General features: G+C 63.0%; 51 protein-coding genes and 1 tRNA gene (2 of these 52 running past the window's edge). 28 read left to right on the top strand and 24 right to left on the bottom strand.

Annotated features, from left to right (window positions below):
• The 3 genes from rpsA to gloB form a co-directional block, all read left to right on the top strand.
• Positions 1-694, top strand: the end of a protein-coding gene (gene rpsA / locus ABDZ98_RS08735; RefSeq protein WP_160589658.1) for a 30S ribosomal protein S1. 1,013 nt of this gene lie to the left of the window's left edge; only the last 694 of its 1,707 coding nucleotides appear in the window; the start codon falls outside the window, past its left edge; the stop codon is at positions 692-694.
• Between the two features lie 94 nt (positions 695-788).
• The gene (locus tag ABDZ98_RS08730; RefSeq protein ID WP_160589659.1) at positions 789-1,193 is read left to right on the top strand and encodes a GFA family protein; all 405 of its coding nucleotides are present in this window, start codon (positions 789-791) and stop codon (positions 1,191-1,193) included.
• A 1-nt stretch (position 1,194) separates the two neighbouring features.
• Positions 1,195-1,959, top strand: a complete 765-nt coding sequence (gloB, locus tag ABDZ98_RS08725; protein WP_160589660.1) for a hydroxyacylglutathione hydrolase — start codon at positions 1,195-1,197, stop codon at positions 1,957-1,959.
• 12 nt (positions 1,960-1,971) lie between these two features.
• On the opposite strand, the gene ABDZ98_RS08720 is transcribed toward gloB, so the two are convergent.
• The 9 genes from ABDZ98_RS08720 to ABDZ98_RS08680 form a co-directional block, all read right to left on the bottom strand.
• The gene (locus tag ABDZ98_RS08720; protein ID WP_237437357.1) at positions 1,972-2,850 is read right to left on the bottom strand and encodes an alpha/beta hydrolase; all 879 of its coding nucleotides are present in this window, start codon (positions 2,848-2,850) and stop codon (positions 1,972-1,974) included.
• Between the two features lie 64 nt (positions 2,851-2,914).
• Positions 2,915-3,496, bottom strand: coding sequence for a F0F1 ATP synthase subunit B family protein (locus tag ABDZ98_RS08715; RefSeq protein WP_160589662.1), 582 nt, complete (start codon positions 3,494-3,496; stop codon positions 2,915-2,917).
• Positions 3,489-3,986 carry a F0F1 ATP synthase subunit B family protein gene (locus ABDZ98_RS08710; protein WP_160589663.1) on the bottom strand — a complete coding sequence of 166 codons (498 nt, stop codon included), beginning with the start codon at positions 3,984-3,986 and terminating at the stop codon, positions 3,489-3,491. The genes ABDZ98_RS08715 and ABDZ98_RS08710 overlap by 8 nt, the downstream gene beginning before the upstream one ends.
• A gap of 82 nt (positions 3,987-4,068) precedes the next feature.
• Entirely contained in the window at positions 4,069-4,296 is a 228-nt protein-coding gene (locus ABDZ98_RS08705; protein WP_011414432.1) for a F0F1 ATP synthase subunit C, read from the bottom strand.
• A 44-nt stretch (positions 4,297-4,340) separates the two neighbouring features.
• Complete coding sequence (locus ABDZ98_RS08700; protein WP_160589664.1) at positions 4,341-5,132, bottom strand: F0F1 ATP synthase subunit A; 792 nt, start codon at positions 5,130-5,132, stop codon at positions 4,341-4,343.
• A gap of 53 nt (positions 5,133-5,185) precedes the next feature.
• Positions 5,186-5,503 (bottom strand): AtpZ/AtpI family protein, encoded by a 318-nt coding sequence (locus ABDZ98_RS08695; RefSeq protein WP_160589665.1) that lies wholly within the window; start codon positions 5,501-5,503, stop codon positions 5,186-5,188.
• Between the two features lie 116 nt (positions 5,504-5,619).
• Positions 5,620-6,015 (bottom strand): YdbL family probable chaperone protein, encoded by a 396-nt coding sequence (locus ABDZ98_RS08690; RefSeq protein WP_160589666.1) that lies wholly within the window; start codon positions 6,013-6,015, stop codon positions 5,620-5,622.
• 12 nt (positions 6,016-6,027) lie between these two features.
• Positions 6,028-6,288: a YnbE family lipoprotein gene (locus ABDZ98_RS08685; protein ID WP_237437358.1), complete on the bottom strand. Its 261-nt coding sequence runs from the start codon at positions 6,286-6,288 to the stop codon at positions 6,028-6,030.
• Positions 6,285-9,515: an intermembrane phospholipid transport protein YdbH family protein gene (locus ABDZ98_RS08680; RefSeq protein WP_160589667.1), complete on the bottom strand. Its 3,231-nt coding sequence runs from the start codon at positions 9,513-9,515 to the stop codon at positions 6,285-6,287. The genes ABDZ98_RS08685 and ABDZ98_RS08680 overlap by 4 nt, the downstream gene beginning before the upstream one ends.
• A gap of 68 nt (positions 9,516-9,583) precedes the next feature.
• On the opposite strand from ABDZ98_RS08680, the gene radC reads away from it, so the two are divergent.
• Positions 9,584-10,291: a RadC family protein gene (gene radC, locus ABDZ98_RS08675; protein ID WP_160589668.1), complete on the top strand. Its 708-nt coding sequence runs from the start codon at positions 9,584-9,586 to the stop codon at positions 10,289-10,291.
• A 38-nt stretch (positions 10,292-10,329) separates the two neighbouring features.
• Here radC and ABDZ98_RS08670 read toward each other — a convergent pair whose 3' ends face one another.
• On the bottom strand, positions 10,330-13,125 hold the full coding sequence (locus tag ABDZ98_RS08670; RefSeq protein WP_160589669.1) for a DUF3857 domain-containing protein: 2,796 nt from the start codon (positions 13,123-13,125) through the stop codon (positions 10,330-10,332).
• 170 nt (positions 13,126-13,295) lie between these two features.
• Here ABDZ98_RS08670 and purB point away from each other — a divergent pair, with 170 nt between their 5' ends.
• The 9 genes from purB (at position 13,296) to ABDZ98_RS08625 (ending at position 21,229) form a co-directional block, all read left to right on the top strand.
• Positions 13,296-14,606 (top strand): adenylosuccinate lyase, encoded by a 1,311-nt coding sequence (gene purB / locus ABDZ98_RS08665; RefSeq protein WP_160589670.1) that lies wholly within the window; start codon positions 13,296-13,298, stop codon positions 14,604-14,606.
• Positions 14,607-14,685: 79 nt separating this feature from the next.
• Positions 14,686-15,030: a LapA family protein gene (locus ABDZ98_RS08660; RefSeq protein WP_160589671.1), complete on the top strand. Its 345-nt coding sequence runs from the start codon at positions 14,686-14,688 to the stop codon at positions 15,028-15,030.
• Positions 15,027-15,701 (top strand): orotidine-5'-phosphate decarboxylase, encoded by a 675-nt coding sequence (gene pyrF, locus ABDZ98_RS08655; protein ID WP_160589672.1) that lies wholly within the window; start codon positions 15,027-15,029, stop codon positions 15,699-15,701. Before ABDZ98_RS08660 ends, pyrF begins: the two co-directional genes overlap by 4 nt.
• An 8-nt stretch (positions 15,702-15,709) precedes the next feature.
• The gene (locus ABDZ98_RS08650) at positions 15,710-16,093 is read left to right on the top strand and encodes a bleomycin resistance protein (protein WP_160589673.1); all 384 of its coding nucleotides are present in this window, start codon (positions 15,710-15,712) and stop codon (positions 16,091-16,093) included.
• Positions 16,094-16,236: 143 nt separating this feature from the next.
• The gene (locus tag ABDZ98_RS08645) at positions 16,237-16,872 is read left to right on the top strand and encodes a phosphoribosylanthranilate isomerase (protein WP_160589674.1); all 636 of its coding nucleotides are present in this window, start codon (positions 16,237-16,239) and stop codon (positions 16,870-16,872) included.
• A 21-nt stretch (positions 16,873-16,893) separates the two neighbouring features.
• Complete coding sequence (gene trpB / locus ABDZ98_RS08640; protein ID WP_160589675.1) at positions 16,894-18,129, top strand: tryptophan synthase subunit beta; 1,236 nt, start codon at positions 16,894-16,896, stop codon at positions 18,127-18,129.
• Positions 18,130-18,226: 97 nt separating this feature from the next.
• Positions 18,227-19,018: a tryptophan synthase subunit alpha gene (gene trpA, locus ABDZ98_RS08635; protein ID WP_160589676.1), complete on the top strand. Its 792-nt coding sequence runs from the start codon at positions 18,227-18,229 to the stop codon at positions 19,016-19,018.
• Positions 19,015-19,863, top strand: coding sequence for an acetyl-CoA carboxylase, carboxyltransferase subunit beta (gene accD, locus ABDZ98_RS08630; RefSeq protein WP_160589677.1), 849 nt, complete (start codon positions 19,015-19,017; stop codon positions 19,861-19,863). Before trpA ends, accD begins: the two co-directional genes overlap by 4 nt.
• Positions 19,864-19,882: 19 nt before the next feature.
• Positions 19,883-21,229 carry a bifunctional folylpolyglutamate synthase/dihydrofolate synthase gene (locus tag ABDZ98_RS08625; RefSeq protein WP_160589678.1) on the top strand — a complete coding sequence of 449 codons (1,347 nt, stop codon included), beginning with the start codon at positions 19,883-19,885 and terminating at the stop codon, positions 21,227-21,229.
• Positions 21,230-21,248: 19 nt separating this feature from the next.
• Here the strand turns inward: ABDZ98_RS08625 and ABDZ98_RS08620 are convergent, their stop codons facing one another.
• The gene (locus ABDZ98_RS08620) at positions 21,249-22,586 is read right to left on the bottom strand and encodes an AmpG family muropeptide MFS transporter (protein WP_160589679.1); all 1,338 of its coding nucleotides are present in this window, start codon (positions 22,584-22,586) and stop codon (positions 21,249-21,251) included.
• A 419-nt stretch (positions 22,587-23,005) separates the two neighbouring features.
• Between ABDZ98_RS08620 and ABDZ98_RS08615 the strand changes: the two genes are divergently transcribed.
• From ABDZ98_RS08615 to ABDZ98_RS08600, 4 genes are all read left to right on the top strand, one after another.
• Positions 23,006-23,794: a pseudouridine synthase gene (locus ABDZ98_RS08615; RefSeq protein ID WP_160589680.1), complete on the top strand. Its 789-nt coding sequence runs from the start codon at positions 23,006-23,008 to the stop codon at positions 23,792-23,794.
• Positions 23,791-24,345, top strand: coding sequence for a 16S rRNA (guanine(966)-N(2))-methyltransferase RsmD (gene rsmD / locus ABDZ98_RS08610; RefSeq protein ID WP_160589681.1), 555 nt, complete (start codon positions 23,791-23,793; stop codon positions 24,343-24,345). The genes ABDZ98_RS08615 and rsmD overlap by 4 nt, the downstream gene beginning before the upstream one ends.
• Positions 24,346-24,392: 47 nt before the next feature.
• Positions 24,393-26,702, top strand: a complete 2,310-nt coding sequence (locus ABDZ98_RS08605; protein ID WP_337190141.1) for an ATP-dependent helicase — start codon at positions 24,393-24,395, stop codon at positions 26,700-26,702.
• 62 nt (positions 26,703-26,764) lie between these two features.
• Positions 26,765-27,661 (top strand): DUF5694 domain-containing protein, encoded by an 897-nt coding sequence (locus ABDZ98_RS08600; RefSeq protein WP_343806564.1) that lies wholly within the window; start codon positions 26,765-26,767, stop codon positions 27,659-27,661.
• 132 nt (positions 27,662-27,793) lie between these two features.
• On the opposite strand, the gene ABDZ98_RS08595 is transcribed toward ABDZ98_RS08600, so the two are convergent.
• Together ABDZ98_RS08595 and ABDZ98_RS08590 are read right to left on the bottom strand one after the other, a co-directional pair.
• Complete coding sequence (locus ABDZ98_RS08595) at positions 27,794-29,344, bottom strand: DEAD/DEAH box helicase (protein ID WP_160589684.1); 1,551 nt, start codon at positions 29,342-29,344, stop codon at positions 27,794-27,796.
• A 149-nt stretch (positions 29,345-29,493) separates the two neighbouring features.
• Entirely contained in the window at positions 29,494-30,141 is a 648-nt protein-coding gene (locus ABDZ98_RS08590) for a hypothetical protein (RefSeq protein ID WP_343806561.1), read from the bottom strand.
• Positions 30,142-30,207: 66 nt separating this feature from the next.
• Between ABDZ98_RS08590 and ABDZ98_RS08585 the strand changes: the two genes are divergently transcribed.
• Positions 30,208-31,656, top strand: a complete 1,449-nt coding sequence (locus tag ABDZ98_RS08585; protein WP_237437359.1) for an FAD-binding oxidoreductase — start codon at positions 30,208-30,210, stop codon at positions 31,654-31,656.
• A gap of 90 nt (positions 31,657-31,746) precedes the next feature.
• Complete coding sequence (locus ABDZ98_RS08580) at positions 31,747-32,541, top strand: SapC family protein (protein WP_160589687.1); 795 nt, start codon at positions 31,747-31,749, stop codon at positions 32,539-32,541.
• 218 nt (positions 32,542-32,759) lie between these two features.
• Here ABDZ98_RS08580 and ABDZ98_RS08575 read toward each other — a convergent pair whose 3' ends face one another.
• Positions 32,760-33,704: an N-formylglutamate amidohydrolase gene (locus ABDZ98_RS08575; protein ID WP_160589688.1), complete on the bottom strand. Its 945-nt coding sequence runs from the start codon at positions 33,702-33,704 to the stop codon at positions 32,760-32,762.
• A 132-nt stretch (positions 33,705-33,836) separates the two neighbouring features.
• Between ABDZ98_RS08575 and cpdR the strand changes: the two genes are divergently transcribed.
• The 7 genes from cpdR to ABDZ98_RS08540 all read left to right on the top strand — a co-directional run bounded on the left by cpdR (position 33,837) and on the right by ABDZ98_RS08540 (position 40,377).
• On the top strand, positions 33,837-34,211 hold the full coding sequence (gene cpdR, locus ABDZ98_RS08570; RefSeq protein ID WP_160589689.1) for a cell cycle two-component system response regulator CpdR: 375 nt from the start codon (positions 33,837-33,839) through the stop codon (positions 34,209-34,211).
• Positions 34,212-34,282: 71 nt separating this feature from the next.
• Positions 34,283-34,357, top strand: a tRNA-Val gene (locus ABDZ98_RS08565).
• Positions 34,358-34,518: 161 nt separating this feature from the next.
• On the top strand, positions 34,519-35,589 hold the full coding sequence (locus tag ABDZ98_RS08560) for a type III polyketide synthase (RefSeq protein ID WP_202385917.1): 1,071 nt from the start codon (positions 34,519-34,521) through the stop codon (positions 35,587-35,589).
• Positions 35,579-36,265, top strand: coding sequence for a methyltransferase domain-containing protein (locus ABDZ98_RS08555; RefSeq protein WP_160589690.1), 687 nt, complete (start codon positions 35,579-35,581; stop codon positions 36,263-36,265). Before ABDZ98_RS08560 ends, ABDZ98_RS08555 begins: the two co-directional genes overlap by 11 nt.
• Positions 36,244-37,344, top strand: coding sequence for an NAD(P)/FAD-dependent oxidoreductase (locus ABDZ98_RS08550; protein ID WP_160589691.1), 1,101 nt, complete (start codon positions 36,244-36,246; stop codon positions 37,342-37,344). The genes ABDZ98_RS08555 and ABDZ98_RS08550 overlap by 22 nt, the downstream gene beginning before the upstream one ends.
• Before the next feature lie 65 nt (positions 37,345-37,409).
• A complete protein-coding gene (locus ABDZ98_RS08545; protein ID WP_160589692.1) occupies positions 37,410-38,639 on the top strand; it encodes an NADP-dependent isocitrate dehydrogenase in 1,230 nt (409 codons plus the stop codon).
• A gap of 139 nt (positions 38,640-38,778) precedes the next feature.
• A complete protein-coding gene (locus ABDZ98_RS08540; protein ID WP_160589693.1) occupies positions 38,779-40,377 on the top strand; it encodes a bifunctional GNAT family N-acetyltransferase/carbon-nitrogen hydrolase family protein in 1,599 nt (532 codons plus the stop codon).
• Here ABDZ98_RS08540 and ABDZ98_RS08535 read toward each other — a convergent pair.
• Complete coding sequence (locus ABDZ98_RS08535) at positions 40,374-41,651, bottom strand: FAD-dependent oxidoreductase (protein WP_160589694.1); 1,278 nt, start codon at positions 41,649-41,651, stop codon at positions 40,374-40,376. The genes ABDZ98_RS08540 and ABDZ98_RS08535 overlap by 4 nt on opposite strands.
• A gap of 26 nt (positions 41,652-41,677) precedes the next feature.
• Here ABDZ98_RS08535 and ABDZ98_RS08530 point away from each other — a divergent pair, with 26 nt between their 5' ends.
• A complete protein-coding gene (locus ABDZ98_RS08530; RefSeq protein ID WP_160589695.1) occupies positions 41,678-43,441 on the top strand; it encodes a cation:proton antiporter domain-containing protein in 1,764 nt (587 codons plus the stop codon).
• Positions 43,442-43,480: 39 nt separating this feature from the next.
• Here ABDZ98_RS08530 and alaS read toward each other — a convergent pair whose 3' ends face one another.
• From alaS to smpB, 8 genes are all read right to left on the bottom strand, one after another.
• On the bottom strand, positions 43,481-46,135 hold the full coding sequence (gene alaS / locus ABDZ98_RS08525; RefSeq protein WP_160589696.1) for an alanine--tRNA ligase: 2,655 nt from the start codon (positions 46,133-46,135) through the stop codon (positions 43,481-43,483).
• 84 nt (positions 46,136-46,219) lie between these two features.
• Positions 46,220-47,041, bottom strand: coding sequence for a class I SAM-dependent methyltransferase (locus ABDZ98_RS08520; protein WP_202385918.1), 822 nt, complete (start codon positions 47,039-47,041; stop codon positions 46,220-46,222).
• Positions 47,042-47,285: 244 nt separating this feature from the next.
• Positions 47,286-48,350, bottom strand: a complete 1,065-nt coding sequence (gene recA, locus ABDZ98_RS08515; RefSeq protein ID WP_160589697.1) for a recombinase RecA — start codon at positions 48,348-48,350, stop codon at positions 47,286-47,288.
• Between the two features lie 133 nt (positions 48,351-48,483).
• On the bottom strand, positions 48,484-50,106 hold the full coding sequence (locus ABDZ98_RS08510) for a DUF4139 domain-containing protein (protein WP_160589698.1): 1,623 nt from the start codon (positions 50,104-50,106) through the stop codon (positions 48,484-48,486).
• Between the two features lie 10 nt (positions 50,107-50,116).
• Positions 50,117-51,604, bottom strand: a complete 1,488-nt coding sequence (locus ABDZ98_RS08505; protein WP_160589699.1) for a DUF4139 domain-containing protein — start codon at positions 51,602-51,604, stop codon at positions 50,117-50,119.
• Between the two features lie 77 nt (positions 51,605-51,681).
• Entirely contained in the window at positions 51,682-54,141 is a 2,460-nt protein-coding gene (locus tag ABDZ98_RS08500; RefSeq protein WP_337190142.1) for a response regulator, read from the bottom strand.
• A 28-nt stretch (positions 54,142-54,169) separates the two neighbouring features.
• Positions 54,170-54,733, bottom strand: a complete 564-nt coding sequence (locus ABDZ98_RS08495) for a DUF2062 domain-containing protein (RefSeq protein WP_237437360.1) — start codon at positions 54,731-54,733, stop codon at positions 54,170-54,172.
• Positions 54,734-54,827: 94 nt separating this feature from the next.
• Positions 54,828-55,310: an SsrA-binding protein SmpB gene (gene smpB, locus ABDZ98_RS08490; protein ID WP_160589700.1), complete on the bottom strand. Its 483-nt coding sequence runs from the start codon at positions 55,308-55,310 to the stop codon at positions 54,828-54,830.
• Positions 55,311-55,451: 141 nt separating this feature from the next.
• On the opposite strand from smpB, the gene ABDZ98_RS08485 reads away from it, so the two are divergent.
• The gene (locus ABDZ98_RS08485) at positions 55,452-56,642 is read left to right on the top strand and encodes an acyl-CoA dehydrogenase family protein (RefSeq protein ID WP_160589701.1); all 1,191 of its coding nucleotides are present in this window, start codon (positions 55,452-55,454) and stop codon (positions 56,640-56,642) included.
• 53 nt (positions 56,643-56,695) lie between these two features.
• Here the strand turns inward: ABDZ98_RS08485 and dapA are convergent, their stop codons facing one another.
• Positions 56,696-57,450, bottom strand: the 3' portion of a protein-coding gene (gene dapA, locus ABDZ98_RS08480; RefSeq protein ID WP_160589702.1) for a 4-hydroxy-tetrahydrodipicolinate synthase. 127 nt of this gene lie beyond the right edge of the window; 755 of the gene's 882 nt are visible here — the last part of the coding sequence; its start codon lies beyond the right edge, outside the window; it ends in the stop codon at positions 56,696-56,698.

The following is a 57,450-nucleotide window of genomic DNA, read 5'->3' as shown; positions in this document are numbered from 1 at the left end:
CGTGGTTCTGGAAGTGGATTCGGAAAAGCGCCGCATCTCGCTCGGCCTCAAGCAGGCCCAGCGCAATCCGTGGGAAGAATTCGCCGAAACGCATCCGGTCGGCTCGACCGTGTCGGGCGAAGTCAAGAACGCCACCGAATTCGGCCTGTTCATCGGCCTGCCCGGCGATGTGGACGGCATGGTTCACATGTCCGACATCGCGTGGGGCATTTCGGGCGAAGACGCACTGGCACTTCACCGCAAGGGTGAAGAGGTCAATGCCGTGGTGCTCGATGTCGATGTCGAGAAGGAGCGTATCTCGCTCGGCATGAAGCAGCTTGAAAAGGGTGCTCCTGCCGAAGGCGGTTCCACTTCCGGTGCGCACAAGCGCGGCGATGTGGTTACCGTTACCGTGCTCGAAGTTCGCGATGGCGGCCTCGAAGTGCAGGTGGGCGACGATGGCGCAACCGGCTTCATCAAGCGTTCTGACCTTGGCCGTGATCGTGACGAACAGCGTCCCGATCGCTTCCAGACCGGTCAGAAGGTCGATGCGATGGTTACCGGCTTCGATCGTTCGAAGAAGCCCAACTTCTCCATCAAGGCCCGCCAGATCTCGGAAGAGAAGGAAGCAGTGGCACAGTTCGGTTCGTCCGATTCGGGTGCTTCGCTGGGTGACATCCTCGGCGCCGCTCTCAAGAAGGGCGAAGGCGAGTAAGCCTTTCGCTTCACAGCGACCAGAAAAAGGCCCGTCCGCGACATTCGCGGGCGGGCCTTTTCTTTTGCCGGCAGGAAAGCATAGACTGCGCGCCATGAGAGCAAGCTGCCAATGCGGAAAGCTGAGCGCCAGCGTGGCGGACAGGACGGACGCGGCCACCGTGCTGTGCCATTGCAGCGACTGCCGCAAACGCAGCGGGTCGCCCTTTGGCGCGATGGCCTATTTCCCCAGAGATGCGGTCAGTGTGGAGGGTGAGGCGCGCGAATTCACCCGGCCAAGCGACAACGGTTTCACGTTTACCACCGGTTTTTGCCCCGATTGCGGCAGCACCGTGTATGGCCTTGCAAGCCGCATGCCCCAGATCATGGGGCTGACGCTGGGAACGCTGGAGGAAGGGGCACAGCTTGCGCCCACCCGGTCCGTGTATGAACAGGGCCGCTTCGACTGGGTTCAGGTGCCCGGCGGCATCCCCCGCCACCAACAGGGACGAGGAAGCTGATATGAGCCAGATTGAAATCCACCAATTCCCCTGCCTGTCGGACAATTACGGCTATCTGGTGCACGATCCGGCCAGCGGCGAGACGACCTGCATCGATACGCCCGATGCCGATGAGTACCTGCGCCAGGCGGCGCTGAAGGGGTGGACGATCACGCAGATCTGGAACACCCACTGGCATCCCGATCACGCCGGCGGCAATGAAGCGATCAAGGCCGCGACCGGATGCACCATCACCGCCCCGCTGGGCGATGCCGAGAAGATCGCCGGGATTGACCGCACCGTGCGCGATGGCGACCTGGTGAAGCTGGGAGATCACACAGCGCAGGTGATCGACGTGAGCGGCCACACCATGGGCCACATCGCCTATCACCTGCCCGGCAGCGACATGGCTTTCGTGGGCGACAGCGTGTTTGCGCTGGGCTGCGGGCGGATGTTCGAAGGCACCGCCCCGCAATTCTGGGATTCGCTGGTGCGGGTGCGTTCGCTGCCGCCGCAGACCGTGCTTTATTGCGCGCACGAATATACCGCATCCAACGCCCGTTTCGCGCTCCACGCCGATCCTGAGAATGAGGCGCTGCGGGCCTATGCGGATGAGATCGCCGACAAGCGCAGCCGCGATGAGCCGACGGTTCCCTTTGTGCTGGAGCGTGAATTGCACACCAACCCGTTCCTGCGCGCAGACGATCCATCGTTGCAAGCCCGCTGGGGCGGCGATCTGCCGTACCAGACTTTCGCCGCACTCAGGGCCGCGAAGGACAGTTTCTGATCCGCGCCTGATTTACGGCTGACGGGGCGCCATCAGCCCGCGATCGACCATCCAGTCCTCGATCCGTCCGGGCCAGCGCTGGAGCGAGACCAGATCGCTCGCCTCGCCCATGTTATAGGCGTGGCCGCCCTCCTGGTAGATGTGCAGTTCGGCAGAACCGCCAGCGGCGCGGTAGGCGAGGAAGATGTCGATGACGGGCTGCGAACAGCATTCATCGTCGGCAGCGGCGGATAGCAGCAAGGGCGGCGCGCCGGGCCCGGTATCCTCCACATCGCCGTGCATCGGGCCGGGAAATACCAGTATGCCGAAATCGGGCCGCGCATCGCCCCGGTCCAGCGCATCGCCTGCCCCTTCGGGCGGCACGGGCGGACTGAGCAGCGTCATGCGCGCCAGTTCCCCGCCTGCCGAAAAGCCCATCACGCCGATCTTGTGCGGATCGAGCGCAAATTGATCGGCCCGCGCGCGGATCAGTCGCACGGCGCGTTCTGCATCCTGGCGCGCATCTTCAATATCCCACGGCGACACCTCCTCATTGGCAAGGCGGTAATAGAGCACGAAGGCGCTCACTCCGCGGGCGGCGAACCAGCGCGCCACATCAGTGCCTTCGGTCGTGGTGACGAGGAATTCATGCGCCCCGCCCGGCATGATCACGACAGAAGCGCCGGTGCCCGTTCCGGCGGCAGCGGGGAAATGGACGATGGCCGGATCGTTGACCTGCCGCGTCCAGTATTCTCGCGAGACCTGGGCGATCTCTCGCCGCTCCTCATGGCCGGGAACGCCATTGTCCCACAGCGCGATGCGCGTGCCGGGGTCCTCTGCATCCTGAGCCACAGCGCTTGCGGCCGGCAGCAACAACAGCGCCGGCAACAGGCCGCGCACACATCTCATCATCCACCCTCTCCCACAGTGAGCGGATGGTGCTGTGCGCGGGTGCTGCCGTCAAGCAGCGCACGGTTTATAGTTCGGAGATGACCTTGTCGGCCAGCGCTGCATCGGCAGCAGCATCATGCTTTTCGGCAATCAGCGCGGCAGCCGCAGCGGTGGAGGCATCGGCCGCGCGGGCGCGCAGGTGATCGATAGCCAGACGTTCGGCAGCGGCGATCTTCTCGCCCGCCATCTTCTCACGCCGGGCGATCATGGCCGCGGTGTCGCTTTCGGCCTTGGCGATGATCGAATCCGCCTCAACCTGGGCGTTCTCGATCATCGATGCTGCGTCCTTTTCCGCATTGGCGATCTTGGCCGCATATTCGGCGCGCAGCGCTTCGGCTTCTTCGCGCAGCTTGCGGGCTTCATCCAGCTGTTCGCGGATGGTGGCGATCTTGGCGTCAAGACCGCCGGCAATGGTCTTGTGCACCTTGGCGCCGAAAATGGCGATCAGGATCAGCACCAGCATGGCCAGCGAAACCCACTGGAACGGCACCAGGCCGAGCAGCTCGGGTTCGGCATGCTCCACTGTTCCGCCGTGGCCTTCTTCGACGAAGGTCTGGGCGGCTTCGGTTTCAAAAACCTGCGGCAGAGGAGTTTCCGGATTAGCCATTGGCCATCATCGCCTTCTTAACAGCGGCACCAGCCACAGACTTGGTCACTTTGACACCAGCAAGGCGGGCCACGATATCCTGCGCCGCTTCGCTGGCGACAGCTTCGATCTCGGCCGCAGCAGCATGGCTGGCAGCGGCAATGCGCGCTTCGGCCTCAGCTGCCTGTGTGTCGATCGCAGCCTGTACGGTTGCGAGTTTCGCTTCTGCAGAAGTTGCGGCCTTGGCCTTGGCTTCATGCACCAGAGCCTGCGCGGCGGCACGATTTTCATTCTCGCGCTTGCGCCAGGCATCTTCCTGTTCGTCCGCAGCATCACGGGCGGCCTGCGCTGCGGCAAGGTCGTCGGCAATCTGCTTGTCGCGCATGCCGATGTTATCCATCACACGCGGCACCATGCCCCGTCCGATGACGAAGAACACCGCGCCAAACACGACCAGCAACCAGAAAACCTGGCTGGACCATGTCTCGAGGATTTGGGCAATCTGGGGCATGGACGGATTCCGTCTGTCAACAGGAGAACAGGTTCAAACCCCGGCCAGACGATGATCGCCCGGCCGGGAAGGATTTGGTCGATCAGGCGACGAAGATCAGGATCATCGCGACGACGAAGGCCAGCAGGCCGAGCAGCTCGGCAGCGGCGAAGCCGATGAACAGGCGGCCCTGCTGGCCGTCTGCCGCACCCGGATTGCGCAGTGCGCTTTCAAGGAACGAGCCGAATACGTTACCCACACCGATGGCGGCCATGCCGGCACCGATAGCAGCGAGACCCGCACCAACGAGCTTTGCAGCTTCTGCGTCCATTATTATAACTCCTTTGTGTAAATTCTATTGGTCGAAACAGGCGATTAGTGAAGGTTCTCGGCGTCGTTTATATACAGCGACGAGAGCAGTGCGAAGACATAGGCCTGGATGCCCGCAACGAGGATTTCCAGGGCGCAGATGCCAATCATCAGGATGAAGCTGAGCACGCCGACCACAGGGCCGATGCCACTGGAAAAGGCGTTCATGCCATCGATCACGAAGCTGGACAGCACTTCAAGCAGCACGTGTCCGGCCATCATGGCCACGAACAGTCGCAGGCCGAGGCTGAAGGGACGCACGAGGAAGGAAATCAGTTCGATCGGGAAGATGATCGGGATCATCGGCAGCGGCGTGCCCTGCGGCACGAACAGGCTGAAGAAATGCAGGCCATGCTTCCAGAAACCGACGATCAGCACGATCGAAAAGCTCATGATCGCGAGCACGCCGGTGACGGTGAAGTGGCTGGTGAAGGTGAACGGGTGCACGCCGACAACGCCCAGCGGCATCAGCCCCAGCAGGTTGGCGAACAGGATGAACATGAACAGGCTGAAGATATAAGGCACATATTTGCGCCCCGCCTTGCCCACATTGGCTTCCAGCATGTCATCGACAAAACCGGTGAAGCTTTCCACAGCCATCTGCCAGCGGCCGGGCACCAGCTCGCGCTTCATGCCGCCAAACATGAAAACCCACAGCGCGATGGCAGAGATCGCCATCCACAGCGCACTGTTGGTAAAGGCAATGTTGTAGCCTGCCAGTTCCCAACCACCGGAGCCGAAAAGCGGCTCGATGGTGAACTGGTGCATAGGATCGACCTTGGCCGTTTCGCCTGCCACTGTGTTTCGCTTCCCTAAACCTGCCAGAACCTTGAAAACCGCTCGCCCGAAAATCAGTCCGGGCGGCGGTTCGAAATTCGTATTATGTTCCTGAAGGCGACAATTATCCCGAAGAACAACATCACCAACAGACCCCAGGGGCTGGTACCGGCAAGCCTGTCTATGGCCCAGCCGATAACGGCCCCTCCAAGAGGCCCACCGATTAGCTGCGCAAGCACCTGGTTACCGAGCCGGTAATTGGCATCGGCACCCTGGACCTGCGGCCGGTTGCGCTGTTCTTCCCGCTCGCGTGCAGCCTTGAGCCGCTCTTCGAGCGCGTCGATCCGCGCATCCTCACCGATGGGTTCCCGTGCGGGACTTTCTTCGCTCATGCCTACTCCTCTTGCAAGGCGACGGCACGGGCAACGAAAGGTGCCCGCCAAGGGCGCCGCCCCCTTAGGCGGGGGTCATATTCGAGTCAACCGGTGGGGTAGCAATCTTCCCGCTTTTAGGGGCAACGCGCATCGCGCAACGGGGGCGCAGAGGTGCGCCTTTGCCAGCTGCCATCGGGCGCCTGATACATCTCGCCCACTTCCGTGCGGGAAATGGCGAGACAGCCGGCGGTCAGCGCGTAGCTTTCCAGCGTGGCATTTTCTGCCTGCGCACGCTCGGTATAAACGGCGCGGCGGCGATTGTTGAGATCATTGACCATGGCCTGCAATTCGGGCGTGGCATTGCCGACGATGCCCAGATAGCCATCCATCTTCTCGCCTATCTGGCCATTGGCGCGCGCCGCCGCATAGGCGGGATCGCGCTGTGCCGAAGCTGGCACGGCCAATGTGCCCACCATCATGGCGGCCATCGCGGCATGCAGGGCAAATCGGCGGATCGGGTTATTGTTCATGTTTCGGCTCCGTCAGAAAATGTCGGCGTTTTCATCAATCGCATTCCCGGCGTCCTCTGCCAGGCGGTAAATCACTTCCTGCGTGATGTTGATGTTGAGTTCGATCACGATCGGTTCTGACGGCGCGTTCACCGTTATACAGCCCGATAGCGCCAGCAAACCCGCCAGCAAGCCTGGCAACAACACCGCGCTCCGCGTTGGAAATGCCTTAAGGTCCCTCATCGGGTCCTTATGCGCTCCGCAGCGTTGGTTGGTCAATTTGACGGTGTTCATGGCATTGCCTCGCTTTCGGGGGGCTGAATATCGGATTCATCTGGAAGTGTGGCTGGACGTTGCCTGTTGCCGGGCACGAACCGTGTGCCGTCATCGCTCATCAGGCCCAGAGTGCGCGGATCGCGCACGGCGGAAGGATCATACAAGGAACGCAGGTCTGTCATCATCTGGTAGAACGGCGCGCGCACGTTGACGATGAAGCGGATCGGCAGGTTGGCGATGCGCCGGGTGATGAAATTGCTCTGAGTCCCCTGGCCCTGGCTGACCCCGTCAAAGCGCACGCGGGTGACCAGTTCGCCGGTCAGCGGGCCATTCATGGCAATGCTCATTTCCCGGTAATCGAGGCTGCGTAGCGCGGCGAAGGCGAAATTCACCATCGGCGTCATGTCCTCATAGGTCAGCTCCCCGACATAGGAGACATTGCCACCGGGCGGCCGCGCCACAAGTTGCCCGCCTTCCAGCTGGCCATTGCCCATTGCGTCAAACACAATCGGTATGGTGCCGTCAAACATGCCCGACGCGCTGAGATTGTTGAGGTCCATGTGATCGATGAAGCGGGATGCTTCCAGACCCCTGAGATCGAAAACATAGCGCCGCACTTCCTCCACCCCGATGGACATGGTGAGCGGCCGCATGGTCAGTTCCCCGCCCATGAACGGCCAGCGCGCTTCCTCCAGCTCCAGCAGCGTGCCGCCGCGCAGGGAGAAGGCGACCTCGCCATCATAGACCTCGATCCCCGGGTTGATGGCGTCGATGTAGATGCGCTGGCCGGGCGCGGTGGTCAGGCCCAGCAGATCGGTGAAAACCACCGTCCCGCGCGCGCCCTTTACCGGGCCGAAGGCTGCGGCAAGATCGAGCCTGTCGCTGGAGAATGTGCCGGTGCTGGTGATCGCCTGTGCATCCCAGTCTATCCGCCCGCGCCCGGTGACCGTGCCATCCACCAGGCTGACCACGCCATAGGAAAGTTCGGAAAGGTCGCGGGGCTGAAAATCCGGGCGGAAGGTCAGCGCATTGACCAGCAGGTCCGCATGGCCCGCCGCCGTGCCAAGGTCATGCGCCATCGTCACGTTCACCACTCTGGCATCGCTGGCCGGATGATGCAGTTCGAAGGCGCTGGTGATGCGGTTGTCTGCCAGTGAGAGCGTGGCACCTTGGGCGGTGAGCGGGTTGAAGCGGTCTACCGCCTGGCGATCTTCCAGCGTGAAGCGCGCGTCCGATATGTCCAGCCTGCCAGCGGTAAAGCGCCAGTTGCCACTGGCCCGCAGGACATCCAGCGGTACGGCATCGAGCAGCACGTCCACGCCGGTGAATATCCCCGAAATCTCCTCTCCCAACTGGGCCGAAACATCTTCCAGCACGAACTTCATCGGCGACGCTACTGGCCCCATCTCGATATCGAGGTTGCGCGCCGACAGGGCGCCTGGATAGGCGATTCCCACCGGCCCGCTGGCAATGCGGATCGGCGTTTCCCCCAGCATACCCGCCAGTTGCAGCGAGGGCGTGCCCGCCGCCAGTGCCAGTCCGCCCGGTCCATAGCTCAGGATGGGGGAGCCGGACGGCGGACATAGCGTCACCTGCTGGCGGCCCAGTTCAAGGCTGGAGACAACCAGCCGGTCAAAGCGAACAGCGGTGCAGCCATCCCACATCGACAGCGCGCCGGAGGAGGATATTCTGCCCGTCAGCGGCACGGCCAGATCGCTGGCAAAGCCACCGGGCAAGGCTCCGCTCGCCACCAGATTGCCGGTGAAGGTCAGGGCACCATTGCGGCTTTGCGTCAAATGCAGGTCCGGCAGCGCCAGATGCGCATCGCCGGCGGCATAATCGGGCATCTGCATGCGCAGTTCCAGCGCGCCACTTGCGCCTTGCTCCATCCGCCCGGAAATGCGCGGCAGTCCGGTGCCGCCGGTGATGAAATTGCCCGAGAACAGCGGCAGGCCGGAATCGCCGCCAGAATCCGGGCCAGAATCCGGTCCAGTTTCAGGAAACGCCAGCTGCGCGCGGGAGAGCGCCAGCAGGCTGGCTCCGCTGCGTCCGCGCAGATTCGCTTGCGGCACGGTCAGGCTCAGCCGGTCATCCTTGCGCCGGGCGATGAGACTGGCCGAGAACGTGCTGCCGCGCGTTTCTGCCGCCAGTTGCCGCCCCAATTTGCCCAGCAGCGGGGCAATCAGCGTGCCCTCTGCCGCCTGCGCGCTGTCTGCCAGCGTCTGCATCAGCGCGGCGCCGGGGATGATATTGGTGCCGCTGGCCTGCGCCTCCACATCCACCATGGCGAATTGATCGCGCCCGCGCACGGTGCCTTCGATCGCCAGCGCGGCGATGCGCGCGGCAGGCGTGGTAATGTCGCGCCCCTGCACGTCGTAGCTGGCGATCAGATTGCCGTCGCGCCAGGCGAAATCGCCCTCGCCCTGCATCGCGGCGATGCGATTGCCGACCAGGTCGCTCTGACCCAGCCGCATGCCCACCTCGCCCTCCAGATCGGCCAGATTGCGATCAGCGCGCAGAGTCAGGGCGATGGCCCCATCCTGCATCGCCAGACCGCCATCGGCGCAGGATAGCGCATCGAAGCGCACCGGCCCTTCAAACTGCGGGCGCTCGGCATCTATCTCCAACGCGCCGAATATGGTCGCCTGCCGCGCTTCACAGCCGGGCAGGTGCAGCATGGGGGCCACGCCCGCCAGTTCGCCGGCAAAGCCGCCGCGCAAGTGCCCCGCCCCTTCCAGCCGCAGCGCCAGCGGGCCATAATCGCCTTCCACCAGTGCGCGGCCATCATGCACGGTCAGGCGCATGTCGGGAAATTCGAACGGTCCCTCTTCGCCGGTGAACACCAGCGGGTCGAGCGCGCCGAAGCTCAGCTCGCCATCGATGATGGTGCCGAACAGGCGCGGCTGGTCGAGGATCAGATGGCTGACGCTGGGAAGGCCAAGGCGCGGCTCCAGGCGGATCTCGGCGCGCTCAATGGTCAGGTCAGGCGCGGCGGGATCACCGATCACGATATTGGTCAGAACCTGCGCGCCCGGCTCTATACTCTCGATATCGTAGGTCGCCTCCACCCCGTAGCCATCCAGCATATCGGTGATCAGCTGCTGGGCGATCTGCTCCCGCCTGATCCACGCAAGCGCCAGCGCGACCACCAGTGCCAGCAGCAGAAGCAGGGCAATAGCGCGGCCAATGCGCCGCTTTCGGCGCGGTGCGACCTCTGGGGCTGCGTGGGAACTTTCATGCGCCATGAAGCGCAACACTTGCGCGAGGCGGGCGGCAAAGGCAATGCACATCAATCGATAAAGGGAGCGCCCGATTGCCGGAGAAACAGCCAGAAGCCGCTGAAAATCAGCAGCATGGCGGGATTGGCCACCGCGCGCGCCTGCGCGATCGGCTGCTGAGCGGCGGGGCAGAGGCGCTGGCCGATTACGAAGTGCTGGAATATCTGCTGTTCGGTGCACGCGCACGCGGTGACACCAAGCCGCAGGCCAAGGCGCTGCTGGCGCGCTTTGGCACGCTGGCGGGCGTGCTGAATGCCGAACCGGAAGCGTTGAAACAGGTCAAGGGCCTGTCCGATGCCAGCGTGGGCGCGCTGAAGATTGCCGCACTGGCGGCACGGCGTATGGCCCGTAGCGAAGTCTCGCAGAATGCCATTCTGGGCAGCTGGCAGGCGCTGCTGGACTATCTCGCCATCGACATGGCGCATCTGAACCATGAGCGGGTGCGCGTGCTCTATCTCAATACGCGGAACCGGCTGCTGCTGGACCACCTTGTGCATGACGGCACGATTGACGAGGCATCGATACACCCGCGCGAAGTGATCAAGCGCGGGCTGGATATCGGCGCCAGCGCGCTGATCCTGGTGCACAACCACCCCAGCGGCAATCCCGAACCCAGCCGCGAGGATATCCGCATGACGCACCGCATTGCCGAGGCCGGACAGCTGCTGGGCATCACCGTGCACGACCATGTGATCGTGGGCAGCGAAGGGCAGGTCTCGCTGCGCGCCAAGGGCCTGCTCTAGCGCGCCACTATCAACGCGCCCCTATCAACGCGCCAAAATCAACGCGGCGGTATTACCCCGTGGCGGGCGTAGAATTCCGCCAGTTGCGGCAACATGCGCAGGGCAGTGGTGATATCGTTCGATCCATCCTCGTCCCCCGCAGTCAGACGCACGACCCCCCGCAGATACATTGACGGCGCCAGACCCGGCGCCACTTCCAGCGCTGCGTCCAGATCATCTATCGCCTGTTGCAGATCGCCCAGTCGAAAGCGCACCAGCGCCCGGCTATCCAGCGCAGGCGCGGAATTGCTCGAGCGCTCGACAGCGCGGGTGCACTGGTCCACCGCATCGTCCAGAGCGACGTTGAACAGGCCGCGATACCAGCAATCGGCATTGAGCGCGGTACCATTGGTGGGCTTGTCCGCCACCTCATCCGCGATCAGCGACAGGCCGCTTTCAACATCGCCATCAAGCCCGGATACGGTTGCCATCACGTCTGTCAGGCTCAGCCGGTCCTCTTCGCCCACGGGCAGGAATTCGAGCAGTTCGTTGGCCTCTGCGGTGTGGCCATCATAGGCCATCATCCGCGCGAGCGAGAAGGCCGTGCCATTTTGCGGATCGAGGTCATAGGCGGCCTGAAGGTCGGCAATCGCCTCCTCGCGCCGCCCCAGCGCTTCCAGCACGGAACTGCGGTTGTGCAAGGCCCACGCAGAGGGTGTTTCCTCCACCAGCAGGTCAAAATCGGCCAGCGCCTGTTCGAATTCATAGATATTCATCAGGAACATCGCGCGCGCTTGCAGCGGGCCGTAATCATCCTTGTCGGCAAAATCGATGGCAGCTTCATATGCAGCCAGGATCGGCGCGGCGCGGCGGCGGCGCTCCTCTTCAGAAAGGTCCCAGCGCCAGGTCACCTGAGTGGGCGTGGCGAGCGAGACGATATCGCTTTCCAGCCGCCTGGCCGCGCGCTTGGCCGCGCCCAGTTCGGAGGCGGGGATTTCTCCCAGGGCGAGGAAATTCTCCGCCTGCACATGCAGCACACCGTCTTCGATCCGGGCATCGCGGGTGATCCGCAGATTGCCAAAACCGCTATCCATCTGCGCATCGCCGGTCAGCGAATAGCCTGCGCCGCCATCGGGCAGCGTGAGGTTGGTTTCAAACCGCTGGCGGCCCGGACCCGGCGTGGCAACGGGAATTTCACGCCAGCTTGGCCGGGCACGGTCGGGGTTGAAGCCGGAAGGATCAATGCCCGAAGTAACGTCCATTTCCATGCGTCCGTCGCGCCATTCGAACAAGGTCGAGGCGACGCCTTCCAGATGCACGGTGCCGATGGCCTTCTCGGCATCATAGGTCACATCGATGGCGGATATGCGCACGCCCTCCAGCCCGTTGCCGGGTCCAAAGCGCGCTGCCAGCTGGCGAAGAACTTCAGGACTGTCGGCATCGACAATTGCCCGCAAGGGCACGCCGCCGGGACCGAAAATGCGCATGTCGCCGGTGAACAGCACGGGGAAATCGGCACCGGCGGAATGATCCACATTCATGGTCATGATCATTTGCGGACTGGCCAGATCGCGCTGCTCCATCGGCATCAGGCCAGAGCCGCCTTCGCGCAGCGGCAGGGCGTAGAAGAACGGCGGCACGTCGGCGATATTGGCCAGACGCGTGGCGGCGCTGGTCCCGTCGAGCCAGTAATCCGTGCCATTCAGCTCCGCATGCACAATCATGTGGTTGAAGGCCGCGGGCAGCGGCAGCAGTTCAGGAATGGCATCGCCGCCCTGCGTGGTGACCAGCACCACTTCCGACGTAATGCCCATTTCGCGCAGCAGCGACAGCAGCAGCACGGATTTGGCCTTGCAGTCGCCGTAGCGCTTTTCCCAGGTATCCTCGGCCGCCTGCGGCAGGTAATTGCCGCCGTCCAGCCCATCAAGAAGATAGCTCACTTCGTCCTGCACCAGCCGCACGGCCAGCGCCATGCGCTCCAAAGGATCGCTTGTGCGGGCCATGATATCGGCGGCCTGCCGTGCCACGGCGGAGCCGGGTTCAAGGCGGGCTGCCTCCTCGAAATGCGGGGTCATCACCGCGGACAGGTCCTGCCAGCTGGCAAAACTGCCCACGCGCAACACTTCGGGCCGGCGATAGCGGGTGGGCGCATCGCGCGGCACGGGATCGCGCTGAGACAGCGGAAGGTCTATATCAAGAACGAGGTAGTCGCCGCGCTCGAAAGGCTCACCCAGATTGATGCGGTCCTCTGCGCGGAAATAGATATCTTCGTCCTTGGGCCAGCTGACGATGGCGCGGGCCATGCCCACCTGCCACGGCGCGGAGGGCAGGAACTGGGTGACCTGCACGTCCTCTCCCAACGCCTGATCGTCAGTGGTGATGGTGTAGGCAATGCGCAGCACATCGCCTTCGCGCAGGCCCGGCACCGCCAGCGTGGCAGTCAGCGCGCCATCGAGCAGACGCTGTTCCAGCCCCTGTTCGCGCCGCAGCACATCGAAGGTCACACCCTGCCCCACCAGATCGAGCACCGTGCCATCGCGGTGAATCTCCAGCCGGTGAATGGTGATATCGCCCTTGTCGGGCATCCACTGGAAAGTCAGCGTGCCCTGCTGCATCAGCGCCTGCGGATTCTCTATGCGCACCGCATGATCGGTATAGGCATGGACCACCCCGCCCTCGATCCGGTGCTGCCAGTCATACAGCAGTTCCGGAGGGCCGTTTTCTTCCAGCGCCATGTCGAAATCAGCCTGATCCACCCAGTCGGGGACATCGCCGTAAAGCACTTCGTCGCCAGCATAAGCAGGCGCGGCCATGATCACGGCCGAACAGAACAGGGCGGCGCGCAGACTTTTCATCAACAAATCCTCAATCGCCGCAGCAACGGCTGGTTTTGCAAGAGACTATAGCACAAGCACAATTATGCAATCGGAGCTGCAGCGCGGGAAATCACCGGTGCGCCCCCTTGCCATCGGGCCGCGCGCGTCCTAGCCGCGCGGCTTACCCCATTTGCGCAAGAGAGATATCCATGGTCCCCCGTTATGCCCGCCCTGCCATGACCGCGATCTGGGATCCGGAGGCGAAGTATCGCATCTGGTTCGAGATCGAGGCCCACGCCACTCAGAAACTGGGTGAGCTGGGCGTGGTCCCCGAAAGCGGGCCAAAGGCGCTGTGGGACTGGTGGAACACCAATCCCAAGGTCGACGTGGAAGCGATCGATGCCAAGGAAGCCATCCTCAAGCATGACGTTATCGCCTTTCTTGACTGGGTGGCAGAACAGGTCGGCCCCGAAGCGCGCTTCATGCATCAGGGCATGACCAGTTCGGACGTGCTCGACACCACTCTGGCGGTGCAGCTGGTGCGCGCCACCGATCTGCTGCTGGAAGACATGGACGCGCTGCTGGCCGCCATCAAGCGCCGCGCGCTGGAGCATAAATACACCCCCACCATCGGCCGCAGCCACGGCATTCATGCGGAGCCGACCACTTTCGGCCTCAAGCTGGCGCAGGCCTATGTCGAGTTCGAACGCGGCAGGAAGCGTCTGGTCGCAGCGCGTGAGGAGATCGCCACCTGCGCCATTTCCGGCGCGGTCGGCACCTTCGCCAATATCGATCCCAGCGTTGAGGAATATGTCGCCGAGAAGCTGGGGCTGGCGGTGGAGCCGGTCTCCACCCAGGTAATCCCGCGGGACAGGCATGCGGCATATTTCGCCACGCTGGCGGTAGTCGCCAGCTCGATTGAGCGGGTAGCGGTGGAAATCCGCCACCTGCAGCGCACCGAAGTGCTGGAGGCGGAGGAATATTTTGCGCCCGGCCAGAAGGGCAGCTCGGCCATGCCGCACAAGCGCAATCCGATCCTGACCGAAAACCTTACCGGACAGGCGCGCATGATCCGCGCCTACGCCCTGCCCGCGATGGAAAACGTGGCGCTTTGGCATGAGCGGGATATCTCCCACTCCTCGGTCGAGCGGTTCATCGGCCCCGACGCCACCATCACGCTGGACTTCGCTCTCGCCCGCCTGACAGGCGTGATCGACAAGCTGCTGATCTATCCCGAACGGATGCAGAAGAACCTCGATAAGATGGGCGGGCTGGTCCATTCGCAGCGCGTGCTGCTGGCGCTGACGCAGGCGGGTATCACCCGCGACAACGCCTATCGCCTGGTTCAGCGCAATGCGATGAAGGTGTGGGAATCGGATGGCGCTCTGTCGCTGCTGGAACTGCTCAAGGCCGATCCTGAAGTGGCCGCCGCGATGAGCGAGCAGGAGCTGGAGGAGAAGTTCAACCTCGATTACCACTTCAAGCATGTGGATACGGTGTTTACCCGCGTGTTTGGCTAAGCGGCTTCACAAGGCCGGACTTCACAAGGGGAAACATTGCCCCTAGCATCGCCGAAGAGGTATTGAGGAGGAGAGAGCCATGCAAATCGTACGCACAGTCATATGGGTGCTGCTGCTGGTTGCATTGATGGTGTTTTCCTATGCCAACTGGCAGCCGATATCGGTGCGGATCTGGGATAACCTGCTGATCGATACGGTGCTGCCGGCCATCGTGGTGGTCTCCTTCGTGATCGGCTTCCTGCCGATGTGGCTGTATCACCGCGCCGGGAAATGGCAGCTCAAGCGCCGCATCGCCGCGCTGGAAAGCGCCGCGCGCACCGCCGCTGCCACGCCCATCGTGCAGCCGGTGGTGGACGAGGAGCCGACACCGCTTTCGGCAGACAGCGATACGCGCGACACCACGCCGGGCATGCCGCCGATATGAGCAACCCGGTCTATCTGGCGCTCGACCTGCCGCAGCTCGATGCGGCAAAGGCCCTGGCCGAGAAGGTCAAGGGCCACGTCGGCGGCCTGAAACTGGGGCTGGAGTTCTTCTGCGCCCACGGTGCGCATGGCGTGCATGAAATTGCCCACGTCGGCCTGCCGATCTTCCTCGACCTGAAACTGCATGACATCCCCAACACCGTGGCCGGCGCGATGCAGGCGCTGCACGTGCTGGAACCCGCCATCGTCACCGTTCATGCCGGCGGCGGGCGGGCGATGATGGAAGATGCCAAGGCCGCTGCGGGCGAAAACTGCAAGGTTGTGGGCGTGACCATGCTCACCAGCATGGATGAGCGCGATCTGCTGCGCACCGGCGTATCGGGCACTCCGCATGACCATGTGATGCGGCTGGCAGAGCTGGCACAGGATTCGGGCCTCGATGGGATCGTGTGTTCCGGGCAGGAAGTGAAAGCGGTGCACAAGCAGTGGAAGAACGGCTTTTTCGTCGTCCCCGGCCTGCGCCCCGCAGGATCCGCGGTGGGCGACCAGAAGCGCGTCGTCACCCCGCGCGCCGCACGCGATGATGGTGCATCGGTGCTGGTCATCGGCCGCCCGATCAGCCGCGCGGAAGATCCCGCACAGGCCGCAAGGGATATTGAGGCGACGCTGTAAGCGCGCCCATGGCCGACCACGCCACGCCCAACCTGCCCGCGCGCGATTTCCTCAAGGCAGAGCGATTTTATGCCAAACTGGGCTTTCGCGCATCCTTCCGCTCCGGCCACTGGCTGATCCTGAAGAATGGCGGCGTGAGCATGGAATTCTTCCCCTGGCCCGATCTCGACCCGGCAGAAAATTCACATGGTTGCTGCATCCGGCTGGATGATCTGCACGCGATGGTAGCGCAGGCCAGCGCCGCCGGGGTTCCCGAAGCGCGTACCGGCATACCGCGCCTCGTCCCGCCGCAGCGCGATATCAGCGGGCTGACCATCGCCTATCTGGTCGATCCGGACGGAAACCTGCTGCGGCTGGTGCAGAACCCGCCGGAGAAGGGGCCGGAGAAGTGATTGCCGTCCCCTCGTCACCCTGAACTTGTTTCAGGGTCCATTTGACGGCAAGGAAGCGCATCCCATGTAAGGCGCAGCTTTTCATGCCCGGTGGATGCTGAAACGAGTTCGGCATGACGCGATCGGGATCAACCGGATTTTGTATGCAAGACACTTTGATCAAGATTTGCGGCCTATCCAGCCGGGAGAGCATCGATGCCGCCGCTGCTGCGGGCGCAACGCATGTGGGCTTTGTCCATTATGAACCCAGCCCGCGCCATCTCTCGCTTGCCGATGCCCGCGCGCTGAGTGAAACCGTGCCCGATCCGCTGCTGACGGTGCTGCTGCTGGTGAGCATGGGTCCCGACGAAACCGCCCGCGCGATTGATGCCGTGCAACCCGATGTTGTGCAGCTCCACGGCGCGGAAACGCCCGAATGGTGCGCCGCGCTGAAACAGGCGCTGCCGATCGAGATATGGAAGGCCGTGGGGGTCAGGGACCAGGCCGGTATGGAGCACGCCCAGCGCTATGTCGGCGCGGTCGACCGCATTTTGTACGATGCCCCCGCTGGCGCGCTGCCGGGCGGCAATGGGCTGGCGCTGGACTGGTCGCTGCTGTCAGGCTTCACGCACAATGCGCCGTGGGGCCTTGCGGGCGGTCTGACTCCTGCCAATGTGGCCGATGCAATCAGGCAGACCAAAGCCCCCCTTGTGGATACCTCCAGCGGCGTGGAAAGCGCGCCCGGCATCAAGGATATCGACAAGATACGGGCCTTCTGCCAAGCGGCCCGAAACGGCTGAACCGAAAGCCAGAGTGGAAACATGACCGAACAACAGCCCAACTCCTTCCGCAACCAGCCTGACGAGCGCGGCCATTTCGGCCAGTTCGGCGGTCGCTATGTGGCCGAAACGCTGATGCCGCTCGTGCTCGATCTGGAGCGTGAGTATAAGGCCGCCAAGGCAGACCCAGCCTTCAAGGCGCAGTTTGACGATCTGCTGGAGCATTACGTGGGTCGCCCAAGCCCGATGTATTATGCCGAGCGGCTGACCGAGGAACTGCGCAAGGACGCTCCGGCAGGAAAAGGCGCGCAAATCTGGTTCAAGCGCGATGAGCTGAACCACACCGGCGCGCACAAGATCAACAATTGCATCGGGCAGATCCTGCTCGCCATGCGCATGGGCAAGACGCGCATCATTGCCGAGACCGGCGCGGGCCAGCACGGCGTGGCCACCGCCACCGTGTGCGCGCGCTTTGGCCTGCCCTGCGTGATCTACATGGGCGCGACCGACGTTGCCCGCCAGCAGCCCAATGTGTTCCGCATGAAGCTGCTGGGCGCAGAAGTCGTCCCCGTCACCAGCGGCGCGGCCACGCTGAAGGATGCGATGAACGAAGGCCTGCGCGACTGGGTCGCCAATGTGCATGACACGTTCTACATCATCGGCACCGCCGCCGGCCCGCATCCCTATCCTGAACTGGTGCGCGATTTTCAGAGCGTGATCGGCACCGAAGCGCGCGCGCAACTGCTCGCCCGCACTGGCCGCCTGCCCGATCTGCTGGTGGCAGCCATCGGCGGCGGCAGCAACGCCATCGGCCTGTTCCATCCCTTCCTGGATGATCCGGATGTGAAAATGCTTGGCGTGGAAGCGGCAGGACATGGGCTGGACAAGGAACACGCAGCCAGCCTCGCAGGCGGCTTCCCCGGCATCCTGCACGGCAACAAGACCTATCTGCTGCAGGACGAGGACGGCCAGATTACCGAAGCGCATTCAATCAGCGCCGGTCTCGATTACCCCGGCATCGGCCCCGAACATGCATGGCTGAAGGAAACGGGCCGCGTGGATTATACGGCGGTCACCGACACCGAGGCTCTGGACGCCTTCCAGCTGCTGTGCCGCACCGAAGGCATCATCCCCGCGCTGGAACCCAGCCACGCGATTGCTGCTGTGGCGAAGGTTGCGCCGACCATGGACCGCGACGCGATCATCTGCGCCAACCTTTGCGGACGCGGCGACAAGGACATCTTCACCGTGGCGGAAGCTCTGGGGACGCAAATATGAACCTCATTCGTCATTCCGGCGAAGGCCGGAATCCATCCTTCTATCCTGCGCTGCTGGCCCAATGGGTCCCGGCCTTCGCCGGGATGACGAGAGTAAAATGACCCGCTTCCAGACCGCCTTCTCACCCACCCGCTCCGCGCTCGTCTGCTTTATCACGGCTGGCGACGGCGACACTGCGGCCAATCTTGACGCGCTGGTCGAAGGCGGCGCCGATGTGATCGAGCTGGGCATGCCGTTTACCGATCCGATGGCCGATGGTCCGGCAATCCAGGCGGCGAATCTTCGCTCGCTGGCGGCTGGCACCAAGACCAAAGACATTTTCGCCATCGCCACCGCATTTCGCGCGCGGCATCCGAATGTACCGCTCGTGCTGATGGGTTATGCCAATCCGATGGTACGGCGCGGGCCGGAATGGTTCGCGGTTGAGGCCGAGAAGGCGGGCGTGGACGGGGTGATCTGCGTCGACCTCGCGCCGGAGGAAGACCCCGATCTGGGGCCGAACCTGCGCGCGCATGGCATTTCGCCTATCCGCCTTGCCACCCCGACGACTGATGCCAGGCGGCTGCCCACCGTGCTCGATGGCTCGTCAGGGTTCCTCTATTACGTCTCCGTCGCCGGGATCACCGGCAAACAGCAGGCCGCGCTCGCTTCGATTGAGGAAAACGTGGCCCGCATCAAGCAATCGAGCGACCTGCCCATCGTGGTCGGCTTTGGCGTGCGCACACCCGAACAGGCCGAGCAGATCGCCCGCGTGGCAGACGGCGTCGTGGTCGGCTCTGCCTTCGTGGAAATCGTCGGCAAATACGGCAATGACGCACCCGAATACCTGCGCGAATATACGGCGAGCCTTGCCAAGGCAGTGCATAATGCGCGAGAGACAGCCGCATGAGCTGGATTTCCCGTGTACGCAATGCGCTGCCCTTTGGGTCCAAGCGCGAAACGCCTGACAATCTGTGGGTCAAATGCCCGCGTTGCCAGGAGATGTTGTTCGCCAAGGAATATGAGGCGAACCTGTCCGTCTGTCCGCGTTGCGAGCATCACGGGCGGATCGGCGCCGATGCACGTCTGGAGCAATTGCTGGACGCCGGGTTCGAACTTCTGCCCGCCCCGGTTGTGGCCGAAGACCCGCTGAAATTCCGCGATACCAAGCGCTATACGGACAGGCTGAAAGCCGCCCGCGCCGCCAATCCGCATCCCGATGCCTTCACCGCTGCCGTGGGCACGATTGAAGGCAACAAGGCCGTGGTGGGCGTGCAGGATTTCATGTTCATGGGCGGATCGATGGGTATGGCGGTGGGCAATGCCTTCTGCGCCGCAGCCCAGCGCGCTCTGGACGAAAAATGCGGCTATATCGCCGTTACCGCCGCTGGCGGGGCGCGCATGCAGGAGGGCATCTTGTCCCTGATGCAGATGCCGCGCGCCACGGTGATGACGCGCCGCCTGAAGGAAGCCGGCCTGCCCTATATCGTGGTACTGGCCGATCCCACCACCGGCGGCGTTACCGCATCCTATGCCATGCTGGGCGATGTCCAAATTGCCGAACCCGGCGCATTGATCGGCTTTGCCGGACAGCGGGTGATTCAGGAAACCATTCGCGAGAAACTTCCCGAAGGCTTCCAGCGCGCCGAATATCTGCACAAGCACGGCATGGTGGACATGGTGGTGAAGCGTGCCGACCTGCGCCCCACGCTGGCCCGCCTGCTCGATTATCTGAGCGGCGCCAAGGCCGCCTGATTCCAGGACACGCAGCAGCATGAAGGACTTCGCCTCTTCCGGGGACCCCGAGGTTCAGGCGCAGCTTGATCGCCTGTCCGCCCTGTCTTTGCCGCAGGGCCGCATCGGGCTGGAGGTGATCCACGAAATTCTGAACCGGCTGGGCAATCCGGAGCGTGACCTGCCGCCGGTGTTCCACGTTGCCGGGACCAATGGCAAAGGCTCCACCTGCGCCTTTTTGCGCGCCATGCTGGAGGCGCAAGGGCTGACAGTCCATGTCGCCACCAAGCCGCATCTGGTGCGCTATAACGAGCGGATTCGCGTTGCCGGTTCGCTGATCTCCGATGATCTTCTGGCACAGTTGCTCAAGGAAGTTCTCGATATTTCCGAGGACCTTGGCCCCAGCTTCTTTGAAGTGACCACAGCGGCCACACTGCTCGCCTTCGCGCGCATTCCGGCCGATGCCTGCGTGATCGAGGTTGGCCTTGGCGGCCGGTTCGATGCCACCAATGTGATGGTCAGGCCCGCCGCATGCGGCATCTCGTCTCTCGGCGTCGATCATCACCAGTTCCTGCTGAACGAAGACCCGAGCGCCCCTTCTCCCGGCAATCCCGAAGTGCGCATCGCCTTCGAGAAAGTGGGCATTGTCCGCGCCGGATCACCGATGGTGACGCAGAATTACCGCGCCGACATGGAAGCCATGATCGCCCAGCGCTGCACGCAAGAAGGTGCGCCGCTGTTCATGCGCGGCAAGGCGTGGTTTGCCGATGTGAGCGCGGACGGCATTGCCTATCGTGACGCGCAAGGCGAACTGTCCCTGCCCCTGCCGCAAATGCCCGGCAGCCATCAGGGCGATAATGCCGCGCTGGCCGTGGCCATGCTACGCCATCAGGACGCGGTGACGGTTTCAACCGAGGCGATGGCGAGCGGAATCCGTTCCACCGTGTGGCCCGCGCGATTGCAGCTTCTGGCCGATGGCCCGCTGACGCAGCTTCTGCCCGGTGCGACTTTCCTGCTGGACGGCGGTCACAATCCCAATGCCGCGCTGGCAATGGCGAAATATCTCGAAACGCAGGCGCAAAAGCCGGTGCATGCGATCATCGGCATGCTCAGCGCCAAGGATGCGCGCACCACGCTGACGACCATCGCGCCGCATCTGGCCAGCCTGACCGCCATTCCCATCGACGGCAGCGAATATCATCCGCTGGAGGATCTGGCAGCAATCGCCCGCGATGCCGGCGTGGCCGAAACCACCACCGCACCCAGCCTGGAAGACGCAGTCCGCGCCCTCGCCCCGCATGCGCAGGACGGCGGCACGATACTGATCGCGGGATCGCTCTATCTGGCGGGGCAGGTGCTCAAGGCCAACGGCGAAGTGCCAAACTGATCAGCTCCGGACTGATCAGCTAGGGATCGGCCCGCGCGTCGCCCTCACCCACTTCACCCGCCGTGCCCATTGCGGCATCGACCAGCCCCGTCCGCATCATCCACCAGAACAGCACGATGCCCGGCAGCGCTGCGACGGTGGTGAGGACGTAGAAATTGAAATAGCCGATCCCCTCTATCAGCGCGCCCGCCGTGGTGCCGGTGAGAAAACGCCCGACCACGCTCGCGCCCGCTGAAATCAGCGCATATTGCGCGGCGGTGAAGCGCAGGTCGCACAGTGCAGAGAAGTATGCGACGACCACTACGCCGCCATAACCGCTGGCGAAATTCTCGAACCCGATGGCGCCCGCCATGCCCAGATTGCTCTTCCCCGAAGCGGCGAGGAAGGCGAAGCTGAGGTTGGAAACTGCCATCAGCACCAGCGAGATCAGCACCGATTTCTTCAGGCCAAGGCGGGCATAGATGATGCCGCCCACAAACACGCCGATGATCAGCGCCCAGAAGCCCACGCCCACATCGTACAGTGCGATTTCGTCATTGGTGTAGCCCATGTCATCGAACAGCAGGCGGAAGGTGAGGTTGGCCAGCGTGTCCCCGATCTTGTGAACAAGGATGAACAGCAACACCATCATGGCTCCGCTGCGCTGGAAGAATTCGGCGAATGGCCCGGAAACGGACTTCCACATCTCGGCCAGACCCTTGCGGGCTATTTCCACCTTGCGGCGCGGCGGTTCGCCCAGGATCAGCGCCGTCAGCATCGCTGGCAGCGCAAACACCGCGCAGGCAATATAGGCAATGGACCAGCCATATCGCGCCGCCATCACCAGCGCCAGGGCAGCCGCAGCGCCTGCACCGATACGCCAGCCATACTGGCTCATCCCCGAACCCGTGCCCAGCTGGTAGGGCTTGAGCGTCTCGATCCGGTAGGCATCGATAACAATATCGAAAGTCGCGCCCGCAATGCCGACCATCACCGCGCTGGTGGCGGTCCACACAATGTCTGCGCCGGGATCCGCCAGCGCCAGATTGACGACGGCGGCGATGACGAAACAGCCAGCGACCAGCATCCACGAAACGCGCTGCCCCAGCCTGCCAAGCACCGGAATGCGCACGCCATCGACGACCCAGGCCCACAGGAATTTCAGATTATAGACCAGAAATGCCAGGCTGAAGGCGGTGACCGTGCTCTTTTCGATGCCGTCCTGCGCCAGCCTTGTGGTCAGCGTGGCGGCGATCATGGCGAAGGGAAAGCCGGATGAGACACCCAGGAAAAAGGCCGCCAGCGACTCCTTTTCGAAATAGGGAGCCACCGATTGCCAGATACTGCGCCGGCCCCCTGCGGTGTGTGCTTCAGCCATCCAATGTCCCTCGTCCCAAATAATGGTCAACCGGAAGTCTATGAACCAATACCTATTGGGGTCCAATGCCGGTCAGTGGTAGAAGGGAGTTGTTAGAGGATAGCTGAAGGCGAGCCAACGGAGTCTCGCAATGTTGAACAAAATGATCTGTGCATTGGTCAGTCATTCGATCAACCGCAACCGGGTGTGGCATGATGGCCTTGATTTCCGGACCAAATGTGCGCGATGCGGCAGGCCGCTTGTGCGTACGGAACATGGCTGGCGACAATTCAGTGATCAGGAAGATGAGGATTCGCGGCGTCAGCCGCATCCGGAACACTGATTCGCCGAGCAGCCCAATGGCAACGCCAGTCTGTGCCTGCCTCTCGCAGGTGCTGATGATTGTTGCGCCCGAGGCTCCCAGCCCCTAGCTGCGGGGCATGTCACCACCCGACCATAAGAACAGCGACGATCTCCCCCCGCGCAGCGGCGACCGGATCGCCAAATTGCTCGCCCGCGCAGGCATTGCCAGCCGCCGAGAGGTGGAGCGGATGATTGAGGCGGGCCGCATCAAGATCAATGGCGAGGTGCTGACCACGCCCGCCACCGTGCTGACCAGCCTTGCCGGTGTGACCGTGGATGACCAGCCGGTGGGCAAGGCAGAGCGCACGCGCCTGTTCCGCTTTCACAAGCCGCCCGGCCTGCTGACTGCGGAGCGCGATTTTTCCGGTCGCCCGACGATCTATTCCGCGCTGCGCAATTGCCTGCCCGCCGATGCCCCGCGGCTGATGCCGGTGGGACGGCTCGATCTCAATACCGAAGGCCTGTTGATGCTGACCAATGACGGGGAGCTGAAGCGGGCGATGGAATTGCCGTCCAGCCAGATAGAACGGACTTACCGCGCGCGCACCTTTGGCGATATCAGCCAGGCGCAGCTGGAGGAACTGATCCACGGCATCACCATCGAAGGCGTGCGCTATGGCAAGATCGACGCCAATCTGGAGCGGCGGACAGGCCGCAACCAGTGGGTCGAGATGACGCTGACCGAAGGCAAGAACCGCGAAGTGCGCCGTGTGCTGGAGCATCTGGGCCTCAAGGTCTCACGCCTGATCCGCACCGCCTATGGACCCTTCCAGCTGGGCGATCTGCCGCGCGGGCGTGCCGATGAAGTCATGAAGCATGAGCTGCAACCGTTCGAAAGCTCGCTGAAAAAGGGCGGCCATCTGTGAGGATCATCGCTGGCGAATGGAAGAGGCGGCCCGTGCGCACGCCTGCCGGTGACGTCACCCGCCCTACCGCAGACCGCGTGCGCGAAACGCTGTTTTCCATGCTCGCCAGCCGTCTTGGCTCTTTCGAGGAGCTGAAAGTAGCCGACCTGTTCGCCGGGTCGGGCGCGCTGGGGCTGGAGGCGCTTTCCCGGGGCGCAGCGCATTGCCTGTTCGTGGAACAGGATGCCGCCGCCATCCGCTCTCTGAGAGAAAATATCGCCGCCTTTCGCGCGCAGCCGCGCTGTGACGTGCGCGCCGCATCGGTGATGACACTGGGCAAAGCTCCGGCTCCGCTCGACCTGATCATGCTCGATCCGCCCTATGGCACGGGCGCGGGACAGGTCGCGCTAGACAAACTGGGCCGCCTTGGCTGGATTGGCCCTGCCACGTGGATATCGCTGGAAACAGAGCGCGATGAGGAGCTGAAACTGCGCGGCCTCTCGCTCGAGGCCGAGCGAAAGGTGGGCAAGGCCAAATTGTCGCTGCTGCGGCTGGATGAAAGCGAAGACTGACTGCGGCAGCCTTGCGCGCCGCGTTCATGTTCCCTAACTGTTCACAAGTGAACACCGCCCCTCTTCCGACCTCCGGCCTCACCGCCGGACAGGTTCCAGAATGGCTGGCGCGGCTTAACGATCCGCAGCGCGAAGCCGTGCTGACGACGGAGGGGCCGGTGCTGATGCTGGCAGGTGCAGGCACGGGCAAGACCGCCGCGCTGACGCACCGCATGGCGCATCTGATCCGCGAGCGGATGGCATGGCCCAGTGAAATCCTGTGCGTCACCTTCACCAACAAGGCCGCGCGCGAAATGCGCCACCGCGTGGGCCAGCTGATCGGCGATGCGGTGGAAGGCATGCCGTTCCTTGGCACCTTCCATTCAATCTGCGCCAAGATGCTGCGCCGCCATGCCGAACTGGCGGGGCTGCAAAGCAATTACACCATCATCGATACGGACGATCAGCTGCGCCTGATCAAGCAGCTGATCCGCGATCAGGATCTGGATGAAAAGCGCTGGCCGCCCAAGCAGCTGGCGGGCCTGATCGACGGGTGGAAGAACCGCGGGCTCAACCCCGGTGAGCTGGAGCCTATCGACAATGAGGCCTATGCCAATGGCAAGGGCCAGCAGATGTATGCGCTGTACCAGGCACGGCTCAAAGCGCTCAACGCCTGCGATTTTGGCGATCTGCTGCTGCACATGCTCAACATATTTCGCCAGCATCGCGATATTCTGGAGCAGTACCAGACGCGCTTCAAATATGTGCTGGTGGACGAATATCAGGATACCAACGCGGTCCAGTACCTGTGGCTGCGGCTGATCGCCCAGAATCGCAAGAACATCTGCGTGGTGGGTGACGATGACCAGTCGATCTATTCCTGGCGCGGCGCGGAAGTGGCCAACATCCTGCGGTTTGAAAAGGATTTTCCCGGCGCGAAAGTGATCCGGCTGGAGCAGAATTATCGCTCCACTCCGCAGATCCTGGCAGCTGCATCGGGGCTGATTGCGGCCAATTCGCAGCGCCTCGGCAAGACGCTGTGGACACAGATCAATGCTGGCGAAAAAGTCCGCGTGATCGGCGTGTGGGACGCACCAGAAGAAGCGCGCCGCGTGGGCGAGGAGATCGAACGGCTGGAAAGCGAAGGTGCCGACCTTGAACAGGTGGCAATCCTGGTGCGAGCGCAATATCAGACGCGCGAGTTTGAGGACCGCTTCATCCAGATCGGCCTCAATTACCGCATCATCGGCGGCTTCCGCTTCTATGAACGCGCCGAAATCCGCGATGCCCTCGCCTATCTGCGGGTGATCGCGCAACCGGCGGACGATCTGGCTTTCGAGCGGATCTATAACCAGCCCAAGCGCGGCCTGGGGGCAAAGGCGCTGGAGAAGATGTACCAGCACGCCCGCCGCCGCCAGATGCCGCTGGCCGCCGCCGCGCTGGAACTGGCCGACAGCGATGAACTGGCCGCCCGCGCGCGGCGGACGATTGCCGATCTGATGGGGGATTTCCTGCGCTGGCGCGAACTGTCCGAACAGGTCACCCCGTCGGAATTGCTGCGCACGGTGCTGGAGGAGAGCGGCTATGACGATATGCTCAAGGCCGATCGCTCGGCAGAGAGCGCAGGTCGCTCCGAAAACCTGACCGAACTGGCGCGCGCGATGGAGGAGTATGAAACGCTCGGCGATTTCCTCGAACATGTGTCGCTGGTGATGGACAATGAAGCCGCCAGCGATGGCGAGAAGATCACCATCATGACCATGCACGGCGCCAAGGGGCTGGAATTCAACCACGTGTTCCTGCCCGGCTGGGAAGAAGGCGTGTTCCCCAGCCAGCGCTCGCTCGACGAAGGCGGGCTGGCATCGCTGGAGGAAGAGCGCCGCCTGGCCTATGTCGCCATCACCCGCGCACGGCGGCGCTGCACCATATTGCATGCCGCCAACCGGCGCATTTACGGCCAGTGGACCAGCTCCATCCCCAGCCGCTTCGTGGAAGAACTGCCCGAGGATACGGTGGAGGTGGAAACCACGCTGACCGGCGGCGCCAGCATGTGGCGCGCCAACTGGAGCGAGAGCGAAGACCCCTTCGCCCACGTCTCCACCAGCCGCCCCGAGCGCTCGCAGCAGCGCGGCCCGGGCTGGCAAAGGGCGCTCGCTACAGGATATGACAACAAGCCAAAGCGCCTGGCCGAACCCGGCCGCAGCGCCGCCAGCTTCGCCGCCAAGCCGCGCAGCGATGTCGCCATCGGCGCGCGCGTGTTCCACGACAAGTTCGGCTATGGCACGGTCATGGGCCAGGACGGCAACAAGCTGGAAATCGAGTTCGAGAAATCGGGCACCAAGCGCGTGATCGACAGCTTTGTGCAGACCGCCGATTGAGCCGCTGATCGCACCGGGTTGCGGCGCCGTTGCAGCCCGGTTGCGGACACAATATCTTCGGCTTGCCGGATTTCCAGTTCAGGTGTATTACTCACCCAATACACCTGAAAGGACTCTGTTTCATGATTGCCAGGCTTTGTGCGTTGCTGCTCGCGATGGGAACCATGACCGCAAGCCACGCAACCGCTACCGCGCAAGATCAGACGGCCCCGGAACCTCAGGTGATGTTGCTTGGGACCTACCACCTCGCCAGCAGTAATCGCGACCTCATCAACCTGCCTGTCGAGGACGTTCTCGTCCCAGAGCGACAACAGGAAATTGAGCGTCTGGTTGACGGGCTTGCACGGTGGCAGCCCACGCGCGTGGCCATCGAATGGGAGCGTTCCGATCAGGCAGGTCTGGACCGGCGCTATGCAGATTATCTGGCGGGCGACCTGGATGTTAGCGCGAATGAACGCGATCAGATCGCCTTTCGTCTCGCCAGAAAGCTAGGCTTCACAAAGATTTATGCGCTCGACTGGAACGGACAGGCTCCGGGCGATCCAGCGGAATATGATTTCATCGATTGGGCCGAACGCAACGGCCAGAGCGACCGGTTCGATGCATTTGTCACCAATGGGCAGGCGCAAGCCGACCAGACTGCATCAGCCATGAGCGCACAGACGGTTGGCGAATGGTATTATGATCTGAACGGACCGGCAGCGCGCCTGCGGCAACATGAACCGTATTTCGAGATGGCCGCCATTGGCTCCAACGATGACAATCCCGGCGCTGCCTGGGTGGGCACGTGGTACGCACGCAACTTGCGTATCTTCAACAATCTGCGTGAAACGCTGGGGCCAGGCGAGCGGGTCTTCGTGCTCTACGGCGCCGGACATGTTTACCTGCTTGAGCAGTTCCTGCGCGAAAGCGGCGCGGCGGCCTCTGTCGATCCGCGCCCGTATATTCAACGCCAGTAATCGGCACGGCGACGGTCGGCATCCCGCCGACAGCCCACCGCCCCATCGCGGCGGCTCCATGTGACCCTTGGCTCCCTCACACGCAGGCGCGTGTGCCGGGGGCCAGCGTCACGTTTCGCTAGCGGGTCCGAATCAATCGAAGCCGAAGTTCAGAAAGCTGGGCTTGGGGCCGTTCCATTCGCCTGCATCGCCCTTTTCGCCTTCGTCGGCGGACTTGCGAGGCTTGCGGGCGGGCTTTTCAGCGCGGGGCTTTTCCTCACGCGGAGCAGCTTCGCGGGGAGCAGCCTCACGGGGCTTGTCTTCCCGAGCGCGTTCCGGGCGGGCCTGCCTTGCGCGCGGCTCATCCTGAGCGGCTTCTTCCTCGCGCGGGGCAGCTTCAGCCCTGGGTTCGTCCGCCTTCTTGCGGCGCGAACGCCTGGGCTTCTCGTCCCGCTCGCTATCACGGCCAGAATCGCGAGCTGAGTCACGGCCAGAATCGCGACCTGAGTCCTTCGCGGCCTTGGCCTTGGCTTCGATCTCGGCTTCCTTGACGCCTTCCTGGCGGCCTTCGTCGCGCTGGGGCGAGGTTGCGCTCCAGTCGAACGGAGGCACCTTGATGCCGGTCAGCTTCTCGACATTGGCCAGCGCCTCGGCGTCTTCCGGGGTAACCAGAGTGATCGCGCGGCCCTTGGCCCCGGCACGGCCGGTGCGGCCGATGCGGTGGACGTAATCGTCCGGGTGCCATGGCGTATCGTAATTGAACACGTGGCTCACGCCCTTGATGTCCAGTCCGCGTGCGGCAACGTCTGATGCGACGAGGATGTTGACTTCGCCCGACTTGAACAGGTCAAGCTCGGCAATGCGGCTGGACTGGTCCATGTCACCATGAATCTCGCCGCTGCGGAAACCAGCCTTGCGCAGTTCCTTGTTCAGCTCACGCACGGTCGTCTTGCGGTTGGCGAAGATGATCGCGGTGGAGACATTGTCCACTTCCAGCAGATACTTCAGCGCCTGCTTCTTCTTGCGCGGGCTGATTTCCACCTTGAACTGGGCGATATTGACGTTGGCCGTGGCTGCGCGGGCAACCTCGATCGACTTGGGATTGGTCAGGAACCTGTCCGCCAGCTTCTTGATCGGCGGCGGCATGGTGGCACTGAACAGCAGCGTCTGGCGCTGGGCGGGAAGTTTTTCGCAGATGAATTCGATATCGGGGATGAAGCCCATGTCGAGCATGCGGTCAGCTTCATCGATCACCAGCAGGTCGCAGCCGGTCAGCAGGATCTTGCCGCGTTCGAACAGGTCCATCAGGCGGCCCGGCGTGGCGATCAGCACGTCAACGCCCTCGTCCAGTTCCTTCAGCTGCGTGCCCATCTGCACACCACCGATAAGCAGCGCCATGTTGAGGTTGTGGTTCTTGCCGTATTTCTCGAAATTCTCGGCAACCTGCATCGCCAGTTCGCGCGTCGGCTCCAGAATCAGGCTGCGCGGCATGCGCGCACGGCGCCGGCCATTGGCGAGAATGTCGATCATCGGCAGCACGAAGCTGGCGGTCTTGCCCGTACCCGTTTGCGCGATGGCAATCAGGTCGCGCATCATCTGCACCTGCGGGATTGCTTCCGCCTGGATCGGGGTCGGCTCGGTATAACCGGCGTCTTCCACGGCTTTGAGCAATTCGTCGGAAAGGCCGAGATCGGCAAACTTCATATGTATCGCAATGTCCGGATCAATGGCCTGCCACTGGGGTCGCAGGCGAATGGAGGTGGGCAAACGGCCCAACCTTAACTGCTGCGCCCTATGCAGCAACAGGGGAAAAAGTCAAGAAATGCGGCCTGACGCGGCAGGCGCAGCACGCTTTAATCGCCAGCAGCGACAATCCGTGTCAATCCGGCAACTTCGCAGGAGGCCCCGGCGCGCGATTGCAGGCGGTCACGGCCGATGCACAGGCGGCCATCGTCGCTGCGCTCGACATAGAAACCGGAATAGAAGGCGCGCGCGGTGCAGCTGTCCTCCAGCGCTGCCGCCAGCACGTGCCGGTTGCGCATGAACAGCAGCAGGCGGTTGTCCTGCGTGGCGGTTACTCCGGCAATATCGTCAATCTCGACGCAGTCATCATGCGCCACTTCCTCGAACGCGTCTTGCGAGGCGCGGCGCGGCAAGGTTGCCAGCATCCTCTCGCGCGTATCGGGCGTGCTGGGAGAGATGCGGATGATCACCCGCTGGCGAATGCGCATCTGTTCAAGATCGTCGGTATGGCGGGCATTCTGCAACACCCGCAGCGGCGGAGTGGCGATGCCCTGCAGGCCCAGTTCAGGCCGCTGGCGTTCTGGCTGCGCGCTCAGATTCACCTCTGCCGATTGCGCGCGCAGAGGTGCCTCTGCGGCCAGGGCAGGCAGCAGCAGGACCGGTGCGACGAGAAGAAAGGCGAGACGTTTGTTCAAGCTTTTGCTCTGGTGCAGGCGCTTGATGCGGCCTGCTTTCCCGTCCCCAATACCAGCTGACATTGAATAGTGGCTTAACCTGCAGTTTGCCCTTTGCAAGCTTGTGGCTGCGCTGGCATGAGCGGCGCCATGAGCAAGAGACCCGAATTTTGCGATGCCGCGCGCCAGTTGCTGGGCGAGCGCGGCTTCACGCAGGACCCCGAACTGGTCGATCCGTGGCTGACGGACTGGCGCGGACGCTACACCGGCCGCGCGCTGGGCATGGCCTCGCCCGCCACCACGCAGGAAGTTTCCGCACTGGTGAAACTGTGCGCGGCGCATGGCGTGCCGCTGGTCCCGCAAGGGGGCAACAGCGGCATGTCCGGCGGTGCCACGCCCGATGACAGCGGCGATGCGCTGGTAATTTCACTGCGGCGGATGAACCGCATCACCAGGCTGGACGAGGATGCCCGCGAGGTCACCTGCGAGGCGGGCGTGATCCTGCAAACGCTGCATGAGGCGGCAGAGGCTGTGGGCCTGCGCTTCCCGCTGACTTTGGGCGGAAAGGGCTCTGCCACCATCGGCGGGCTGATTTCCACCAATGCCGGGGGCACGCAGGTGCTGCGCCACGGCTCCATGCGCGCGCAGGTGCTGGGCATAGAGGCGGTGATGGCGGACGGGTCGGTGTTCGATTCGCTGGTTCCGCTGAAGAAGGACAATCGCGGATTCGACCTCAAGCAATTACTGATCGGTTCCGAAGGCACTCTGGGCGTGATCACCGGCGCCACTTTGCGGCTGCTGCCTGCACTGGCTGACCGCGCCGTGCTGTGGGCGGGGCTTGATGACATTCGCGCTGCCCGGCGGCTGCTGGTGCACACGCAAAAACAGGCGGGCGATGCGCTGGAAGGGTTCGAAGTGATGCCGCGCCACAGCCTGGACGCCGTGCTGGCGCACAAGCCCGGAGCGCGCGCTCCGCTGCAGCAGGCGCATGAATGGCACGCGCTGATTGAACTCGCCGCCGATGCCTCTGACGTCGATACGCTGCATGACCGGGCGCAGGCGCTGCTGGAAAGCGCGTTCGAGGCCGGGCTGGTCGAGGATGCGACCATCGCCATGAATGAGACGCAAGCGGAGGAATTCTGGACCTTGCGCGATGAAATTGCCCCAGCAGAGCGTGCGCTTGGCCCGGCGATGCAACACGATATCTCCGTCCCAGTGGCGCAGATGGCCGAATTCGTGGCGGAAACCGTGCCGCAGGTCGAGGCGCACTTTCCCGGCGTGCGCGCGGTTGCCTTTGGCCATCTGGGCGATGGCAATGTGCATTACCATGTGCTGGCGCCCGCCGGCGCGGTTCCGGGAGAATGGGAAGCCAGCCAGGGCAAGGACATCAGCGCCTATGTGCATGACCTGGTGACCCGCTGGGGCGGATCGATCAGCGCCGAACATGGCATCGGGCAATTGAAGCGCGATGAGCTGGGCAGGCTGGGTGATCCGGTGCAGCTGGCGATCATGCGGCAGGTGAAACAGGCGCTCGATCCCCGCGGCCTGCTCAATCCGGGCAAGCTCGTGCCGCTTGCACGAGAGGCGCACAGCCACTAAAGCCCGCGCGCATCAAACTGGTGTATCGCTGCGGGAGGGGCTCGCTACCGATTGCGCCAGACAGGAAAATCCAGATTCGGAGAGAATGAAATGGCCACCGCGCCGAAGCAAGGTTTGCCCGTCCTTTACAAGGACCTCGTCCCGCTCAACAGCGCAGATCATGGTAGCTGGAAGTCCATCAGCGTGGACAAGGCCCCGTGGGTCGCCAAGCAGCATGCCATTCCGCTGACGGTGGAGGAATTCCCGCAGGCACAGCGCGATTTCCCGATCGTGTTTTCCGCTGGTGACAATCCCGTGCCGCTGGCGCTGATGGGCCTGAATGACGGCGTGAACGTGTTTTTCGATGACGACGGCTCGCCGCTCGACACCTCCGCCTATATGCCGGCCTATATCCGCCGCTATCCGTTCCTGCTGGCAAAGCTGGACCGCGATACCACCAATCTTTCGCTGTGCTTCGATCCGACCAGCGGCCTGCTGGGCGAATTCGAAGAAGGTCGCCCGATGTTCGAGGCGGACAAGCAGCCTACGCAGCACACCACCGAACTGTTGCAGTTCTGCGAGAAGTTCGAGGAAGCGGGTGCCAAGACCCAGCTGTTCATGGAAGAAATCCAGAAGGCCGGCCTGCTGATGGACGGCGAAGTTGCCATCAACCGCAATGACAACCCCGGCCAGCCGTACATCTATCGCGGCTTCCAGATGATCAATCAGGAAAAGCTGCGTGAATTGCGCGGTGACCAGCTGCGCAAGTGGAACGAAAACGGCCTGCTGCCGCTGATCCACGCCCATCTGTTCTCACTCGACCTGATGCGCTTCATTTTTTCCAAGCAGTCTGCACAGGGCAAGGGTCCCTCGCTCCCCGCCGGGACCGCTGCCGCCGCCAATTGAGGCCAGCGCGCCTGACAGGTGAAAAAATCTGGAAGGGGTCGGCATGTCCGGCCCCTTCTGCACTTGAAAGGCCCTGAACCGCACTTATTTTGGAGAAGTCCCGTGGGCTGCCCTCATGGCCCGCCGGATAAGTGCACTTTGGTGTACTTCCTCCCAGAACCTTGGCCACCTCGTACCTTTGTGTACGGGGTGGCTTTTTCATGTGGGCATTGGGGTGCCTATTCGGCCGCCTGCGCCAGATTGCCCGATCCGGCGAGCAGGTCCTCCGCCAGTCGCCTGACCAGGCCCGACAGGACATTGACCACGTTGCCCAGCCCGTCTCCCGCCTCACGCAAGGCCGGCTCCAGATAGGTGGTTCGGCAGATCTCCACCTGCATTGCATGCAAGCCGCGCGCCGGAGAAGCGTGGCGATCGAGCACATAGCCGCCGGCATAGGGGCGGTTATGCGCCGCGCGCCGCCCGCAGCTGGCGAAATGGTTGAAGGCCGCAAGGCTGAGGTGAGCGCTGCAGGCAGAGCCATAGCGATCGCCGATCACGAAATCGGGTGATGGGTCCTGGCCAGACTTGGGGCCAAGCGGCGGCATGGAATGCAGATCGATCAGCAGCGCCGATCCCCAGCGATCGCGCAGGCTTTCCAGCATGTGCGCCAGCGTGGAATGATAGGGGCGATGAACCAGGTCCAGCCGCGCGGCCAGGTCTTGCGAGCTCATCCGTCCCTTCCACAATTCGCCCATGCCCGGCAGGCGGCGCGGCACCAGCCCCAGCCCGCTGCGTGCGCGCCGCCCGGCGGCAAAGCGGGTCAGGCCCGGTGGCGGATCGCCTGCCACCATGTCCCAGTCCATGTCCTCCGGCGCGCGGTTGAGATCGATCATCGCGCGCGGAGCATGGGCCACCAGCAGAGCGGCCCCGGTCTCTCGCGCCACGTCGCGCGCCACCAGATCGGCCAGGCGATCCTCCAGCCGCACGCAGGCATCATCGGGAAAGCGCATGCGGGCGAGCAGGGCTTCTGGATAGGTTCGCCCGGCATGGGGCACGGCAATCAGCACCGGAATAGGCGAAGGCCTGCGCGCAAGCATCTCGAATGCGGGCTTGCCCTCATCCCCCGGCAAGTGACCGCCGTGGCTGCCACCCGAATCGCGCGCCTGTGCTGCCTCATCGACCATCCATGCTTGCTGGCCTCGATTATCCACGAAGTCAAAATTCCTGTTTCAAAGCTGGGCACATCCAAATCGGCACGGGAAGTTAACGGCTTTGTGGTTTAGGCCGCGACCTGCACCAAAAGAGGGGACCGCAACATGATCCGTATCCTGCTGGCCGAAGACGATCAGGCTATGCGCACATATCTGGCGCGCGCGCTTGAAAATGCAGGATTCTCGGTGGTTCCCGTTAGCAGTGGCATCGAGGCCCTGCCCTATATGCAGACCGAGATTTTCGACCTGCTGCTGTCCGACATCGTGATGCCGGAAATGGACGGGATCGAACTGGCCCAGCGCTGCAACGAGATCAGCCCCTCCACCAAGGTGATGTTCATCACCGGCTTTGCCGCCGTGACGCTGCGCGCCAGCCGCGAAGCACCCCATGCCAAGATGCTGTCAAAGCCCTTCCACCTGAAAGACCTGGTGCTGGAAGTGGAGCGCATTTTCGAGGATGCCATCCCCGTCCGGATGTAAGGCCTTGCAAGGCAGCCGGGGCGGCGCTAGATGGCCCGCCTGCCGCAACCATACGGCGTGAAGAATGGCTCGGGCGTATAGCTCAGTGGTAGAGCACTATGTTGACATCGTAGGGGTCGCAAGTTCAATCCTTGCTACGCCCACCATTCTTGAACACTGAATACGGGACCCGTCGCAATTGCGGCGGGTTTTTCGTATCGGCCCCGGATCGTCTTCCGATCATCTGGCCCCGCGATGCCCCCGCTTTGGCCCACCATAGTCAAAGAGCCATCTTCCTATTGCGGGGGGCAGTCCCTATCTTGCCCGAATGCAAACATTGCGGCCCGTCCCGCGCATCAACGCGATTGCGACCGCCCTGCCCGACGGTGAGATAGACAGCCACTATCGCAACTGGGCGCAGGCCCAGCTGCGGCAGGACAAGCAGAGGCGTGTATTTGCGCGCATGTCCGCCCGCGGCGGCATAGACCGGCGCTTCAGCGTGCTGGGCGCTGGCCAGTCGCACTTCGATGCCGGCAGCTTTTACGGCGGCGATCAGGCCCCCGGCACGGCGCAGCGCATGGCGATCTATGCCAGCGAGGCGCCCCGTCTGGCGCTGTCTGCCATCGCCCGCCTGCCCGATATTGCCGGTGTCACCCATATCGTGGTGGCCAGTTGCACCGGCTTTCTTGCGCCGGGGCTGGACCAGATCATTGCCCGCCAGCTGGGCCTCTCCGCCGATGTGGAGCGAATCTCCATCGGCTTCATGGGCTGCTATGCCGGAATCACCGCGCTGCGCACCGCCGCCCATATTGCCCGGTCGGACCCCGATGCCCGGGTGCTGACGCTGGCGGTGGAGCTGTGCACGCTGCATTTACAGGAAACCGAAGATCTGGAAGCCTTGCTGGCCATGGGGCAATTTGCCGATGGTGCGGCGGCTGCCATCATCTCCACCAGCGGAGCGGGCCTGGCCATGGGCGAAGGGATTTCCGCCGCGCTGGAGGAAAGCAGCGACCTGATCACCTGGACCATTGGCGATACCGGCTTTGCCATGCATCTTTCGGGCGCAGTGCCGGGCCGTTTCGGCGCCGCGCTGGAGGATAGCGACCTGGTTTCCCGGCTGGGCAATGGCACCCCGCTCGACCGGATAGACGCGTGGGCAGTCCATCCCGGCGGCAGATCGGTGCTGGATGCGGTGGAACGCGGCCTGAGCCTGCCCGAAGACCGCCTGCAAGTGTCCCGCACCATACTGCGCGAATGCGGCAACATGTCCTCTGCCACCGTGCTGTTCGTGCTCGAACAGATACTCAAACAGCGGCCCGAGACCGGGCTTGCGCTGGCATTCGGGCCGGGACTTGCGCTGGAAGGTTTCCGCTTCGGCTGGACCGGCGATGCTGGATAAACGCCGCCTGTGCGATGAACTGATGGATGACCCCGCGCTGGATGCGACCATTTATGGCGCGGTGCTGCGCGATCTGTCTCAGGTCAACCGCCTGACGCTGGCATACCGCCCCACGCTGAACTTCCTGCAACGCGCCATTGGCGACAGGCAGAGCTTCACCCTGCTCGATGTCGGTTTTGGCTGCGGTGATACGCTGCGCGTCATTGCCCGCTGGGCGAAGAAACGCGGGATATCGGCGCATCTGGTGGGCATTGACCTCAATTCCCGCAGCGCAGGCGTGGCCCGCGAGGCCACACCCGCCGATTACCCAATCGAATATCGCACCGGCGATTATGCCGATCTGGCGGGCGAGAATTTCGATATCGTCATCTCCAACCTCGTCGCCCATCACATGACGCAGCAGCAATTGCTGGAATTCCTGCGCTTCATGGAGAGTGAGGCGCGCGCGGGATGGTTCATCAACGATCTGCATCGCCATACGCTGAGCTATGTCGGCTATCCGTGGCTGGCCCGGATCATGCGCTGGCATCCCATCGTGCGCAGCGATGGCCAGACTTCGATTGCCCGCTCCTTCCGCCCCGATGACTGGCAGCGCCTGCTTGGCGATGCCGGCATCACTGCGGCACGAATCGAGCGCTTCTTCCCCTTCCGGCTATGCGTTTCGCGGACCCGCTGATCATCGGCGCAGGGCCTGCGGGATGTGCCGCAGCCATCGTGCTGGCGCAGGGCGGCGGCGTGCCAACTTTGCTGGACCGTGACCGGCAGGTGGGTGATCCGCTGTGCGGCGGGTTCCTGAGCTGGAAGACGGCGCAGCAATTGCGCGCACTGGGGGTCGACCCAGACCAGATCGGCGCGCATGGCGTGCACCAATTGCGGTTGTTTACCGGGCAGCGAGAGGCGCGCATCGCCCTGCCCGCGCCTGCCTATGGCCTGTCACGCCATGCGCTGGACACCGCCATGCGCCAGCGAGCGCAGGATCTGGGCGCGGTGCTGGTTCATGACACCATCCGCCACATCGAAGGCACGATTGCCACCGGGCAGGACAGGACGTGGCAGGCGGAGACTATCTTTCTCGCAAGCGGCAAGCACGATGTGCGCGGCCATTCACGCCCGCGTCAGGCGCGCGATCCGGCCATTGGCCTGCGCCTGCGCCTGCCTTCCACTCCGCAACAGAGCCTGCTGCTGGCCGGAGCGATCGAGCTGCACCTGTTCGATGCAGGCTATGCCGGGATCATCATGCAGGAGGATGGCAGCGCCAACATCTGCCTGGCGGTGCGCAAATCCATGCTGGCACGCGCCGGTGGCGATCCGGCCAGACTGCTGGAGATGCTGGCCGGGCAATCGGCGCATTTTGCCGCGCGTCTGTCTGGCGATTGGCAATCGGGCCGAATCGATAGCATTGGCGCTGTGCCCTATGGCTGGATCGCGCGCACCACGTCCCCCGGCCTCTACCGGCTGGGAGACCAGGCCGCAGTGATCCCCTCGCTTGCCGGAGAAGGCATATCCATCGCGCTTGCCAGCGGTCTTGCCGCCGCCAGCCACTGGATGGCCCACGGTCCGCAGGGGGCGGCGCAATTTCAGGCCCGGTTCGCCAGTCAGGCGGCAGCCCCGGTGGCGATGGCCCGCATTGCCCGCAGACTGGCGGAAACGGGCACGGGGCATGATATTGCCATGGCGCTGGCCCGTGTTGCACCGCGCCTTGTCACGCTTTTGATGCATCAGACGCGGATCAGTGTTTCGCCTGCCCTTGCGTGAGCCGCTTTGACTGCTAAGACCCGCCCCAAATTCCCTTCAGAATCCAGACAACACAGGAAGCCCCGATGGCAAAAATTCAGGTCATAAACCCGATTGTGGAAATCGATGGCGATGAGATGACGAGAATCATCTGGCAGTGGATCCGCGAACGGCTGATCCTGCCCTACCTCGATGTTGACCTGAAGTATTACGATCTCTCGGTCGAAAAGCGCGATGAGACCGATGACCAGATCACCATCGATTCGGCCAATGCCATCAAGAAGTATGGCGTGGGCGTGAAGTGCGCCACCATCACTCCTGACGAAGCGCGCGTTGAGGAGTTTGACCTCAAGCAGATGTGGCGCAGCCCCAACGGCACGATCCGCAACATTCTGGGCGGAACGATTTTCCGTGAGCCGATCGTGATTTCCAACGTGCCCCGCCTGGTGCCCGGCTGGACCGATCCCATCGTGGTTGGCCGCCATGCCTTTGGCGATCAGTACCGCGCCACCGACACGCTGATTCCCGGTGCGGGCAAGCTGCGGCTGGTTTTCGAAGGTGCCGACGGCAAGAAGATCGACCTCGACGTGTACGAGTTCGAAGCCCCCGGCGTGGCCATGGCGATGTACAATCTGGACGAATCCATCCGCGATTTCGCCCGTGCCAGCTTCAATTACGGGCTCGACCGTGGCTGGCCGGTGTATCTTTCCACCAAGAACACCATCCTCAAGCGCTATGATGGCCGCTTCAAGGACCTGTTCCAGGAAGTGTTCGACACCGAAGGCTTCGATGCCAAGTTCAAGGAAGCCGGAATCTTCTACGAACACCGCCTGATCGACGACATGGTTGCCGCCGCCCTCAAGTGGAGCGGAAAGTTCGTCTGGGCCTGCAAGAACTACGATGGAGACGTGCAGTCCGATATCGTGGCGCAGGGCTTCGGCTCGCTGGGCCTGATGACGTCCGTGCTGATGACGCCAGACGGCAAGACCGTGGAAGCCGAAGCCGCGCATGGCACGGTTACCCGCCATTACCGCCAGCATCAGCAGGGCAAGGCCACTTCGACCAATCCCATCGCCAGCATCTTCGCGTGGACGCGCGGCCTGATGTATCGCGGCCGTTTCGACAACACGCCCGATGTGGTGGCCTTTGCCGAAACGCTGGAGCGGGTCTGCATCAAATGCGTGGAAGAAGGCAAGATGACCAAGGATCTGGCGCTGCTGATCGGCCCCGACCAGGCATGGATGACCACCGAGCAGTTCTTCGAAGCCATTGTCGATGGTCTGGAAGCGGAAATGGCTGCGCAGGGCCTGGGTTGAGGTTCTGGGTTGAAGTTCTGGGCTGATCAGGTTCTGGACTTTCCAGAGCTTGTCAAAAACTGCCCGCGTACCGTCTGTTCCCGGTTGCATCGCCTGTGCGATGGCCTGACTCTCGTCCAATGATCAATCAGGAGCATATATGAGCAAGGCCCGTCTCGAAATCCGCCAGGCAGCACCGTCTGACATTGCCGCCATCGGCGCGCTGGTGCGCCGGGTGTATGACGAGTTCGCGCCCTATCCGCGGCGCAAGCTGGTGGGTCAGCTCAACAATTATCCCGAGGGCTGCTTTGTGGCCATTCTGGATGGCACGGTGGTCGGCTATTGCGCCACCATGCGGATCGGCGGCGAAAAGGCGCTCAAGCCGCACAGCTGGAGCGAGATTACCGGCGATGGATACGGCAGCCGCCACGATCCCACCGGCAACTGGCTGTACGGCTATGAGATGTGCGTCGATCCCAAGGTGCGCGGCACGCGCATCGGGCGTCGCCTGTATGAAGAGCGCCGCAAGCTGGCGGAACGGCTGGAACTGAAAGGCATCGTGTTTGGCGGACGCATGCCCAATCTCAAGAAGAACTGGCGCCGGGTCAAGGGCTTCCAGGACTATGTCGATCAGGTGGTGGCCGGCAAGTTGCACGATCCGGTGATCCGCTTCCAGCTGGCCAACGGGTTTGAGCCTATCGGCATTCTGGAAGACTATCTGCCAGATGACGTGCAGAGCCGCGCCGCATCTGTCCACATGGTCTGGCGCAATCCGTTCGTGGATCAGGAAGACGATGCCCGCCACAAGGTTCCGCGCGGCGTGGAAGGTGTGCGCATTGCCACCTGCCAGATGCAGGCGCGGGCGGTGAAGGATTACGAGGAATTCATCGGCCAGGTGCAATATTTCGTCGATGTTGCAAGTAATTACGAATCGGACTTCATACTTTTTCCCGAACTCTTCACGCTCATGTTGCTGAGCGCGGAGGAGGAAGAACTGTCTCCCATCGAAGCCATCGAATGCCTCAGCAATTACACGCCGCGCATTCGCCAGTCGCTTTCGGACATGGCGCTCAAGTTCAACATCAACATCATCGGCGGATCGCACCCCACACGCATGGCGGACGGCGACATTCACAATGTCGCCATGGTCTGCCTGCGCGATGGATCTGTGCATGAGCAGGAGAAGATCCACCCCACCCCGAACGAAGCCTATTGGTGGAACATCAAGGGCGGCGATTCGATCGACGTGATCCAGACCGATTGCGGCCCCATCGGCGTGCAGATCTGCTACGATTCAGAATTCCCCGAACTCACCCGCCGCCTGGTGGATGAAGGCGCGCGGATCATCTTCGTGCCGTTCTGCACCGATAGCCGTCAGGGTTATCTGCGCGTGCGCTATTGCTCGGCCGCAAGGGCAATCGAGAACCAATGTTTCGTGGTGCTCAGCGGCAATGTCGGCAATCTGCCCAATGTCGCCAACATGGACATTCAGTATGCGCAAAGCTGCATCCTGACGCCTTGCGACTTCCCCTTCGCGCGTGACGGCATTGCCGCCGAGGCGACCGAGAATGTCGAGACGCTGACCATCAGCGACGTGAACCTGGCTGACCTCAGCTGGGCGCGCGCCGAAGGCACCGTGCGCAATCTGGCAGATCGCCGGTTCGACCTTTACCGCATTGAATGGGCAGACAACGCATCGGGCAGCACAGAACCCGATGGCCCTCCCCCGGTCCGCCAGCATGGTCCCGGCGGCGGCTAGTCTGCCCCAAAGGCGTTGGGTGACTGCACGCTCTCGCGCCGCACGCCCAGCCCGATAATCCTGCCGGGAATACGCCGCAGCAGCGGAACCGCACCGAGCAGGCGCACCGGCCATGGCGCGCGCGTGATCGGTCTGCCGGAAAGCACCGCGCCGATGATCGTATCCTGCGCCGCCTTTTGCCCGCGCTGGATCACCCGCGTGGGAAACAGGCGCCGCTCCTGCACCAGATGCAGCATGTCATCGACATTGCGCCCCTGCGCCAAGGGCGTGGCCAGAATATTCGCGGCGGCGACAGCGTCCTGAATCGCCAGATTTATGCCGATCCCGCCAATCGGGCTCATCGCATGGGCGGCATCGCCAATCGCCAGCAGGCCGGGCCTGCACCATTCCTCCAGCCGGTCGAGCGACACGCGCAGCAGGAACAGATCGTCGAGGCTGGAAAGGCCACCCTGCCCACCGCTGCCCTGCCCGCCGCCGCCCTGCCCGCCGCCACCCTGCCCGCCAAGGTCCAGCTCCGGGAATGCCGCCTGCACTTGCGCCTTTATCCAGCCCACACCCTTTGCGCGCACCTCATCGGCGCTGCCCTTGGGAATGAGGAATGCCGCCTGCCAATAGGTGCGCCGGTCGATCAGCACGATCATCCGCCCGGTATCGATCGCGCCGCGTAGCGCCTCGCCATTGTGCGGGGCCTTGGGCAGGTGGAACCAGAACACGTCCATCGGCGCACCGATCTGGCAAAGCGGCAGCAGCTTGCGCTTGCGCACCAGTGACCCGCGGCCATCGCACATCAGAGTCAGCAGGCGCGGCCGCAGTTGCCGGCCATCTGCCATCGTGACCCCGGCGATCCGGCCATCCTCCTCGATGAAACCGGTCGCTTCGGCCTCCATTGCCAGCGTGAAGCCGGGATATTTCTCGGCCTCATCGCGCAGAAAATCGAGGAATTCCCACTGCGGCATCATGGCGATGAAGGGAGCCGCCACGTTCAGGTGCGAAAGATCGCCAATCGTATAATCGATCCCGGCAATGCGAATTTGCGCGCTGGCGACCTTTTCGTGCGGGCGCTGGAGGAATTTCTCCAGCAGACCCAGCTCATGCAGCGCCTCCATCGTCGAGGGATGGACAGTGTCGCCGCGAAAATCGCGCAGGAAATCACCGTGCTTTTCCAGCACCGTCACGCTGACCCCAGCCCGCGCCAGCAGCAGCGCGCACATCATTCCGGCCGGGCCGCCCCCAACAATTATGACATCTGGCGAATTGTGCGTTGCAGCGTTCATGTCCTATCTGACATAGTGAATTTGTAATGCACGGTGAAGCAATCTCTCCCATGATGTCCGATGCCCTGGTGATCCTGGGCGCGGCTGGTCTTGTCATCCCGCTTTTTGCCCGCTTCCGGATCACGCCGATCATCGGCTTCATCCTGGTTGGTCTGCTGGTGGGTCCGTTTGGGCTGGGCCGGCTGGTCTATCAGTTTGAATGGCTGAGCTATTTCACCATCACCGATCCGGTGCGGCTGGAGCCTTTTGCTGAATTCGGCATCATCCTGCTGCTGTTTTCCATCGGGCTGGAGCTGAGCTTCAACCGCTTGTGGGAGCTGAGGCGGCTGGTCTTCGGGCTTGGCGCGCTGGAATTGCTGATCATCGGTTCGCTGCTGGCGGCCTTCCTGTCCATGCTCGGCCAATACTGGACCGGCGCGCTGGGCCTTGGCCTTGCGCTCGCCTTCTCCTCCACCGCACTGGTCCTGCCCATGTCCGGAACCACGAACCCGGTCGGGCGCGCGGCGCTGTCCATGCTGCTGTTCGAAGACATCATGATCGTACCGATCATCTTCCTGCTCGGCGCGCTCGCCCCCTATGCGCAAAGCGACGGCATGACCGGCCTGTTCGATACGCTGTGGCAAGGCGCGCTGGTGGTGATCGCGATGATGGTTGTGGGCCGCTTTGCCCTGCCGCGCCTGTTCGCTCTGGCAGCGCGCGCGAAGAGCCCCGAACTGTTCCTGGCCGCCAGTATGCTGGTGGTGATCGGCGCCAGCCTGGCCACGGCTCTGGTGGGTCTTTCCCCCATCGTGGGCGCGCTGATCGCCGGACTGCTGATCGCGGAAACTGAGTACCACACCGAAGTCGAAGGCATCATGGAGCCGTTCAAGGGCCTGGCGCTGGGCGTCTTCCTGATCACCGTTGGCATGGGAATCGACCTGACAACGATCTGGGCCAATCTGTGGACCATCACGGCTGCCGTTGTCGGCGTGCTGACATTGAAGGCGCTGGTCACCGGCGTGTTGCTGCGGATGATGGGTGCGCGGCGCAGCACGGCGACGGAGACCGGCATTTTGATGGCCAGCCCGTCGGAGACCACGCTGATCGTGCTGGCCGCGGCCACGCAGGCGCTGCTGATCCAGCCCGGCACGGCGCAGTTCTGGCAGATCGTCACAGCAATCGGCCTCACCATCACTCCGTTGCTGGCCAAGCTCGGCAAGCACATGGCGCGCCGGGTGGAGCCCGCACCCGACATGACGCAAGCCATGGCCCAGGATGGCAGGCCGCGCGTCATCATCGTCGGCCTTGGCCGTGTGGGGCGGCTTGTGGCGCAGATGCTCGACAAGCATGACCAGCCCTATATCGGCATCGATTCCGATTCAGACCTGATCGAAAGCGCCCGTCGCGACGGCTATAACGCCATTTTCGGTAACGCGGCGCGCGGCGATATTCTCGACAAATTGGGAATGGCGGATTGCCCGGCGGTGATCCTGACCATGGACGAACATATCCTGGCGCAAAGTCTGGTGCGCAGATTGCGCACTGCCCACCCGGACCTGCCGATCATCGCCCGCGCGCGCGATTCCTATCACGCGGCGGAGCTTTATCGCAGCGGGGCAAGCACTGCCGTGCCCGAAACGCTGGAAAGCTCGCTGCAATTGTCAGAAGCGGTGCTGGTGGACCTGGGCGTACCGATGGGTCCGGTGATCGCCTCGATCCATGAAAAGCGTGACGAATTCCGCGAACGCATCCAGCTGGAAGGCGCGCTTGAGCACAAGCCCAAGCTGCGCACATCCACGGCGGAAACCTGAAGTCGAACGACCTGAAGTCAGGCGAGCTGAAGTCCGGTCCTAGGCCAGCAGAGCTTTCGCAGCGGCAATCGCCTCATCGGCCTTGTCCCCATCGGGTCCGCCGCCCTGTGCCATGTCCGCGCGGCCACCGCCGCCCTTGCCGCCCAGCGCCTCGACACCCGCGCGCACGAAGTCGACCGCGCTGAAGCGATCGGTCAGGTCATCGGTCACTGCTGCGGCAAAGGCTGCCTTGCCATCATTGACCGCGCAGATTGCCGCGATGCCCGATCCCATGCGCTGCTTTGCTTCATCCAGCAGGCCGCGCAATTCCTTGGGATTCATGCCATGGAGGACCTGGCCGGAGAATTTCACCCCGCCCACTTCCTCGTCCGCAGCAGGCGCCGAACCGCCCCCGCCGCCAAGCGCGAGCTGCTTCTTCGCCTCGGCCAGTTCGCGTTCCATGCTCTTGCGCTCATCCATCAGCGCAGCAACGCGTTCGAGCACTTCATCGGGCGCGGTCTTGAGCGTGGCGGCGACAGCTTTCAGCGCATCCTCGCGGCCGACAACCCATTTGCGCGCGGCTTCACCCGTCAACGCCTCGATCCGGCGCACGCCCGATGATACCGCGCTATCGGAGATGATCCGCAGCAGGCCGATATCGCCGGTCGCCTTCACATGGGTGCCGCCGCACAGCTCGACCGAGTAATTGCGGCCCGAACCCTGCCAGTCGCCGCGGCCCATGGAGAGGACGCGCACTTCGTCGCCATATTTCTCGCCAAACAGCGCCATGGCTCCCGCCTCGATGGCGTCATCGGGGCTCATCAGGCGGGTGGAAACCGGTGCATTGTTGCGAATTTCGGCATTCACTTCGGCTTCGATCGCTTCCACTTCATCCGCATCGAGCGGCTTGGGATGCGAATAATCGAAGCGCAGCCGGTCGTTCGCAACCAACGAACCCTTCTGCGTCACATGGTCACCCAGATGATTGCGCAAGGCGGCATGCAGCAGATGCGTGGCGGAGTGGTTGGCGCGGATGCAATCACGGCGCTCTGCATCGATCTGCATATGCACGGTGTCGCCCACTTCCACAGACCCGCCGGTGATCCGCCCATGGTGGGCATGCAGGCGGCCGAGAGGCTTGGAAGTGTCGCTGACAACCATCTCCAGACGGCGATCGCCACTGATCGTGCCGCTGTCACCGGTCTGGCCGCCGCTTTCGCCATAGAAGGGCGTCTGATTGGTGAGCAGGATCACTTCCTGCCCCGAATCGGCGCGCTGGACTTCCTTGCCATCAACGATCAGCGCCACCACACGGCCCTCGCCCTCGGTGGCGGCATAGCCGGTGAATTCGCTGGCGCCTTCGCGCTCGGCAATATCAAACCACAATTCGCCATCCGCAGCTGCGCCCGAACCCTTCCACGCGGCACGGGCAGCGGCCTTCTGCTGCGCCATGGCGGCATCGAACCCGTCGCGGTCCACGGTGATGTTGCGTGCGCGCAGGGCATCCTCGGTCAGATCGTAGGGAAAGCCGAATGTGTCATACAGCTTGAAGGCGGTTTCGCCCGGCAGGCTGTCGCCATCGCCCAGCTGCGAGGTTTCCTCATCGAGCAGCCGCAGGCCCTTTTCCAGCGTCTGGCGGAAACGGGTTTCCTCACGCTCTAGAACTTCGGTGATGAGCGCTTCGGCGCGCGGCAATTCAGGATAGGCCTGGCCCATCTCGCCCACCAGAGCGGGCACCAGGCGGTGCATCAGCGGCTTGTCCGCACCCAGCAGATGCGCATGGCGCATGGCGCGGCGCATGATCCGCCGCAGCACATAGCCGCGCCCTTCGTTGGACGGCAGCACGCCATCGGCAATCAGGAAGCTGGTGGAACGCAGGTGATCGGCAATCACCCGGTGACTGGCGAGCTGCTCACCCTGCGCCTTGGCACCGGACATTTCCTCGCTGGCGGCGATCAGTTCGCGGAATGTGTCTGTCTCAAACACATTGTGCACGCCCTGCATCACGCTGGCGATACGCTCCAGCCCCATGCCGGTGTCGATGCTGGGGCGCGGAAGGTCCCCGGTGATCTGGTCCGCTTCCTGCAGGTGCTGCATGAACACCAGGTTCCATATCTCGACGAAGCGGTCGCCATCCTCATCGGGCGATCCGGGCGGGCCACCGGCGATTTCAGGACCGTGATCCCAGAAAATTTCCGAACACGGGCCGCACGGTCCGTCCGAACCCATGGCCCAGAAATTGTCCTTGGTGGCGATGCGGATGATGCGGTCTTCGGGCAGGCCGGCGATCTTGCGCCACAGGTCGAACGCCTCATCATCGGTGTGATAGACGGTGACTGAAAGGCGCTGCGGATCAAGGCCCAGTTCCTTGGTGATCATGCCCCAGGCGAGCTCTATCGCGCGCTCCTTGAAGTAATCGCCAAAGCTGAAATTGCCGAGCATTTCGAACAAGGTCAGGTGCCGCGCGGTATAGCCGACATTGTCCAGATCGTTGTGCTTGCCCCCGGCGCGCACGCATTTCTGGCTGCTGGCAGCGCGCGGCGCGGGCGGTGTTTCCAGCCCGGTGAACACGTTCTTGAACGGCACCATGCCCGCATTCACGAACATCAGCGTCGGATCATTATAGGGCACCAGTGGCGCGGATGGCACCACAAGGTGATCATTGGCCGCGAAATAGTCGAGAAACGCGCGGCGGATATCGTTGGTAGAATTCATGCCAGCCGAGTTAGGACGTGGCGGCGACCTCGACAAGCGCATTAAAGCGCTTGCAGCAATCGCCGCGTTCGATTTTGCACAGAGTCAGGCCCTGCGCGCGGTGACGATCCACCCGGCGGCGGGCAGAGAGACGATGCCTTCCCGGCAATTGCGGCTGGCCAGATCGCGAATCCGGTCAAGGAAACGCTCCCTGTCACTCTCTTCCATCGCCCGCGCGGCGGTGGCTGCCGGGCCAATGGTGGAGAAATAGCCGACGGCATCTTCTACCGGATCCGGGCCAGCCCCGGTCACCATGGCAAAATCGAACGGATCGATGGCGATGGATTCCCAGCCACCGGCGGTCAGGATTGATGTCATGCGGTCCTTGTCGGCAAAGGCAAACGGGCCAGGAGTACCGGGTGGCGGAGGCGGCGGGGCCTGCGGCAGGAGACGTGCGACATCGGTGAAGAAAGGATTTTCCGCTGGCGAACGAAAGCATGAAAACAGCAGATTGGCGCCTGCATCCGCGGCGCGCGCAAGATTGGCGAAAGCTGCCGGCGGATCATCGAAGAACATCACCCCGTGACGGGAGACGAGCAATTGCGGAGCGAATCCGGCAGGTGGTGCCCATGTGGCGGCATCGTGCAGATCAAAATCCACATTGGCGAGATTGACCGCGCGCGATCGGGCTGCCGTGACTAGCGCCGGTGAGACATCGACACCCAGCACGCGCACTTCCGGCCTGCCGCGACCAAGGGCAAGCGAAAGCTCCCCTGCCCCGCAGCCAATATCCAGCAGTTGGCTGAAATTGAAACTGCGTGTCCGCTCGATCAGCTTGTCGGTTACCGCGATAAAGCTGCGATCGGTTCTGCGCCATTCCGCCGCCCAGGTGTCACCAGCGCTGGTTTGCCATTCGCTCTTGTCCATTATCCGTCCATCCCCGCTGCCCGCTGGCAGCAAATTGTCAGTTGCAGCAGGTGGATAGCACCCAAGGCCTGCACAATTCCAGTGCAACGAATGGATCGGAATTGAAACTAGGCCAGCAGCACCGGCAGCGATTTCAGAACGAAAGAAGCCGACGCTCTGCCCGATTGGGGCATTGCGCCGGCTCCGTTTCCATAAGCGCACCCCAGGGACCGAAATCAACCGGCCGGGCGCAGCTTCTTGAGGATCAGACTTCAGGCTCCGCGTCCGGGCCTGCCATCATTTCCTCGGCGACAACGTCGATTTTACCGCGAATGGCGGCTTCCAACCTGTCGCAAACCTCGGGATTTTCCTTCAGATACTGCTTGGAGTTCTCACGCCCCTGGCCAATGCGGATGCTGTCATAGCTGAACCAGCTACCCGATTTCTCCACCAGACCGGCCTTCACGCCCAGATCGAGGATTTCACCAAGCTTGGAGATGCCCTCGCCATACATGATGTCAAATTCGACCTGCTTGAACGGCGGGGCGACCTTGTTCTTGACCACTTTGACGCGGGTGGAATTGCCCACCACTTCGTCCCGGTCCTTGATCTGGCCGGTGCGGCGAATATCGAGGCGGACCGAAGCATAGAACTTGAGCGCATTGCCGCCGGTCGTGGTTTCCGGATTGCCGTACATCACGCCGATCTTCATGCGCAGCTGGTTGATGAAGATCACCATGCACTTGGAACGGTTGATCGAACCGGTCAGCTTGCGCAGGCTCTGCGACATCAGGCGGGCCTGCAGGCCGACATGGCTGTCACCCATCTCGCCTTCGATTTCTGCACGCGGCACCAGTGCCGCAACAGAATCGACCACCAGCACGTCAATCGCGTTAGAGCGCACCAGCGTATCGACGATTTCCAGCGCCTGTTCGCCGGTATCGGGCTGCGAGATGATCAGTTCATCAATGTCCACGCCCAGCTTGCGGGCATAGACAGGATCGAGCGCATGTTCGGCATCGACAAAAGCGACGGTGCCGCCATTCTTCTGCGCTTCGGCCAGCACATGCAGCGCCAGCGTGGTCTTGCCCGAACTTTCAGGGCCGTAAATCTCAATCACCCGCCCTTTGGGCAGGCCGCCAATACCAAGCGCGATATCAAGGCCGAGCGATCCCGTGGAAATCGATTCCACGTTCATCGTTTCCTTGCTGCCCAGCTTCATGGCCGAGCCTTTGCCGAATGCGCGATCAATCTGCGCGAGCGCTGCGTCGAGAGCCTTCTGACGGTCCACCTTGGATTCCTTGTCTACCAATTTCAGACTTGCAGCCATGACACGGCCCTCCAATCATTCCTAGCGTTGCATTCGATTCATCAACTGGAACACTATGTACCCACTTTGTTCTATTAGAACAAGAGCGGAACAGAATTTTTGTTGGATTTGCTGAAAAGGGTGGTTTTTGGCGCTATTCGGCCAGCGCCGGGCGGACCTGCCAGTCAATCACCCGCTCCCCATTGGCAGGGATTGTCACTTCGACGATTCGCCGGCCGTTCTTGACCGTGCTGCCCACTCCGCGCAGGTCCCATTCCACCGGACTGCCCAGGACAACCCGCATCGAAACCGGCGCAGGATTGGCATTGGTGAGAGTGGTGCGCATCTGCGACCAGGTCTTTTCTTCATAGGGGTCATGGCTGGTCAGGCGCTGGCAGCGGGCAAAGACCTGGCTGCTTTGCCCCAACCCGATCTCGACGTCCTGGCCGCTGGCATAATCGCGCAAATTCTCCTCCCCCACCAGCAGCTCACCCGTGGCGGAAGGTTCAAAGAAGGCGATGGAACCCGATGGCAGCGCAACGCCCAGCCCATGCTCCTCGTCATTCACCGTGGCGAACAGGATATCGGCCGCCTGTGCTTCTTCGGTCTCATAAAATGGCTGGCACGTGGTTTCATAGAGGAAGCGACCGGCCACCTCATCGCGGTCGAGGAAGGCGACCTGCTTGAGGCCCTGGGCAGAGACGGTGACGTTTTCCGGGATGCGATAGAGCTTGAGGTCGCCCAGCTGCTCCTCCTCCGCCTTGAACTGCGGCATCTCGTTGGAGACATCGGCCATCCGCGCGCCGGTGACCACGATGCTTTCGCGCATTGCCATCATCGGTGCGGGCGGAGGTGGAACGGCGTAGTCATAGCCGAAATAGGGTTCAGGCGATCCCGCTGCCGTGCTGCCGAAAGGGTAGCAGGTGAGTTGCAAGGGCCGCGCATCAGGCGGATCGGCCAGCTGCTGAAAATCGCTGACCACGTTGAGCGTGCCAGCCACCGCCATCAACTCTGCGCCTTCAAAGCTCTGGTTGTTGTCGTTGAGGATGGTCAGCCAGCTCATCAACCGCATGCGCACATCATCGCCGCCGCCGCCCTCGCCAGCACCGCGCCCCTGGCCATTTTCGTGCAGGGTAGCGACATAATTGGCCTGCCAGTCGAAGCCCCAGGCAAGATAGGTGAGCGTGATCTGATAGGTGCCGCCAGCAGCGTCGCGCGTATCGATGGAGAACACCGGCTGCGCGGACAGGCCATCCGGCACGGCATCGAAGGTCAGCCTTTCGGGCAGGCCCGAACAGCGCACGGCTTCAAACCCTTGCGACGTCTGCAGCACCAGTCCGCCGTCGGCCCGCGTGCGGATGATGGCGCTTTCGCTGGCCTCCTGCCCGGTGCCGGGATTGGTGCGGGTGATGCGCACGCGGTTGCCAAGCGTCCCGTCCACTAATGCAGCGGGGCTGAGCAGGTCGGCATTGCGGTTCTTCTCTATCGTCCCGCCCGGCAGGCCGGTGACGATGGCGCTGACGGCCACCATGCCCTCTGCCACGCCGGTAAAGCGGATGGTGGATTCGCCCGGAGGCAGGGTAACCTGCCGCGTCTCGCTTATCATGGCGAAGCCTTGCGGCCAGTCCCGGTTCATTTCACCATAAAGGCCGCGGTTGGGATCGCGGTAGACGGTAACCGCCAGATCCTGCGGCGCGGAGGCATCCACCACCTCGCGGGCACTTGCGCCGCCGCTCCACAACAGCAGCGGCAGGATCAATGTGTGGAGACGCGCCACCGGCGGCTCCTCAATACCTGGTTTCGTATGTGACCCGCACAATGCGCGTCCCGTTGGCGGGAACGCTGACGACATAGCGGCGCGTTCCGGCATTGAGCTGCTCACCCGCCACATCCTCATTCACCACGCGGAAATCGCGGCTCCACCAGCCCCGGTCCAGGCCAGACTGGACAAGGTCCACGTCCACCGCCTCCGGCTTGGCGTTGGTGAAGGTGTAGCGCATGGTGGTACGATAATAATCGACCGCACGCTCCACCTCCACGGTGCGGGTAACCTCGCCATCCTCGATCACGCGGTAACGCGCACTGCGTTCATATTCCGCCGCGGTGATGCGGTCGCGCTGCTCCACTTCGGCCTGGACGAAAATGTCGAAGGCATCGCCCGTGCGCAGGCTGAGCACGCTGCCCATCGGCGTGTGGCCAATGCCGTTCTCACCGATGAACTGCGGGGTACCCTGGCTGTCATTCTGGTAGAAACGCACCGTTCCCGCTGGCAGAGCATCGCCCAGCCCGCCCTCGCGGCTGGAGGAGAAGCTGATCGCGCTGGAGGCGTTGACCGGATCGGAATCGCTCGTCAGCCAGCCGACATTGCGGGTGTAGACGCGGCGCGCGGGCACGCCCTGCACATCCAGAAAGCTGACCTGCTTGGTCTGGTTGTTGGCGATCGTGGTGCGCTCCGCGATCGGATAGAGATAGAAGTCCCCCAGCCGCTCACGGTCCGCAGTTTCGGTGCCGGGCCGCACCAGATCGCGCCGCGCGGGGCTGAAACTGCCGCTGACATTGCCTGCCACCAACAGAGTGTCCGCCGCGTGAAAAGTCGTGCCGGTGGTGTTGGTCAGCGTGACCCAGCCCTGCATGTCCACCGTGCCGCGCTGTTCATCATAAAGCGCGACATAGTCAGACGACCAGCCAAGGCCGGGCGTGAGATAGCGAATGGATGCAGGCCGCGTGCCCGACCGATTGCTTTCCAGCGTGACCGAAAGCGTAGGCCGTGCGCGCAGGTTTGGCGGCACTTCATCGAAGATCACCCGCACCGGCAGGCCATCATCGCGCAGCACCTCTATGTGGCCATTGATCCGCACCACAACGCCGCCCACGGTGGAGAGCACTTCGGCCCGCTGCATCGTTTCTGCGCCAGTGGCCGGATTGGTGCGGATAAGCGTGACCGCCTGGCCAATCGCCTTCTCCATCAGTTTTTGCGGGGTCAGAAGGTCGAAATCGAAGTTCTGCTCGACGATCGAGGTGTTGGCCGCGGCAAAACTGAGCGTTTCGGGCCGGATCATGGCGGAGACATCGGGAAATGTGACGACCGACCTGCCGTTGCGGATATCGAGCTGGCGGATATCCTGCACCAGCGACTGACCGTTGTTATAAATGGTGACCGAAACGTCCCCTTGCGATGTCTCGTCGCTGGCCGGGTCCGTCTGGGCAAAGCTGGCAGCAGAACCAAGCGTGGTGGCGGCAAGCAGGCCTGCCAGGGCAATAGCGTGCAGTTTCATATCGATCCTCTCCCCCCGATTGCGGGAATTCGATGTAATAATGTAACCTTCACCTTTATCCGTGCTGAACAGAGGGACTACGGCTGTTTGCGTGACAGGGCGAGGACCTCTCCCACCTTGTCGGCAATCTGCTGCACGCTGAACGGCTTGGGGATGAAATGCATCGCCGCCATGTCGATCTGGCTGCGCAATTGACCTTCGGCATAGCCGGACATGAACAGCACCGGCAGGTCCGGCTGCAACTTGCGGATTTCGCGCGCCATGGCCGGGCCATCCATGCTGGGCATCACCACGTCGCTGACCACGAGATCGAATTTCTCGCCCGCCTGGACCTGCTCCAGACCTTCATCGCCATCGCTGGCGGTGACGATCTCATATCCCTGCCGCGATAGAGCACGCTCTGCCACGGCGCGGACCATATCCTCATCCTCCACCAGCAATATGCGTCCGCCGCCAGACCAGTTGCGCGCCGCTTCCTCCACCTCGGCCTTGGCCAGTTCCTCTTCGGTGGCATTGTGGACGGGCAGGTAGATGGTGAAGCGCGCGCCTTTTGTCGTGCCATCGGCGGCCTTCGTGTTGCCGGCGAAGATGAACCCGCCCGATTGCTTGACGATGCCATAGACGGTGGAAAGGCCCAGACCGGTGCCCTTGCCCTGTTCCTTGGTGGTGAAGAAGGGTTCGAAGATATTGCCGATCACATCGGGCGGGATGCCGCCGCCGGTATCCTCGGCAATCAGCACGGTGTAATCGCCAGCGGGGATGATCTCATTGCCCATGCGGCGGATGTCCCTGGCTTCCACCCTGCGCGTGGCGAAGGACAGCGTGCCGCTGCCACCTTCCCCGGCCTTGCCCGAATAGATCGCATCGCGGGCGTTCACGGCCAGGTTGATGATGACCTGTTCCAGCTGTCGCGGATCGGCCCGGACCGGACCCAGATTGCGATCATGGTGGACGCGCAGGGTGATCTTGGCGCCCAGCAGCCGCTTGAGCAGTTGCGAGACTTCGGACAGGACATCGGGCAGTTGCAGCACTTCGGGTTGCAGCGTCTGCTGGCGGCTGAATGCCAGCAATTGCCGCGTCAGGCTGGCGGCACGGTTGGAATTGGCCTTGATCTGCTGGATATCGTCATAATCGCTGTCACCCGGCGTATGACGCAGCAACATCAGGTCGCAATAGCCGATGATGGCGGTCAGCACATTGTTGAAATCATGCGCCACGCCGCCTGCAAGCTGGCCCACCGCCTGCATCTTGGTGGCCTGCGCCACCTGCCTTTTCAGGCGCGTTTCCTCGGTCGTATCGGCCAGGCTGAGCAGCACCGATGCCTCTCCCAGACCGCGCACACCGGCAAGGCCCAGCGATACAGGATCGTCCGGTTCCTGCCGGAGGCGCACGGCAATATCTCCGCTGTTGGCCGGTCCCTGGCCATAACGGCGCACGGCATCGGACATGGCGGTCTTGTCGCGCGGTATCACCAGGTCGGAGGGATAGGGCGGAAGATTGCGCCCTTCGATCCCGGCAGCCCGGCGGAATGCGGGATTGGCGAACAGGAAGTGGCCGTCCCTGTCGGTCATCGCCAGACCAAGCGGCAATTGTTCCAGCAAGGCCTCAAGCTGCGGCACCTGGCCGCGCGTCTCCCCGCCCCAGCCGCCCAGTCCGACACCGCTATCAAGCAGCAGCATCAGCGTGGGCGCCTCGTCTGCGGATTTGTCGGCCCCGCCCTCCACTGCGGCCGGGTCGCTCAATGGCACGTGGACGAGCGTCTGGGGCGAACCCTTCTGCGCCTCGCGCGTGAAATAGATGCGGTCGCGGTCGTCGGAGCGCAATTGCGCCACGAATTCCTGGCCCACCATGCTGGCGCCTTCATCGCCGTGAGCACGCCTGGCAAAAGCGGGATTGACCGCGCGAATTGTCCCGTCGGGTCCCACCAGCGCGGCGGCGATACCGGCTGCACCCAGAATGCGGCCAAAGGTGCCGGAAAGATATTTGCTGATGGCAACCAGCGGCTCGGCCCGCAGCACCGGGTTGAAACGCCAGATCAGGAAGTCGTCCCCGCGCCCGGCGCGCACCGCTTCCGCCGTCCAGGAATGGCCTTCATCGGCGATCGTCACCACTTCGCCGCTGCTGCCATCGCGCCAGGCATTGCGGGCGATCTTGGCGAGCAGTTCGGACGATCCGCCATCCACCGGCAGGCGCGGCGGTGCCATGCTGGAGCCGAACCACAATTCGAACGCCGCATTGGCGCAGACCAGCCGGTTGGCACGGTCGGTAATCGCTATGGCCTGTCCGGGCTGCTCGATTGCGGCGACGGTTACGGACCAGTCGGGTGCCGCCAGTTCCATCGCCTCGCGTTGTGCAGGGCGATAGCGCGCGGCGGTATAGGCCAGCAGGCCCAGCACCGTCAGCCCGCCAGCAAAGGCCAGCGTGACGATGGTATTTCCGGCGACAAAATGGATCAGCGCGATACTGGCCAGCACGGCGGCGGCCACGGCAAGACTATCCACCAGACTGCGTGATTGCTGTATGCGTGCCACGCTCACTGCCCCGTTCCCTTCCCCTGCACGCGGATCATTCCGCGGGGTCTAGCACTTTCCGGCGCCCCGGTCGCCTGGTCCATTTGCGTGCCACCATCAGGCGCCAGGTGAAACTGGAAAGCACATAGCCCAGCGCAGCCGTGACCACTGACAGGATGACGAAGCCGAATGCGGTCACTCCCACGCCTTCAAGCACCTGGAACCAGCCGAAACTTTCCCACCTGCCACTGCTGAGTTCAGCCTGGGCGGCACCGCCGGCCACGGCATCGATCTTCAGCACGAAGCGGCCGACCTTGTTGGCCACCACGATCCAGAAGGGCACGGTGAAGGGGTTGGTGATGAAGGTCAGCAGCGCTGCCACCGGCACATTGGCACGCGCCGGCAGAGCCAGGAATGCAGCGAGAAAAATCTGCCCGAACGGCACGATAAAGGCGGCGAACAGACCCAGAGCGGTGCCGCGCGGCACAGAACGGCGGGTAAAGCGCCACAATTCCGACCGCGCAAAGCGGTGCGCGATTGGCGCAAGCCAGCGGTTGCGAACCATCTCCTCGCGCGTCGGCATTTTGGGCCGGTACCAGCTCTGTTTCTGGGCAGTCATGCTGCGGTGTCCCTTACACCTTTAATATCGCCAAGGAAGTGACACTTACTGTCCATTCGACGAACGGGCGCTTAACGGCGACCTACCGGTGCGATCAGCCTTTTTCGCGCATTAATCTGGCCTTGTCGCGCTTCCAGTCGCGATCCTTGATCGATGCGCGCTTGTCATGCGTCTGCTTGCCCTTGGCCAGTGCAAGTTCCACCTTGGCCCGTCCGCGTGAGTTGAAATAGACCGACAAGGGCACCAGCGTCATGCCCTTGCGCTCTACTGCACCGAACAGCTTTTCTATCTCGCGCTCTTTCAGCAGCAGCTTGCGCGGGCGGCGGGGTTCGTGATTGTGGCGGTTGCCGTGGCTGAATTCGGGAATATTGGCATTGATCAGCCAGACCTCGCCATTGCGGATGTCGGCATAGCTTTCGGCGATCGAGCCCTCGCCAAAGCGCAGCGATTTCACCTCTGTGCCTTGCAGCGCCAGACCGGCCTCATACACGTCCTCGATATGATAATCATACCGCGCGCGGCGATTTTCGGCGACGATCTTCTGCTTGTCGAAAGGGGTGGGTTTGGGACGCGCCATGGTGAGCGGGCATGTAGGCGCGCCCGCAGAAAAAGCAAATGGCACAAGGAGAAATGGGCATGCGCACTTGGTCTTATGCTGGCGGGCGATAGACTGGCGATCAAAGCGAGCCATCGACTCGCCGGGGGAGAGTTCAAACCAATGGCAAGTGTTGCAACGCCAGCCGCAATTTCCGGTGATCTGAGCGCCGGGCAGATCCTCGCCAATGCGCATATGATGGCGCCCGCCATCGCCGCCCGTAGCGCAGAGATCGAGCAGTTGCGCCGCCTGCCCGCCGATCTGGTGGCCGATCTGCGCCGCGCCGGTTTCTTCCGCATGGGCCGCGCAATCAGCAAGGGCGGCCCGCAGATGAGCCTTCCGCAGCATCTCGAAGTGATCGAAGTGCTGGCGCGGGCAGATCCCTCCGTCGGCTGGTGCGTGAAGATCGGCACGGACAGCGGCCTGCTGGCCGAATTGCTGCCGCCCGGTGCCTCCGCGCGCCTGTTGCCAGATGCGGACATGATCACCGCGGGCCAGTTCACCGCCGGGCGCGGCGTGCTGGAACAGGTGGAGGGCGGATATGAGCTTTCGGGCCGCTTCCCCTTCGGCAGCGGGATCACCCATGCCGATGTGGTGATGACGGGCGGCATCATCCATCAGCATGGCCAGCCGGTCACCGGCGCAAACGGCATGCCGGAAATCCGCCTCGCCTTCTGCCGCGCGGACCAGCTGGAAATAGAGGATAGCTGGCACACGCATGGCCTGCGCGGCAGCGGCTCCAACCATTACCGCGCCCAAGGCGTGTTCATTCCCGAAGATCAGGCGATGCGGATCGAGGCGGCGCTGTTTGAGGGCAAGCAGGCGCTCTATTCCAGCGGTTTCAACTGGGTGACCACCATGGCCGCAGTGCCGCTGGGCTGCGCAGCCAAGGCGCTCGATGCGGCCAAAGCAGCCATCGCCGAGAAGCAGGGCGGCATCCCGCCGCGCCCGATGGGAGAGCTGGAAAACGTGCGCATGGCCATCGCTCGCGCGGACACCCGATATGGCGCAGCGCGGGCCTTTTTATACAGCGCCGCCAATGATTTCTGGGCCGAACTTGAGGCCGGATCACCATCGGTCCGGACCAAGGGCCGCCTCGCCCTGGCCAATGTGGAAAGCTTCCGCATGGCGGTGGATGTCACCCGCATGCTGTTCGATCTGATGGGCGCCAATGCGGTGTTCCAGGGACAGGTGCTGGAACAATGCACCCGCGATGCGCTGACGCTGAACCAGCACATGATCGTGTCCGACGCGGCGCTGGCGACGTATGGCGCTATGATGCTGGGTCAGGAACACCCGAGCCCGCTGTATTGAGCGATCAGCGCTTTGCCAACACTGCAACCTGTTCGGCCTGACTGCCCCGGCGATCAAACGATTCCAGCGATCTCCATTGCCGCATCCACCGCTGCCTTGCCCGCATCACTGCATTCCACGATCGGCAATCGTACGTCGGGCTGCCACCAGTCATGCAGGCGGCTGAGCGCATATTTGGCAGGGGCCGGGCTGGGATCGACGAACATCGCCCGGTGCAGCGGATAGAGCCGCTCATTCATTTCGCGCGCGGTCACGTAATCGCCCGCCAGTGCTGCAGCATGAAACTCCGCGCACTGCTTTGGCGCGACATTGGCCGTCACCGAAATGCACCCTGTCTGGCCCAGCACATATCCCGCGAGCGCCAGCGGATCATCGCCGGAAAGCTGGCAGAAATGCGGCCCTGCGCCCATGCGCTGGGTCACCACGCGCGACAGGTCGCCGCTGGCATCCTTCAGCGCCACGATCTTGTCCGGGAAGCGGCGATGCAGTTCGATCACCGTTTCGGGCAGAATGTCCGTCACCGTGCGACCGGGCACATTATACAGCATGATCGGCAGTTCGGACCGCTCCGCCAGATAGCTGAAATGCGCCAGCAGGCCCACTTGGCCCGGTCGGTTGTAATAAGGTGCGACCAGCAGCACCGCATCGGCCCCGGCCACCTGCGCTTCCTTGATGTGCCACAGCGCGGTCTGCGTATCGTTGGACCCGGCACCGGCAATCACCGGCACACGGCCGTTCGATTGCTGGGCGCAGGCGGCGATCACCTGGTGGTGTTCATCATTGTCCAGCGTGGCGGATTCACCCGTGG

This window comes from Alteraurantiacibacter aestuarii (assembly GCF_039523595.1).
Taxonomy (GTDB): domain Bacteria; phylum Pseudomonadota; class Alphaproteobacteria; order Sphingomonadales; family Sphingomonadaceae; genus Alteraurantiacibacter; species Alteraurantiacibacter aestuarii.
This window is presented reverse-complemented; position numbering and strand designations above follow the sequence as displayed.

Excerpts from the sequence above, each read along its gene's own strand:
- ABDZ98_RS08730 (WP_160589659.1), top strand. The coding sequence starts at position 789 with ATGAGAGCAAGCTGCCAATGCGGAAAGCTGAGCGCCAGCGTGGCGGAC.
- gloB (WP_160589660.1), top strand. The coding sequence starts at position 1,195 with ATGAGCCAGATTGAAATCCACCAATTCCCCTGCCTGTCGGACAATTAC.
- ABDZ98_RS08720 (WP_237437357.1), bottom strand. The coding sequence starts at position 2,850 with ATGATGAGATGTGTGCGCGGCCTGTTGCCGGCGCTGTTGTTGCTGCCG.
- ABDZ98_RS08715 (WP_160589662.1), bottom strand. The coding sequence starts at position 3,496 with ATGGCTAATCCGGAAACTCCTCTGCCGCAGGTTTTTGAAACCGAAGCC.
- ABDZ98_RS08710 (WP_160589663.1), bottom strand. The coding sequence starts at position 3,986 with ATGCCCCAGATTGCCCAAATCCTCGAGACATGGTCCAGCCAGGTTTTC.
- ABDZ98_RS08705 (WP_011414432.1), bottom strand. The coding sequence starts at position 4,296 with ATGGACGCAGAAGCTGCAAAGCTCGTTGGTGCGGGTCTCGCTGCTATC.
- ABDZ98_RS08695 (WP_160589665.1), bottom strand. The coding sequence starts at position 5,503 with ATGAGCGAAGAAAGTCCCGCACGGGAACCCATCGGTGAGGATGCGCGG.
- ABDZ98_RS08690 (WP_160589666.1), bottom strand. The coding sequence starts at position 6,015 with ATGAACAATAACCCGATCCGCCGATTTGCCCTGCATGCCGCGATGGCC.
- ABDZ98_RS08685 (WP_237437358.1), bottom strand. The coding sequence starts at position 6,288 with ATGAACACCGTCAAATTGACCAACCAACGCTGCGGAGCGCATAAGGAC.
- ABDZ98_RS08680 (WP_160589667.1), bottom strand. The coding sequence starts at position 9,515 with ATGGCGCATGAAAGTTCCCACGCAGCCCCAGAGGTCGCACCGCGCCGA.
- ABDZ98_RS08670 (WP_160589669.1), bottom strand. The coding sequence starts at position 13,125 with ATGAAAAGTCTGCGCGCCGCCCTGTTCTGTTCGGCCGTGATCATGGCC.
- purB (WP_160589670.1), top strand. The coding sequence starts at position 13,296 with ATGGTCCCCCGTTATGCCCGCCCTGCCATGACCGCGATCTGGGATCCG.
- ABDZ98_RS08660 (WP_160589671.1), top strand. The coding sequence starts at position 14,686 with ATGCAAATCGTACGCACAGTCATATGGGTGCTGCTGCTGGTTGCATTG.
- pyrF (WP_160589672.1), top strand. The coding sequence starts at position 15,027 with ATGAGCAACCCGGTCTATCTGGCGCTCGACCTGCCGCAGCTCGATGCG.
- ABDZ98_RS08650 (WP_160589673.1), top strand. The coding sequence starts at position 15,710 with ATGGCCGACCACGCCACGCCCAACCTGCCCGCGCGCGATTTCCTCAAG.
- ABDZ98_RS08645 (WP_160589674.1), top strand. The coding sequence starts at position 16,237 with ATGCAAGACACTTTGATCAAGATTTGCGGCCTATCCAGCCGGGAGAGC.
- trpB (WP_160589675.1), top strand. The coding sequence starts at position 16,894 with ATGACCGAACAACAGCCCAACTCCTTCCGCAACCAGCCTGACGAGCGC.
- trpA (WP_160589676.1), top strand. The coding sequence starts at position 18,227 with ATGACCCGCTTCCAGACCGCCTTCTCACCCACCCGCTCCGCGCTCGTC.
- accD (WP_160589677.1), top strand. The coding sequence starts at position 19,015 with ATGAGCTGGATTTCCCGTGTACGCAATGCGCTGCCCTTTGGGTCCAAG.
- ABDZ98_RS08625 (WP_160589678.1), top strand. The coding sequence starts at position 19,883 with ATGAAGGACTTCGCCTCTTCCGGGGACCCCGAGGTTCAGGCGCAGCTT.
- ABDZ98_RS08620 (WP_160589679.1), bottom strand. The coding sequence starts at position 22,586 with ATGGCTGAAGCACACACCGCAGGGGGCCGGCGCAGTATCTGGCAATCG.
- ABDZ98_RS08615 (WP_160589680.1), top strand. The coding sequence starts at position 23,006 with ATGTCACCACCCGACCATAAGAACAGCGACGATCTCCCCCCGCGCAGC.
- ABDZ98_RS08595 (WP_160589684.1), bottom strand. The coding sequence starts at position 29,344 with ATGAAGTTTGCCGATCTCGGCCTTTCCGACGAATTGCTCAAAGCCGTG.
- ABDZ98_RS08590 (WP_343806561.1), bottom strand. The coding sequence starts at position 30,141 with ATGTCAGCTGGTATTGGGGACGGGAAAGCAGGCCGCATCAAGCGCCTG.
- ABDZ98_RS08585 (WP_237437359.1), top strand. The coding sequence starts at position 30,208 with ATGAGCAAGAGACCCGAATTTTGCGATGCCGCGCGCCAGTTGCTGGGC.
- ABDZ98_RS08580 (WP_160589687.1), top strand. The coding sequence starts at position 31,747 with ATGGCCACCGCGCCGAAGCAAGGTTTGCCCGTCCTTTACAAGGACCTC.
- ABDZ98_RS08575 (WP_160589688.1), bottom strand. The coding sequence starts at position 33,704 with ATGGTCGATGAGGCAGCACAGGCGCGCGATTCGGGTGGCAGCCACGGC.
- cpdR (WP_160589689.1), top strand. The coding sequence starts at position 33,837 with ATGATCCGTATCCTGCTGGCCGAAGACGATCAGGCTATGCGCACATAT.
- ABDZ98_RS08560 (WP_202385917.1), top strand. The coding sequence starts at position 34,519 with ATGCAAACATTGCGGCCCGTCCCGCGCATCAACGCGATTGCGACCGCC.
- ABDZ98_RS08555 (WP_160589690.1), top strand. The coding sequence starts at position 35,579 with ATGCTGGATAAACGCCGCCTGTGCGATGAACTGATGGATGACCCCGCG.
- ABDZ98_RS08550 (WP_160589691.1), top strand. The coding sequence starts at position 36,244 with ATGCGTTTCGCGGACCCGCTGATCATCGGCGCAGGGCCTGCGGGATGT.
- ABDZ98_RS08545 (WP_160589692.1), top strand. The coding sequence starts at position 37,410 with ATGGCAAAAATTCAGGTCATAAACCCGATTGTGGAAATCGATGGCGAT.
- ABDZ98_RS08540 (WP_160589693.1), top strand. The coding sequence starts at position 38,779 with ATGAGCAAGGCCCGTCTCGAAATCCGCCAGGCAGCACCGTCTGACATT.
- ABDZ98_RS08535 (WP_160589694.1), bottom strand. The coding sequence starts at position 41,651 with ATGAACGCTGCAACGCACAATTCGCCAGATGTCATAATTGTTGGGGGC.
- ABDZ98_RS08530 (WP_160589695.1), top strand. The coding sequence starts at position 41,678 with ATGCACGGTGAAGCAATCTCTCCCATGATGTCCGATGCCCTGGTGATC.
- alaS (WP_160589696.1), bottom strand. The coding sequence starts at position 46,135 with ATGAATTCTACCAACGATATCCGCCGCGCGTTTCTCGACTATTTCGCG.
- ABDZ98_RS08520 (WP_202385918.1), bottom strand. The coding sequence starts at position 47,041 with ATGGACAAGAGCGAATGGCAAACCAGCGCTGGTGACACCTGGGCGGCG.
- recA (WP_160589697.1), bottom strand. The coding sequence starts at position 48,350 with ATGGCTGCAAGTCTGAAATTGGTAGACAAGGAATCCAAGGTGGACCGT.
- ABDZ98_RS08505 (WP_160589699.1), bottom strand. The coding sequence starts at position 51,604 with ATGAAACTGCACGCTATTGCCCTGGCAGGCCTGCTTGCCGCCACCACG.
- ABDZ98_RS08495 (WP_237437360.1), bottom strand. The coding sequence starts at position 54,733 with ATGACTGCCCAGAAACAGAGCTGGTACCGGCCCAAAATGCCGACGCGC.
- smpB (WP_160589700.1), bottom strand. The coding sequence starts at position 55,310 with ATGGCGCGTCCCAAACCCACCCCTTTCGACAAGCAGAAGATCGTCGCC.
- ABDZ98_RS08485 (WP_160589701.1), top strand. The coding sequence starts at position 55,452 with ATGGCAAGTGTTGCAACGCCAGCCGCAATTTCCGGTGATCTGAGCGCC.